The 56045-nt window shown below is 71.6% G+C and carries 53 protein-coding genes and 1 riboswitch (1 of these 54 running past the window's edge); of the genes, 16 read left to right on the top strand and 37 right to left on the bottom strand.

Annotation, left to right across the window (positions count from 1 at the left end):
* A protein-coding gene (gene bfr / locus ACZ5D2_RS34025) for a bacterioferritin (protein WP_266838605.1) crosses the window boundary here: on the top strand, nt 1-57 show its end. 423 nt of this gene lie to the left of the window's left edge; the window shows 57 of its 480 coding nt (coding positions 424-480); its start codon lies beyond the left edge, outside the window; the stop codon is at nt 55-57.
* Here bfr and ACZ5D2_RS34020 read toward each other — a convergent pair.
* Nucleotides 54-341 carry a (2Fe-2S)-binding protein gene (locus ACZ5D2_RS34020; RefSeq protein ID WP_371678900.1) on the bottom strand — a complete coding sequence of 96 codons (288 nt, stop codon included), beginning with the start codon at nt 339-341 and terminating at the stop codon, nt 54-56. The two genes, bfr and ACZ5D2_RS34020, sit on opposite strands and share 4 nt — an antisense overlap.
* Nucleotides 342-497: 156 nt before the next feature.
* Nucleotides 498-1862, bottom strand: coding sequence for a class II 3-deoxy-7-phosphoheptulonate synthase (locus tag ACZ5D2_RS34015; protein ID WP_371678899.1), 1365 nt, complete (start codon nt 1860-1862; stop codon nt 498-500).
* Nucleotides 1863-2217: 355 nt separating this feature from the next.
* On the opposite strand from ACZ5D2_RS34015, the gene ACZ5D2_RS34010 reads away from it, so the two are divergent.
* Entirely contained in the window at nt 2218-4146 is a 1929-nt protein-coding gene (locus tag ACZ5D2_RS34010) for an anthranilate synthase family protein (protein WP_371678898.1), read from the top strand.
* A 9-nt stretch (nt 4147-4155) separates the two neighbouring features.
* Here the strand turns inward: ACZ5D2_RS34010 and ACZ5D2_RS34005 are convergent, their stop codons facing one another.
* The 5 genes from ACZ5D2_RS34005 to ACZ5D2_RS33985 form a co-directional block, all read right to left on the bottom strand.
* Nucleotides 4156-5151, bottom strand: coding sequence for a 2-hydroxyacid dehydrogenase (locus tag ACZ5D2_RS34005; RefSeq protein ID WP_371678897.1), 996 nt, complete (start codon nt 5149-5151; stop codon nt 4156-4158).
* A 90-nt stretch (nt 5152-5241) separates the two neighbouring features.
* Entirely contained in the window at nt 5242-6270 is a 1029-nt protein-coding gene (locus ACZ5D2_RS34000; RefSeq protein WP_371681299.1) for a 6-phosphofructokinase, read from the bottom strand.
* Between the two features lie 145 nt (nt 6271-6415).
* Nucleotides 6416-7066: a response regulator gene (locus tag ACZ5D2_RS33995; RefSeq protein ID WP_371681298.1), complete on the bottom strand. Its 651-nt coding sequence runs from the start codon at nt 7064-7066 to the stop codon at nt 6416-6418.
* A gap of 32 nt (nt 7067-7098) precedes the next feature.
* Nucleotides 7099-8310, bottom strand: coding sequence for a MacS family sensor histidine kinase (gene macS / locus ACZ5D2_RS33990; protein WP_371678896.1), 1212 nt, complete (start codon nt 8308-8310; stop codon nt 7099-7101).
* 41 nt (nt 8311-8351) lie between these two features.
* Nucleotides 8352-9074 carry a lysophospholipid acyltransferase family protein gene (locus tag ACZ5D2_RS33985; RefSeq protein ID WP_371681297.1) on the bottom strand — a complete coding sequence of 241 codons (723 nt, stop codon included), beginning with the start codon at nt 9072-9074 and terminating at the stop codon, nt 8352-8354.
* A 167-nt stretch (nt 9075-9241) separates the two neighbouring features.
* Here ACZ5D2_RS33985 and ACZ5D2_RS33980 point away from each other — a divergent pair, with 167 nt between their 5' ends.
* Both ACZ5D2_RS33980 and ACZ5D2_RS33975 read left to right on the top strand, forming a co-directional pair.
* The gene (locus ACZ5D2_RS33980) at nt 9242-10021 is read left to right on the top strand and encodes an alpha/beta hydrolase (RefSeq protein ID WP_468934812.1); all 780 of its coding nucleotides are present in this window, start codon (nt 9242-9244) and stop codon (nt 10019-10021) included.
* Entirely contained in the window at nt 10014-10640 is a 627-nt protein-coding gene (locus ACZ5D2_RS33975) for a hypothetical protein (RefSeq protein ID WP_468934809.1), read from the top strand. Before ACZ5D2_RS33980 ends, ACZ5D2_RS33975 begins: the two co-directional genes overlap by 8 nt.
* An 85-nt stretch (nt 10641-10725) precedes the next feature.
* Here ACZ5D2_RS33975 and ACZ5D2_RS33970 read toward each other — a convergent pair whose 3' ends face one another.
* From ACZ5D2_RS33970 to ACZ5D2_RS33945, 6 genes are all read right to left on the bottom strand, one after another.
* Nucleotides 10726-11469 (bottom strand): endonuclease/exonuclease/phosphatase family protein, encoded by a 744-nt coding sequence (locus ACZ5D2_RS33970; protein ID WP_371678893.1) that lies wholly within the window; start codon nt 11467-11469, stop codon nt 10726-10728.
* A gap of 65 nt (nt 11470-11534) precedes the next feature.
* The gene (locus tag ACZ5D2_RS33965; protein ID WP_371678892.1) at nt 11535-12476 is read right to left on the bottom strand and encodes an ROK family glucokinase; all 942 of its coding nucleotides are present in this window, start codon (nt 12474-12476) and stop codon (nt 11535-11537) included.
* Between the two features lie 61 nt (nt 12477-12537).
* Entirely contained in the window at nt 12538-13026 is a 489-nt protein-coding gene (locus ACZ5D2_RS33960) for a DUF5304 domain-containing protein (RefSeq protein ID WP_371678891.1), read from the bottom strand.
* 73 nt (nt 13027-13099) lie between these two features.
* Nucleotides 13100-14248, bottom strand: coding sequence for an ArsA family ATPase (locus ACZ5D2_RS33955; protein WP_371678890.1), 1149 nt, complete (start codon nt 14246-14248; stop codon nt 13100-13102).
* Between the two features lie 77 nt (nt 14249-14325).
* On the bottom strand, nt 14326-14769 hold the full coding sequence (locus ACZ5D2_RS33950) for an SRPBCC family protein (protein ID WP_371678889.1): 444 nt from the start codon (nt 14767-14769) through the stop codon (nt 14326-14328).
* Nucleotides 14770-14869: 100 nt separating this feature from the next.
* Complete coding sequence (locus ACZ5D2_RS33945; protein WP_371678888.1) at nt 14870-15652, bottom strand: metallophosphoesterase family protein; 783 nt, start codon at nt 15650-15652, stop codon at nt 14870-14872.
* Nucleotides 15653-15916: 264 nt separating this feature from the next.
* Between ACZ5D2_RS33945 and ACZ5D2_RS33940 the strand changes: the two genes are divergently transcribed.
* On the top strand, nt 15917-17713 hold the full coding sequence (locus ACZ5D2_RS33940) for an AMP-dependent synthetase/ligase (RefSeq protein ID WP_468934802.1): 1797 nt from the start codon (nt 15917-15919) through the stop codon (nt 17711-17713).
* A 24-nt stretch (nt 17714-17737) separates the two neighbouring features.
* Here the strand turns inward: ACZ5D2_RS33940 and ACZ5D2_RS33935 are convergent, their stop codons facing one another.
* The 7 genes from ACZ5D2_RS33935 to ACZ5D2_RS33905 form a co-directional block, all read right to left on the bottom strand.
* Nucleotides 17738-19351: a GMC oxidoreductase gene (locus ACZ5D2_RS33935; RefSeq protein WP_371678886.1), complete on the bottom strand. Its 1614-nt coding sequence runs from the start codon at nt 19349-19351 to the stop codon at nt 17738-17740.
* A 115-nt stretch (nt 19352-19466) separates the two neighbouring features.
* Entirely contained in the window at nt 19467-20609 is a 1143-nt protein-coding gene (locus ACZ5D2_RS33930; protein ID WP_371678885.1) for a glycosyltransferase family 4 protein, read from the bottom strand.
* A 23-nt stretch (nt 20610-20632) separates the two neighbouring features.
* Entirely contained in the window at nt 20633-21787 is a 1155-nt protein-coding gene (locus tag ACZ5D2_RS33925) for a hypothetical protein (RefSeq protein WP_371678884.1), read from the bottom strand.
* A gap of 25 nt (nt 21788-21812) precedes the next feature.
* Nucleotides 21813-22865: a C40 family peptidase gene (locus tag ACZ5D2_RS33920; protein WP_371678883.1), complete on the bottom strand. Its 1053-nt coding sequence runs from the start codon at nt 22863-22865 to the stop codon at nt 21813-21815.
* Nucleotides 22866-23111: 246 nt separating this feature from the next.
* The gene (locus tag ACZ5D2_RS33915) at nt 23112-24152 is read right to left on the bottom strand and encodes a C40 family peptidase (protein WP_468934796.1); all 1041 of its coding nucleotides are present in this window, start codon (nt 24150-24152) and stop codon (nt 23112-23114) included.
* Nucleotides 24153-24435: 283 nt separating this feature from the next.
* Nucleotides 24436-25800 carry an NYN domain-containing protein gene (locus ACZ5D2_RS33910; RefSeq protein ID WP_371681296.1) on the bottom strand — a complete coding sequence of 455 codons (1365 nt, stop codon included), beginning with the start codon at nt 25798-25800 and terminating at the stop codon, nt 24436-24438.
* A 39-nt stretch (nt 25801-25839) separates the two neighbouring features.
* Nucleotides 25840-26079, bottom strand: coding sequence for a hypothetical protein (locus ACZ5D2_RS33905; protein ID WP_371681295.1), 240 nt, complete (start codon nt 26077-26079; stop codon nt 25840-25842).
* Between the two features lie 124 nt (nt 26080-26203).
* Here ACZ5D2_RS33905 and ACZ5D2_RS33900 point away from each other — a divergent pair, with 124 nt between their 5' ends.
* Together ACZ5D2_RS33900 and ACZ5D2_RS33895 are read left to right on the top strand one after the other, a co-directional pair.
* The gene (locus ACZ5D2_RS33900) at nt 26204-27007 is read left to right on the top strand and encodes a rhomboid family intramembrane serine protease (RefSeq protein WP_468934793.1); all 804 of its coding nucleotides are present in this window, start codon (nt 26204-26206) and stop codon (nt 27005-27007) included.
* Nucleotides 27008-27045: 38 nt separating this feature from the next.
* The gene (locus ACZ5D2_RS33895; protein WP_008738815.1) at nt 27046-27327 is read left to right on the top strand and encodes an Lrp/AsnC family transcriptional regulator; all 282 of its coding nucleotides are present in this window, start codon (nt 27046-27048) and stop codon (nt 27325-27327) included.
* Nucleotides 27328-27618: 291 nt separating this feature from the next.
* On the opposite strand, the gene ACZ5D2_RS33890 is transcribed toward ACZ5D2_RS33895, so the two are convergent.
* From ACZ5D2_RS33890 to ctaE, 6 genes are all read right to left on the bottom strand, one after another.
* Nucleotides 27619-29013: an aminotransferase class V-fold PLP-dependent enzyme gene (locus ACZ5D2_RS33890; protein ID WP_468934790.1), complete on the bottom strand. Its 1395-nt coding sequence runs from the start codon at nt 29011-29013 to the stop codon at nt 27619-27621.
* 232 nt (nt 29014-29245) lie between these two features.
* Nucleotides 29246-29362: riboswitch (SAM riboswitch) on the bottom strand.
* A 102-nt stretch (nt 29363-29464) separates the two neighbouring features.
* On the bottom strand, nt 29465-30529 hold the full coding sequence (trpD, locus tag ACZ5D2_RS33885; protein WP_371678879.1) for an anthranilate phosphoribosyltransferase: 1065 nt from the start codon (nt 30527-30529) through the stop codon (nt 29465-29467).
* A gap of 164 nt (nt 30530-30693) precedes the next feature.
* Nucleotides 30694-32325 carry a cytochrome bc1 complex cytochrome b subunit gene (gene qcrB, locus ACZ5D2_RS33880; RefSeq protein ID WP_371678878.1) on the bottom strand — a complete coding sequence of 544 codons (1632 nt, stop codon included), beginning with the start codon at nt 32323-32325 and terminating at the stop codon, nt 30694-30696.
* Nucleotides 32322-33380 (bottom strand): cytochrome bc1 complex Rieske iron-sulfur subunit, encoded by a 1059-nt coding sequence (qcrA, locus tag ACZ5D2_RS33875; RefSeq protein ID WP_468934785.1) that lies wholly within the window; start codon nt 33378-33380, stop codon nt 32322-32324. The genes qcrB and qcrA overlap by 4 nt, the downstream gene beginning before the upstream one ends.
* The gene (qcrC, locus tag ACZ5D2_RS33870) at nt 33377-34186 is read right to left on the bottom strand and encodes a cytochrome bc1 complex diheme cytochrome c subunit (protein WP_468934782.1); all 810 of its coding nucleotides are present in this window, start codon (nt 34184-34186) and stop codon (nt 33377-33379) included. The genes qcrA and qcrC overlap by 4 nt, the downstream gene beginning before the upstream one ends.
* Nucleotides 34187-34263: 77 nt before the next feature.
* On the bottom strand, nt 34264-34884 hold the full coding sequence (gene ctaE, locus ACZ5D2_RS33865; protein WP_030233195.1) for an aa3-type cytochrome oxidase subunit III: 621 nt from the start codon (nt 34882-34884) through the stop codon (nt 34264-34266).
* Nucleotides 34885-35083: 199 nt separating this feature from the next.
* On the opposite strand from ctaE, the gene ACZ5D2_RS33860 reads away from it, so the two are divergent.
* The gene (locus ACZ5D2_RS33860) at nt 35084-35488 is read left to right on the top strand and encodes a hypothetical protein (RefSeq protein WP_371678875.1); all 405 of its coding nucleotides are present in this window, start codon (nt 35084-35086) and stop codon (nt 35486-35488) included.
* Between the two features lie 73 nt (nt 35489-35561).
* Here the strand turns inward: ACZ5D2_RS33860 and ACZ5D2_RS33855 are convergent, their stop codons facing one another.
* From ACZ5D2_RS33855 to ctaC, 4 genes are all read right to left on the bottom strand, one after another.
* The gene (locus ACZ5D2_RS33855; protein WP_371678874.1) at nt 35562-36809 is read right to left on the bottom strand and encodes a L,D-transpeptidase; all 1248 of its coding nucleotides are present in this window, start codon (nt 36807-36809) and stop codon (nt 35562-35564) included.
* A gap of 116 nt (nt 36810-36925) precedes the next feature.
* Nucleotides 36926-37324: a cytochrome c oxidase subunit 4 gene (locus tag ACZ5D2_RS33850; protein ID WP_030233183.1), complete on the bottom strand. Its 399-nt coding sequence runs from the start codon at nt 37322-37324 to the stop codon at nt 36926-36928.
* Nucleotides 37321-39051: an aa3-type cytochrome oxidase subunit I gene (gene ctaD / locus ACZ5D2_RS33845; protein ID WP_030233181.1), complete on the bottom strand. Its 1731-nt coding sequence runs from the start codon at nt 39049-39051 to the stop codon at nt 37321-37323. Before ctaD ends, ACZ5D2_RS33850 begins: the two co-directional genes overlap by 4 nt.
* Nucleotides 39048-40019, bottom strand: coding sequence for an aa3-type cytochrome oxidase subunit II (gene ctaC / locus ACZ5D2_RS33840; RefSeq protein WP_371678872.1), 972 nt, complete (start codon nt 40017-40019; stop codon nt 39048-39050). The genes ctaD and ctaC overlap by 4 nt, the downstream gene beginning before the upstream one ends.
* Before the next feature lie 283 nt (nt 40020-40302).
* Here ctaC and ACZ5D2_RS33835 point away from each other — a divergent pair, with 283 nt between their 5' ends.
* Nucleotides 40303-41682: an aminotransferase class V-fold PLP-dependent enzyme gene (locus ACZ5D2_RS33835; protein WP_468934774.1), complete on the top strand. Its 1380-nt coding sequence runs from the start codon at nt 40303-40305 to the stop codon at nt 41680-41682.
* Between the two features lie 90 nt (nt 41683-41772).
* Here the strand turns inward: ACZ5D2_RS33835 and ACZ5D2_RS33830 are convergent, their stop codons facing one another.
* Nucleotides 41773-42750, bottom strand: coding sequence for a carbohydrate kinase family protein (locus ACZ5D2_RS33830; RefSeq protein ID WP_371678870.1), 978 nt, complete (start codon nt 42748-42750; stop codon nt 41773-41775).
* Between the two features lie 132 nt (nt 42751-42882).
* Between ACZ5D2_RS33830 and ACZ5D2_RS33825 the strand changes: the two genes are divergently transcribed.
* Together ACZ5D2_RS33825 and ACZ5D2_RS33820 are read left to right on the top strand one after the other, a co-directional pair.
* Nucleotides 42883-43098, top strand: coding sequence for a hypothetical protein (locus ACZ5D2_RS33825; protein ID WP_371678869.1), 216 nt, complete (start codon nt 42883-42885; stop codon nt 43096-43098).
* 82 nt (nt 43099-43180) lie between these two features.
* Nucleotides 43181-44650 (top strand): hypothetical protein, encoded by a 1470-nt coding sequence (locus ACZ5D2_RS33820; protein ID WP_371678868.1) that lies wholly within the window; start codon nt 43181-43183, stop codon nt 44648-44650.
* Between the two features lie 83 nt (nt 44651-44733).
* Here the strand turns inward: ACZ5D2_RS33820 and erpA are convergent, their stop codons facing one another.
* Entirely contained in the window at nt 44734-45090 is a 357-nt protein-coding gene (gene erpA, locus ACZ5D2_RS33815) for an iron-sulfur cluster insertion protein ErpA (protein WP_030010511.1), read from the bottom strand.
* Between the two features lie 334 nt (nt 45091-45424).
* On the opposite strand from erpA, the gene nadA reads away from it, so the two are divergent.
* Together nadA and ACZ5D2_RS33805 are read left to right on the top strand one after the other, a co-directional pair.
* Complete coding sequence (gene nadA / locus ACZ5D2_RS33810) at nt 45425-46612, top strand: quinolinate synthase NadA (protein WP_371678867.1); 1188 nt, start codon at nt 45425-45427, stop codon at nt 46610-46612.
* Between the two features lie 111 nt (nt 46613-46723).
* Nucleotides 46724-47365: a hypothetical protein gene (locus ACZ5D2_RS33805; protein ID WP_371678866.1), complete on the top strand. Its 642-nt coding sequence runs from the start codon at nt 46724-46726 to the stop codon at nt 47363-47365.
* 54 nt (nt 47366-47419) lie between these two features.
* Here the strand turns inward: ACZ5D2_RS33805 and ACZ5D2_RS33800 are convergent, their stop codons facing one another.
* The 3 genes from ACZ5D2_RS33800 to cobS form a co-directional block, all read right to left on the bottom strand.
* Nucleotides 47420-50542, bottom strand: a complete 3123-nt coding sequence (locus tag ACZ5D2_RS33800; protein WP_371678865.1) for an efflux RND transporter permease subunit — start codon at nt 50540-50542, stop codon at nt 47420-47422.
* Nucleotides 50543-50696: 154 nt separating this feature from the next.
* Entirely contained in the window at nt 50697-51419 is a 723-nt protein-coding gene (locus ACZ5D2_RS33795) for a response regulator (protein WP_371678864.1), read from the bottom strand.
* Nucleotides 51420-51450: 31 nt separating this feature from the next.
* Complete coding sequence (gene cobS, locus ACZ5D2_RS33790) at nt 51451-52272, bottom strand: adenosylcobinamide-GDP ribazoletransferase (protein WP_371678863.1); 822 nt, start codon at nt 52270-52272, stop codon at nt 51451-51453.
* Nucleotides 52273-52353: 81 nt separating this feature from the next.
* On the opposite strand from cobS, the gene ACZ5D2_RS33785 reads away from it, so the two are divergent.
* On the top strand, nt 52354-53088 hold the full coding sequence (locus ACZ5D2_RS33785) for a hypothetical protein (protein ID WP_371678862.1): 735 nt from the start codon (nt 52354-52356) through the stop codon (nt 53086-53088).
* A gap of 134 nt (nt 53089-53222) precedes the next feature.
* Here ACZ5D2_RS33785 and pspAA read toward each other — a convergent pair whose 3' ends face one another.
* Nucleotides 53223-53501: a PspA-associated protein PspAA gene (gene pspAA / locus ACZ5D2_RS33780; RefSeq protein WP_266838643.1), complete on the bottom strand. Its 279-nt coding sequence runs from the start codon at nt 53499-53501 to the stop codon at nt 53223-53225.
* Between the two features lie 14 nt (nt 53502-53515).
* A complete protein-coding gene (locus tag ACZ5D2_RS33775) occupies nt 53516-54310 on the bottom strand; it encodes a PspA/IM30 family protein (protein ID WP_371678861.1) in 795 nt (264 codons plus the stop codon).
* Between the two features lie 253 nt (nt 54311-54563).
* Between ACZ5D2_RS33775 and ACZ5D2_RS33770 the strand changes: the two genes are divergently transcribed.
* Together ACZ5D2_RS33770 and ACZ5D2_RS33765 are read left to right on the top strand one after the other, a co-directional pair.
* Entirely contained in the window at nt 54564-55172 is a 609-nt protein-coding gene (locus tag ACZ5D2_RS33770; RefSeq protein ID WP_371678860.1) for a DUF3043 domain-containing protein, read from the top strand.
* Between the two features lie 77 nt (nt 55173-55249).
* Entirely contained in the window at nt 55250-55957 is a 708-nt protein-coding gene (locus tag ACZ5D2_RS33765) for a class I SAM-dependent methyltransferase (RefSeq protein WP_371678859.1), read from the top strand.
* Nucleotides 55958-56045: the final 88 nt, after the last annotated feature.

Below are 56045 nucleotides of genomic sequence, written 5' to 3'. Positions count from 1 at the left end.
GAGAGCATCGGCGAGCCGCTCTACATCGCCCAGCTGATCGAGCAGCCGGAGAGCTAGGCCGCTTCGGCGAGCGCGGGCTCCGGCGCGGGCTCGGCGCCGGCCGCGATCGCGGGAACGAGCCGCGCGTCGGCCGCCAGGACCGCCGCCGCGTCGCCCTTCTCCAGCAGCTCCCGGCGCGGGCAGGCCCCGCGGCCGAGGAGGCCCTGGATGGTGCGCACACAGGAGCCGCAGTCGGTGCCGGCCTTGGTGGCCGAGGCGATCTGGCGGGGGGTGCAGGCCCCGGCAGCCGCGTGTTCCTTGACCTGCTTGTCGGTGATCCCGAAGCAAGAGCAGACGTACACGCGGTTCACCTCCCAGGTGTGGAACGGTTCTGCGAGCCATCCCCATTCGGTGAGGCTTACCTAACCGTACCCAAACCGAAGGTCCCCCAAAAGACCCGGATACGACGATGGGGCGCGGATCACATCGATCCGCGCCCCATCGTCGTAGGAAGCTACTTACTGATCGCGGTACATCTCGGCGACCAGGAACGCCAGGTCCAGGGACTGGCTGCGGTTGAGGCGCGGGTCGCAGGCCGTCTCGTAGCGCTGGTGCAGGTCGTCGACGAAGATCTCGTCGCCGCCGCCCACGCACTCGGTGACGTCGTCACCGGTGAGCTCGACGTGGATGCCGCCCGGGTGGGTGCCCAGGGCCTTGTGGACCTCGAAGAAGCCCTTGACCTCGTCGAGCACGTCGTCGAAGCGGCGCGTCTTGTGCCCGGAGGCCGCCTCGAAGGTGTTGCCGTGCATCGGGTCGGTGACCCAGGCGACGGTCGCACCGGACGCGGTGACCTTCTCGACCAGCTCCGGGAGCTTTTCGCGGACCTTGTCGGCGCCCATGCGGACGACGAAGGTCAGCCGGCCGGGCTCGCGCTCGGGGTCCAGGCGGTCGATGTAGGTGAGCGCCTCGTCCACCGTGGTGGTGGGGCCGAGCTTGATGCCGATCGGGTTGGCGATCTGCGAGCAGAACTCGATGTGCGCGTGGTCCAGCTGGCGGGTGCGCTCACCGATCCAGACCATGTGGCCCGAGGTGTCGTAGAGCTTGCCGGTGCGCGAGTCCGTACGGGTCAGCGCGCCCTCGTAGTCGAGGAGCAGCGCCTCGTGGGAGGCGTAGAACTCCACCGCCTTGAACTCTGCCGGGTCGGTGCCGCAGGCCTTCATGAAGTTCAGCGCGTTGTCGATCTCCCGCGCGAGCTGCTCGTAGCGCTGCCCGGAGGGGGAGGACTTCACGAAGTCCTGGTTCCAGGCGTGCACCTGGCGCAGGTCGGCGTAGCCACCGGTGGTGAAGGCGCGCACCAGGTTCAGCGTGGAGGCGGAGGCGTGGTACATGCGCTTCAGCCGCTCGGGGTCCGGGATCCGGGCCTCTTCGGTGAAGGCGAAGCCGTTGACGGAGTCACCGCGGTAGGTCGGCAGGGTGACGCCGTCGCGGGTCTCGGTGTCCTTGGAGCGCGGCTTGGAGTACTGGCCGGCGATGCGGCCGACCTTGACGACGGGCACGGAGGCCGCGTACGTCAACACGGCGCTCATCTGGAGCAGCGTCTTCAGCTTGGCGCGGATGTGGTCGGCGGACACGGCGTCGAAGGCCTCGGCGCAGTCGCCGCCCTGGAGCAGGAACGCCTCGCCCTTGGCGACGGCTCCCAGACGGGCGCGCAGCTGATCGCACTCACCCGCGAATACGAGGGGAGGATACGACTCGAGGTCCGCGACGACAGCGCGCAGTGCCTCGGCATCGGGGTACGAAGGCTGCTGCGCCGCGGGAAGGTCTCGCCAGGTCGCCTGATGGGCGGGGGCTTGGGTTTCAGCGTTCACGGTCACCCCGTACACATTACGGCGTCACACGTCCCGTCCGGCCCGACGCCCACCTGGTGAGACGGTGTCGCTCGAAGGTACGGGCCGCGGAAACGAACGGAATCCATGGTTCACATGTCGGTATAGAACGGATGCAGCGGGATCCCGTCCGCTTGGGCTAGGGTGCCTCGCATGTACGCACACTCCGACCAGAACTGGTGGTGGCCCGCTCCCGGCGGCCCACCCCTCGTGCGTACCCACTGACACGAGCGACGCGAAGGCCGCCCCGAGGGGCGGCCTTCCGCGTTCGCGCGACCGACCGGGCCGTCCCTCCCGCCGACAAGCCACCGGATCCGCAGCTCCGCGGACCTGCCGGAAGGACGCCCACACCATGCCCCAGCCCCAGGATTCACCGCTCCGGGTCCCCCGCTCCCAGGACGGCCCCTTCGACCCGAGCCGGCTCCTCGACGAGTCCTGCCCGCCGTTCGCGCTGCTCCGCCGGCGCACCCCGGGCCGTGACCACGACACCGTCGAGGTGCTGATCGGGCCGGTGCACGAGGCCGAGCGGCTGGCCGACCTGCCGGTCCGGGACCTGCCCACCCTCGCCCTCGTGCCCTTCCGGCAGATCCGCGAGCGCGGCTTCGACGTGCGCGACGACGGCACCCCGCTGAGCGTGCTGACCGCCGAGGAGGCCTACGAGATCCCCCTCGCGGCGGCGCTGGCGGCCCTGCCCGGCCACGACGTGCGGGTCGAGGACGGCGGCTTCGACGTCACCGACGAGGACTACGCGGCCACCGTCGAGCGCGTGATCCGCGACGAGATCGGGCGCGGCGAGGGCGCGAACTTCGTGATCCGGCGGACCTACGGGGGCCGGATCGACGGTTTCGGCCGGGCCGACGCGCTCGCCCTGTTCCGGCGGCTGCTGGAGGGCGAGCGGGGCGCGTACTGGACGTACGTCGTGCACACCGGGGAGCGGACCCTGGTCGGGGCGAGCCCGGAGGTCCACGTGCGGATGTCCGGACGGACGGTCGTGATGAACCCGATCAGCGGCACCTACCGCCATCCCGCCGGGGGACCGACCGTCGAGTCGCTCCTGTCCTTCCTCGGGGACCGCAAGGAGACCGAGGAGCTGTCGATGGTGGTCGACGAGGAGCTCAAGATGATGTGCACGGTCGGCGACATGGGCGGGGCCGTCGTCGGACCGCGGCTGAAGGAGATGTCCCACCTCGCGCACACCGAGTACGAGCTGCGCGGACGCTCCTCGCTGGACGTCCGGGAGGTGCTGCGGGAGACCATGTTCGCGGCGACCGTGACGGGCTCGCCCGTGCAGAACGCCTGCCGCGTGATCGAGCGCTACGAGAGCGGCGGCCGCGGCTACTACGCGGGCGCGCTGGCCCTCCTCGGCCTGGACCCCTCCGGCGGCCAGACCCTGGACTCCCCCATCCTGATCCGCACCGCCGACATCGCCCCCGACGGGACCCTGCGGGTGCCGGTCGGCGCGACCCTGGTGCGCCACTCCGACCCGCACGGCGAGGTGGCGGAGACCCACGCCAAGGCCGCCGGGGTACTGGCCGCCCTCGGTGTGCGGGAGCCGGCGCCCCGCCCGGCCTCCGAGGGGACCCGGCTGGCCGACGACCCCCGGGTGCAGGCCGCGCTGGCGGCCCGGCGGGCCGATCTCGCGCCGTTCTGGCTCCGGATGCAGGAGCAGCCCGCGACGCTGACCGGCCACGCGCTGGTGGTCGACGGGGAGGACACCTTCACCGCGATGCTGGCCCACGTGCTGCGGGTCACCGGGCTGGAGGTGACCGTACGCCGCTACGACGACCCCGGCCTGCGGGCCGCGGCCCTGGCCTGGGAGGGCCCGGTCGTCCTCGGCCCGGGTCCGGGCAACCCGGCGGAGTCCGGCGACCCGAAGATGCGGATGCTGCGCGCCCTGGCCGGGGAGCTGCTGGCCTCGCACCGGGGCGGGATCCTGGGCGTCTGCCTGGGCCACGAGCTGCTGGCCGCCGAACTCGGGCTGCCGCTGGTCCGCAAGGCGGAGCCCGCGCAGGGGGCGCAGACGCGGATCGGCCTCTTCGGGGCCGAGGAGGTGGTGGGCTTCTACAACACCTACACCGCGCACTGCTCCGACGAGCTGGCCGTGCGCCTGGCCGGCGAGGGGGTCGAGGTCGCCCGGGATCCGGCGACCGGCGAGGTGCACGCCCTGCGGTCGGCCGCGAGCGGGGTCGCGGGCGTGCAGTTCCACCCGGAGTCGGTGCTCACCCTGCGGGGCGCGGACCTGGTCCGGGAACTGCTGGCGGGGGTCATGGCCCCGGTCTAGCCGGGCCGGTCAGGGCGACGGCACCAGCGTGTTCTCGGAGCGGCGGCCGGCCAGGTAGTCGGCGACGTTGCGGACGGTGGTCTCGATGATCTGGCCGACGGCGTCGGCCGTGTAGTAGGCCTGGTGGCTGGTCACCACGACGTGCGGGAAGGTGACCAGCCGGGCCAGGGTGTCGTCCTCGACGGCTTCGAGGGACTTGTCGAGGAAGAACACCCCGGCCTCCGCCTCGTACACGTCGAGGCCGATCCCGGTGAAGCGGCCCGCCCTCAGCTCGTCGACCAGGGCGGCGGTGTCGATCAGGCCTCCCCGGCTGGAGTTCACGAGGATCGCGTCGTCGCGCATGGCCTTCAGGGCGTCCGCATCGATGAGGTGGTGCGTGGACTCCAGCAGGGGCACGTGCAGGCTGATCAGGTCGGACCGGGCGAGGAGCTCCTCCTTGTCCACGTAGGTCATGCCCAGCTCCAGGCAGGCCGGGTTCCGGGCGGCGTCCCAGCCGAGGAGGCTCATGCCGAAGCCGTGGGCGATCCGGGCGAAGGCCTCGCCGATCTTGCCGGTGCCGAGGATCCCCGCCGTGCGGCCGTGGAAGTCGCGGCCCATCAGCCCGTTCAGCCGGAAGTCGAAGTCGCGGGTGCGGATGGCGGCCCGGACGACCTTGCGGTTGACGGCCATCGCCAGGGTCCAGGCGAACTCGGCCACGGAGTACGGGGAGTAGTACGAGACGCGGCCGACGGTCATGCCCAGCCGGCGGGCCACGTCCAGGTCGATGTTGTTGAAGCCGGTCGACCGCTGGGCGATCATCCTCGTCCCGCCGGCGGACAGCGTGTTCAGGACCCTGGCGCCGAGGTCCGCGTTCACACTGGAGGAGACGATCTCGTAGCCGGCGGCGATGGGCGCGGTGTCCTCGCTCAGGAAGACGTCGAGACAGCGGACCTCGTGCTGTCCGGCGAAGGCCCGCTCCAGGAGGGGCTTCTCGTCGGCGGTCACTCCGAAGGCCAGGATCTCCACGCGTGCTCCCGTACGTCGAACCAGTCGGACCATGGGCCGTTCGTCACGATACGACCCGTGGTCCGGCGGCGCCGGAAGGCTCGGCAGCCCTCAGCCGAAGAAGACCCCGACCTCCTCGTACAGCGCGGGGTCGACCGTCTTGAGCTTCGCGGTGGCCTCCGCGATCGGCACGCGGACGATGTCCGTCCCCTTCAGCGCGACCATCTTGCCGAAGTCGCCGTCGCGCACCGCGTCGATCGCGTGCAGCCCGAAGCGGGTGGCCAGCCAGCGGTCGAAGGCGCTCGGGGTACCACCGCGCTGGATGTGCCCGAGGACCGTCGTGCGGGCCTCCTTGCCGGTGCGCGCCTCGATCTCCTTGGCCAGCCATTCGCCGACGCCCGAGAGCCGGACGTGCCCGAAGGAGTCCGTGGTGGCGTCCTTGAGGACCATCTCCCCGTCGGTGGGCATCGCGCCCTCCGCGACCACCACGATCGGGGCGTAGCTCGCCTTGAAGCGGGAGGTCACCCAGGCGCAGACCTGGTCCACGTCGAAGCGCTGCTCGGGGATGAGGATGACGTTGGCACCGCCCGCCAGGCCCGAGTGCAGGGCGATCCAGCCGGCGTGCCGGCCCATCACCTCGACGACGAGGACCCGCATGTGGGACTCGGCGGTGGTGTGCAGCCGGTCGATGGCCTCGGTCGCGATGCCGACGGCCGTGTCGAAGCCGAAGGTGTAGTCGGTGGCCGAGAGGTCGTTGTCGATGGTCTTGGGCACGCCCACGCAGGGGATGCCGTGCTCCGCGTGCAGCCGGGCGGCCACGCCCAGGGTGTCCTCGCCGCCGATCGCGACGAGCGCGTCGACCTCGAACTTGGCGAGGTTCTCCCTGATGGCCCGTACGCCGTTCTCCGTCTTGAACGGGTTGGTGCGCGAGGAGCCGAGGATGGTGCCGCCGCGGGGCAGGATCCCGCGGACGGCGGGGATGCCGAGCGGGACGGTGTCCCCCTCGACCGGTCCCCGCCAGCCGTCCTTGAAGCCGACGAACCCGTATCCGTACTCCTGCGTGCCCTTGCGGACGACCGCCCTGATCACCGCGTTGAGCCCGGGGCAGTCGCCGCCGCCCGTGAGCACTCCGACCTTCATGGAATCTCCCTTCGCCATGACGGTCACGCTAGTGGTGACACAGGTCACAGCAAGGGCCTTGGAGGGGTCAATTCCGGTGAAAGTACGGGGCGTTGCGTACGCATGTTCACTCGTACGGGGAAGTACGTACGACCGGTGTCACCCGTTATGCGTCGGCGTCGTCGAGCCCGCGCTCGATCGCGTACCGGACGAGCTCCACCCGGTTGTGCAGCTGGAGCTTGCCCAGGGTGTTCTGCACGTGGTTCTGCACCGTGCGGTGGGAGATCACCAGCCGCTCCGCGATCTGCTTGTACGAGAGCCCCTTGGCCACCAGCCGCAGCACCTCGGTCTCCCGGTCGGTCAGCTGCGGGGCCTTGGGCTCGTCGGCGGCGGCGGGCGCCGGGACGGTGGCCAGGCGCCGGTACTCGCCGAGGACCAGGCCGGCCAGGCCGGGGGTGAACACCGGGTCGCCGGCCGCGGTGCGGCGCACCGCGTCGATCAGCTCCTGCGCCCCGGCGGACTTCAGCAGGTAGCCGGTGGCCCCGGACTTGACCGCCTCCAGCACGTCCGCGTGCTCCCCGCTGGCCGACAGGACGAGCACGCGCAGCGCGGGATCGGCGCCGACGAGCTCCTTGCAGACCTGCACGCCCGGCATGCCCGGCAGGTTGAGGTCGAGGACCAGCACCCCCGGGGCGGCGGCACGGGCCCGGCGCACGGCCTCCGGTCCGTCCCCGGCGGTGGCCACGACGTCGAACCCGGCGGCGGCCAGGTCGCGGGCGACCGCGTCCCGCCACATCGGATGGTCGTCGACGACCATCACCTTGATCTCGTGGAGGTCGTTCGGCTCGGTCACTGGGTTGTCCCCCTCGGTACTTTCAGTTCCACTTCGGTGCCCTGTCCGGGGACGGACACCAGCTCGGCGCTGCCGCCGAGGTCGCGCAGCCGTCCGCGGATGGACAGGGCCACGCCCATCCGTCCCTCGCCGGCCGCCTGGTCGAGCCGGCCGGCCGGGATGCCCGGACCGTCGTCCCGTACGGTCACGATCACCTCGTCCCCCCAGTCCTCGATCAGGATCCAGGCGCGGGCGCCCTCCCCGGCGTGCTTGCGGACGTTGTCCAGGGCCGCCCCGACCGCCGCGGCCAGCTCCCGCGCCGCGGGCACCGGCAGCGGCACCGGGGCGCCCGGCTCGGCGAAGCTGACCCGGGAGCCGGCGTGCGGGGCGAGCAGGGAGCGCAGGTCCAGCTCGCCCTCGTCGGAGCCGGGCTCCTCCACCTCGTACGTGTCCACCAGCGCGCCCAGCGACCCGTCGCGCGAGACCCGCGAGGGGTGCACCAGCCCGCTGGAGACCAGGGTGCGCAGCGCCACCTCCTGCTCGCCCGCCATCCGGCCGAGCTCGGCCGCCTCGCCGCCCAGCTCGGTGCCGCGCCGCTGGACCATGGCGAGGACCTGGAGGACCCCGTCGTGGATGTCGCGGGCCAGGCGTTCGCGCTCGCGGGTGGCGGCCTCGATCTCCAGGGCCCGGGCGAGGGTCGCCTCGCTGGCACGGGCGACCTCGATCACGTAGCCGAGGGCTATGGAGGCCACCCAGACCAGCAGGACGTTGTGCAGGGTGTCCCGGGTGGGGTCGCCGCCGTGGATGACGATGTTGGCGACGGCCACGAAGGTCGAGGCGACTCCGGCCCAGCGCCAGCCGCCCTTGAGGGCGAAGGCGAGGACCGAACCGGCCGTCCAGATGCTGGGGAGGGTCGGGCCGCCCGCGGCGATCCGGGCGTGGGTGTCGGCGAGCGGGGTGAGCAGGACGCCCACCAGGGCGACGGTGAGGTCGGCGAAGAGGAACCGGCGGGTGCAGGACACGGCGCCGGCCACCTTGCTCCGGGTGGCCACGGTCCAGACGGCGAGGACGGCGAGGTAGCCGGCCGCCGTCCAGGGCTGGTCGAACTTCCTGTACGCGGAGGCGAACAGCAGCACCGCGTAGACCATGGTGAGCAGCCGGTAGGCCGTCAGGGCCTGCCACAGCGGCTGCTCGACCGACATGCGCACGACGCGCTCGCGCTTCGCCATCTCCCCCACCCCCGTGCGGGCGGCACCGCCGCCCGCCCGTCCTACTGCCCGGCCTTGTCGCCCTTGTCCGCCTTCTCGGCCTTGGCGGCCTTCTCCGCGTCGGCGATCTGGCGCTTCGCGGCGGTGGCGTAGATGTCCACGTACTCCTGGCCGGAGAGCTTCATGATCTCGTACATGACCTCGTCGGTCACGGAACGGAGGATGAAGCGGTCCCCGTCCATCCCCTGGTAGCGGCTGAAGTCCAGCGGCTTGCCGATCCGGATGCCCGGACGCATCAGCTTCGGGACGACCTTGCCGGGCGGCTGGATCTTCTCGGTGTCGATCATCGCGACCGGGATCACGGGGGCGCCGGTGGCGAGCGCCACCCGGGCCAGGCCGCCGGGCTTGCCCCGGTAGAGGCGACCGTCGGGTGAACGGGTCCCCTCGGGGTAGATACCGAACAGCTCCCCGCGTTCGATGACGTCGATGCCGCTCTTGATGGCGGCCTCGCCCGCACCGCGCGCGCCGGAGCGGTCCACCGGGAGCTGGCCGACGCCCTTGAAGAAGGCCGCCGTCAGCTTGCCCTTGACCCCCGGGGAGGTGAAGTACTCCGCCTTCGCGATGAAGGTCACCTTCCGGTCCAGCACGGCGGGCAGGAAGAAGGAGTCGGAGAAGGACAGGTGGTTGCTCGCGAGGATCGCCGGCCCCTCCGCGGGAATGTTCTCGAGGCCCTCCACCCACGGCCTGAACGCGAGCTTCAGGGACCCGCCGATGGAGAACTTCATTGCGCCGTAGATCAACTCGAAAGCCTTCCTGTGTCTGTCGAACAGACCTTAACCCCTGGCTCCGCCCGGAGCGGCCCGACGACCCTGGTCGGTACCACCCCGGTCGCGTACGGTGAAGTCACACAGAGCAACGCACCCGCCAACCCCTCATGACCTAGGAGACCCTGGTGCCCGTCCTCCCTGGAGCCGAGCCGTTCCGCCACGAGGGCGGAAAGGTCGGCGTCCTCCTCTGCCACGGTTTCACCGGCTCCCCGCAGTCCCTGCGCCCCTGGGCCGACCACCTGGCCGCGCGCGGGCTGACGGTATCCCTGCCGCTGCTGCCGGGACACGGTACGTGCTGGCAGGACATGCAGCTCACCGGCTGGCAGGACTGGTACGCCGAGGTCGACCGCGCGCTGCGGGAGCTGCTGGACCGGTGCGAGCAGGTCTTCGTCTTCGGGCTGTCCATGGGCGGCGCGCTGACCCTGCGGCTGGCCGCCAAGCACGGGGACTCGATCAGCGGGATCGTCCTCGTCAACCCGGCGAACAAGGTCCACGACCCGCTCGCCGTCGCCCTTCCGGTGGTCAAGCACGTCATCCGGTCGACGCCGGGCATCGCCAGCGACATCGCGAAGCCGGGCTCGGAGGAGGTCGGCTACGACCGGGTCCCGACCCGGGCCGCCGACTCGCTGCGCAAGCTCTTCCGGCTGGTGGACGCCGAGCTGCCGCAGGTGACGCAGCCGGTGCTGCTGCTGCACAGCCCGCAGGACCACGTCGTGCCGCCGGTGGACTCGGCGCGGATCCTGTCGCGCATCTCCTCGACGGACGTCACCGAGACCCTGCTGGAACAGAGCTACCACGTCGCGACGTTGGACTTCGACGCGGAGCGGATCTTCGCGGACAGCTATGCGTTCGTCGGGCGGCTCGCGGAGAGCGTCGGCAGGGAGGGGGCGGCCAGCGGTGGCTGAGCACGAGGAGTCCTCGGGGGGTGTCCCCCCGCTGGACGAGGAAGCGGCGTGGGCCGCGATCGTCGCCGGGTACGGGCAGGAGCCTCCGGACCCGCCGGGGGCGAGGCCGTTCCGGCCGATCGAGAACCTGATGCTGCCGGAGGAGGACGTCAAGGCGGTGCCTCCGGTGGCGGAGCGGGATCCGAAGGCGCCGCCGAAGCCGGAACCGGAGTCGGAGCAGGAGCCGGAGCCGGGATCGGGATCGGGATCGGGATCGGGATCGCAGCCTCCGGCGCTCGGCAGCTCGGTCACCTTCGCTCCGGGCGTGGGGACGGGCTCCCCCGCCGCCGCGCCGGGGCCGCGGGACCACGCGCCGGCGGAGCCGAAGGACGACGAGGGCCACTTCGTCCCCCCGGAGCCGGAGCTGCCGCCCGCGGACACGACGGCCAAGTTCGCGTGGCTCGCGGTGGTGGGCGGCCCGGTGCTGCTGCTCCTCGCGGTGCTGCTGCAGTGGGACATGACCTGGTGGCTGACCACCCTGGGCATCGGCGGCTTCCTGGGCGGCTTCGCCACCCTGGTGGCCCGGATGTCGCAGGACGACGACGAGGACGACGACCCGGGCCGCGGCGCGGTGGTCTGATCCTCCGACGCGCCGCTCGCAGGGCTCGGCCCCGACGGGGCTCCGCGGGGCCGCCCGTCGGCGACGGCCCCGCCGGGCCCCGGGCCTACGGGGTGGCCGGGAGGCGCAGGGCGGCCAGGACCGGGAGGTGGTCCGTGGCCGTGTGGAGGTCGAGGGGTGTCACCCCGGCCAGCCCCGCGGGGACGCCGCACGCCAGCACCTCCACCCCCGCCGAGGCGAAGACGGCGTCGATGCGGCGGTCCGGCGCCGCCGCCGGGAAGGTGTCGCCGCCGCCCCACGGGGCCACCGTCCAGCAGTCCCGCAGGCTCTCGGTCAGCCGCCCGAAGGCCGGCCCCCCGGGGGCCTCGTTCACGTCGGCGGCCACGATCGCGTGCGGTGCCCCCAGCGCGGCGGCCCGTTCGGCCAGCATCCCCGCCTGCGCGGACCGTTCCGCACGGTCCAGGGACAGGTGCGCGCTGACGACCCCGACCCTCGCCGCCCCGAAGCGGACCACGGCGGTCGCGAAGCCCCGCCGGTGCAGTCCGGGAGTCAGGGGCAGCAGGACGTCCTCGGTCCGCTCCACGAAGGCCCGTAGCGAGCACATCAGCAGCGGACCGGCGGCCGTCGCTCCGCCGCCCAGCACCACGAGGTCGGTCTTGGCGGCCAGCCGGGCGGCGTGCTTGCGCCACCGGAAGAACCGCGGGGCTTCCTGGACGAAGACCAGGTCGGGTGCGCAGGCCCGGATGACCCGGGCCAGCGCCTCCTCGTCGTCGCGCAGGGAGCGGATGTTGTAGCTGAGTGCCCGGATCACGGCAGAACCGTCGGGCTCCGTAACAGACTTCGGCAACATGCCCGGCAACTTACGCAGTTGCCCGCCGCTCCCCCAAGGGCGCGACGGGCGGTCATGCGAAAGGATCAGCCCTGGCGGGCCAGGTCCGCGGCGCCGACGAGCCCGGCCTCGCCGCCGAGCTGCGCGGCCAGCACCTGCGCGTGCGGGCGCCAGGCGCCGCCGACCAGCCAGCGCTTGAAGGACTTGCGGATCGGGTCGAGGACGAGGTCGCCCTCGTCGGAGACCCCGCCGCCGACGATGAACGCCGACGGGTCGAAGAGGGAGGCCAGGTCGGCGAGGCCGGCGCCGGCCCAGCGGGCCAGCTCGCGGAAGGCGTCGACGGCCACCAGGTCGCCCTGCCGGGCCGCCTGGCTGATGTGCTTGCCCTCGATGCCCTCGGCGGTGCCGTCGCCGAGGGCGAGCAGGATGGCCGCGTTCTCGGGGGTGGCGTTGGCGCGCTGCTTGGCGTAGCGGACGAGGGCGCGCCCGGAGGCGTACTGCTCCCAGCAGCCCTGGCTGCCGCAGCCGCACAGCAGGCCGTCGGGGACGACCCGGATGTGCCCGAACTCGGCGGCGACGCCGAAGCGTCCGCGGCGCAGCTTGTTGCCGATGATGATGCCGCCGCCCAGACCGGTGCCGAGCGTGATGCAGATGACGTCCTCGTGGCCCTGGCCGGCGCCGAAGCGGTACTCGCCCCAGGCCGCGCAGTTCGCGTCGTTCTCGACGACGACCGGCAGGCCGATGCGCTGCTCGACCTTGTCCTTCAGCGGCTCGTGGCGCCAGTTGATGTTCGGCGCGAAGAGCACGGTGGCGCGCTTGTCGTCCACGTATCCGGCGGCGCCGATGCCGACGGCGTCGATGGTGTGGTTGCTGCTGACCTCGGACACGGCGGCGCAGATGGCCTCCGTCACTCCGTCCGCCGTCGGCGGGGTGGGCACCTTGTACGTCTCAAGGATGGTGCCCTCTTCGTCGACCACGCCGGCCGCGATCTTCGTGCCGCCGATGTCGACGCCGATGGTGAGTCCCATTAGTCCCTCGGTTTCCGGTCAAACCCCGCCACGGCCAACCGTACACGGGGCCGGCGGAGGATCAGTCGAGATCGATCCGCTCGGCCGGGCCGGGATCGGGGCCCTCGTCGTCGCCCCGGCCGTCGCCCCCGCCGTCCCCTGCGGCGGGCCCCCGCGGGGCGGGCGGCCGGTCGTGGGTCCAGCGGCGCTCGTGGCCCTCGACCGCCGAGCGGTAGGCGGCGAGCAGCTCGGATCCGGCCGCCGCTAGGTGGCCGAAGACCTCGGGGTTGCGCTCGACGACGGGCTTGGCGGCGGTCTTCGCCTGGTTGACGAACTGGCGCACGGCACCCTGGGCGGCGGCGCCGAGGAGCGGGTTGTCCAGGGAGGAGACCTTGTCGGCGACGGCCTCGAACAGCTTGAACAGCTCCTCGGCGGCCGTCCCGGTGCCACTGCCCCGCCCGGCCCCCGCGCCCTCCCGCTCCGCGCGACGGCGCTCCTGCTCGGCGGCGAGGTCCTCGGCACAGGCCTGCGCCCAGGCGTCGTCGGTGGGGCGGTCGGTGGCCTCGCTCATGGCGGACTCTCCTGCGGCGGCGGAACGTGCGGTACTGGCTACTTCCGACGGTACCCGAACGGTGGTACGGGTCTCAGCGCGCGCGGGGCCACAGCTGCGGGTCGGGGGTGAAGCGGACGCGCAGGACGCCGTCGTCGAGGGCGGCGCCGGAGACGGTGCAGCGGCGCAGGGCCGAGGGCAGCGGAACGATCCTGCGGTACGGGCCCACCGCGAGCAGCAGCTCGTCCCCGCGCCGGACGAGGTCCAGCTCGTCCTTGCGGGCCCGGGGCAGCGGGACCGCCCATACGAGGATCCCGTCCTCGGCGAGCCGGTCCTCGACGCTCCAGCCCGCCCCGTCACCGGTCCCGGGGGCCGGGGCCATGCCGTCGGCGGAGGCGAGGGGGGCCAGGCCGTCGGGGCCCCACGGGTCACGGCCCAGGTGCGCCGCCCCGACGACGGGCACCACCCGCTCCCAGTCGTCCAGGAAGGACCGCTGCGCCGCCGCGATCCCGGCCACCCAGGGATCGGCGGAGTCCCGGGGCACGAGCCGGTTGGCGACGAGGTCGTGGACGCGCAGCTCGTGCAGGGCGAGGCCGAGCACCCCGGTGCGCAGTGCGGCGCCGGCGGCGGGTCCGGGTTCGGCGACCAGCCGGACGGCGGTGGTGCGGGCCTCCACGACGGCCTGGACGGCGGCCAGCTCCTCGTCCCAGCGGGCGGCGGCCTCGTAGAGCCACTGCGCGGGCTGCGGCACCCCGGCGAGCTGGGCCAGTACGGGGCGCAGCGCGCGGGCCGCCTGCCGTTCGGCGGGGAGCAGCCGGGCGAGGTAGCGGCGCAGCTGGGCGGGGAGGGCGAGGGTGGTCAGCGCCTGGTGCAGCGGGGGCATGTCCACGACGACGAGATCGGTGTCGGGGGCGCAGGCCGCCCGGCGCAGGGCGCGGAGCAGGGAGAACTGCTCGGCGCCGGGCAGTTCGGTGATCTCCTCGGTGCCGAGCGGGCGGCCGCCGAGCATGCCGATGAAGGCGGCGCCGCGGTCCTGGAGGGCGGCCAGCTCGGTCCGGAACTCCGCGCCGGAGTCGATCCGGGCGAGGCGGAGCCCCTCGGGGGCGGGGGCCCCGCGGAGGGGGTCCTCGGCGGACAGCAGCGACACCCGCCGTCCGCCGCGTACCGCGGCGAGCGCGGTGGCGGCGGCGACGGTGGTCCGCCCGGCCCCACCGGGCCCGGTGATCAGCAGGGTCTGCGGCATGTGGTGCGGGGCCTTCCTCGTTCTGGACGCGTCCGGGTCCGGACGCGCCGTGCGCGACGCGTCCGGGGCGGGGTCCGTCAGGAGGAGGTGGCCTCGACCCGCTTCTTCAGGCCGGCCAGCGCCCGGTCGATGATGACCTTCTCGGCCTTGCGCTTGATCATGCCCAGCATCGGGATCTTGACGTCCACGGTCAGCTGGTACGTGACCTCCGTGCGTCCGCCCTCCAGGGCCGCCAGCCGGTAGGAGCCGTCCAGCTGCCGCAGCATCTGGGACTTGTCCAGGGTCCAGCTGACCTCGTCCGCGCCCTTCCAGCTGTAGGCGAGGGTGTGGTCGTCCTTGATCGCGCCCGCGTCCAGCAGCAGCCGGACCTTCGCGGCGCGGCCCTCGGCGTCGGTGGCCAGTACCTCGGCCTCCTTCACCTCGCCGGTCCACTCGGGGTAGCGGGCGAAGTCGGCGATCACGGCCATGACGTCGGCCGGTGCGGCCTCGATCGTGATGCTAGAGCTGGTGTGTTCCGCCATCGCGGTCGCTCCTCCGGGGAGTGTTCGACAAGTGTGCGGGCGGCCCCCGGCCGCCGCGTGAAGGCTACCGCGCGTGCGGGTCCCGCCACTCCAGCACCTCTCACCACTCCAGGGCCCACGGCCGCCCGGTGGCCGCGAAGTGGCCGACGTTGACGCACTCGGTGCCGCCGATCCGGGCCCGTCGCGCCAGCGGCTGGTGGACGTGCCCGAACAGCGCGTAGCGCGGCCGGGTCCGCCTGATGGCCGCCAGCAGGGCCTCGCTGCCCCGCTCGAAGCGGCGCGCGACGGTGTCGTAACAGAGCTCGGGAACCTCCGGCGGGATGTGCGAGCACAGCACGTCCACCTCGCCGAGAGCCTCCACCTTGGCGGCGTACTCGTCCTCGTCGATCTCGTAGGGCGTGCGCATCGGCGTGGGCAGGCCCCCGCCGACGAAGCCGAAGACGCGGCCGCCGATCTCCACGCGCTGCCCGTCGAGCACGGTGGTACCGGGTCCGGCGTACTCGGGCCACAGACCCGGCATGTCGACATTGCCGTAGGTGGCGTACGTGGGACTGGGGAAGGCGGCGAACATCCGCGCGTACTGGCGGCGTACCGCTTCCTCGATCAGCCGCTCCCTGTCCAGCCCGTCCCACAGGCTTCGGCCGAATTCCCTCGCCTCCGCGAACCGCTTCGCGGTGCGCAGGGCGACGATCCGGTGGGCGTTCTCGACGCCGAAGAGGTCGGGGAAAATGCCGCGCGAGTGGTCGGCGTAGTCGAGGAACAGCACCAGGTCACCGAGGCAGATGAGCGCGTCGGCGCCCTCGCCGGCCCGGGCCAGGGCCTCGGTGTTGCCGTGGACGTCGCTGACGACGTGGACCCGCGTACGACTCTTCGTGCCACCCATGCCGCCACCCTAGGGGCGGCGGGCCCGGCCCGGTAGAGGGTGCCCCGCAGGCGGCCGGACCTGCGGTTACTTCCGAGTCTCGAACCGCGTCGACTACTGTCGTCACGGCGGTTCCGGGCCTGGCGGTGTCTGGGCAATGTAGGGCGATGTACAGAATGTGACGCACGGAACATCTGGCCGGTTCCCTCTATCCGGAACCCACTACCGGTGGGTAACGTCCGGTCGGTCCACACGGTGGCGATGGCGCCCAGAGGAGCAGCAGTCTTGCGCGAGTTCAGCCTTCCGGCCCTGTACGAGGTCCCTTCGGACGGGAACCTGACGGATCTCATCCGCCGCAACGCCGCCCAGCATCCCGACACCGCCGTCATGAGCCGCAAGGCCGACGGCCGGTGGCAGGACGTCACCGCGACGGAGTTCCTCGCCGAGGTGCGGGCCACCGCCAAGGGCCTGATCGCCGCGGGCATCGCGCCCGGTGACCGGGTCGCCCTCATCTCCCGCACCCGTTACGAGTGGGTGCTGTTCGACTTCGCGATCTGGAGCGCGGGCGCCGTCACCGTCCCGGTGTACGAGACCAGCTCCGCCGAGCAGATCCAGTGGATCCTCGGCGACTCCGGCGCCGTCGCCGTCATCACGGAGAGCCCGGCGCACAGCACGAACGTGGCCGCCCTGCGCGACCGGCTGCCGGAGCTGCGCGAGGTCTGGGAGATCGACCAGGACGCCCTGGCCGCGCTGAAGACCGCCGGCGCCGGGATCACCGACGCCGAGGTGGACGCGCGCAGCGCCCTCGCGAACGCCGACGACCCGGCCACGATCGTCTACACCTCGGGCACCACCGGCCGCCCCAAGGGCTGCGTGCTGACCCACCGCAACTTCTTCGCCGAGTGCGGCAACGTGGTGGAGCGCCTGAGCCCGCTCTTCCGCACCGGCGAGTGCTCCGTGCTGCTCTTCCTGCCGGCCGCGCACGTCTTCGGGCGCCTGGTGGAGGTGGCGGCCGTGCTGGCGCCGATCCGGCTGGGCTGCGTACCGGACATCAAGAACCTCACCGACGAGCTCCAGTCCTTCCGGCCCACCCTGATCCTCGGTGTGCCGCGCGTCTTCGAGAAGGTCTACAACTCGGCGCGCGCCAAGGCCCAGGCCGACGGCAAGGGCAAGATCTTCGACGCGGCCGCCGAGACGGCGATCGCGTACAGCCGCGCGCTGGACGCGCCCGGCGGCCCGTCCTTCGGGCTCAGGCTCAAGCACAAGATCTTCTCGAAGCTGGTCTACGGCAAGCTGCACACGGTCCTCGGCGGGCGCGGCGAGTACGCGATCTCCGGCGGGGCCCCGCTGGGCGAGCGCCTCGGCCACTTCTTCCGCGGCATCGGCTTCACGGTGCTGGAGGGCTACGGCCTGACCGAGTCCTGCGCGGCCACGGCCTTCAACCCGTGGGACAAGACGAAGATCGGTACGGTCGGCCAGCCGCTGCCCGGCTCCGTGGTGCGCATCGCGGACGACGGCGAGGTGCTGCTGCACGGCGAGCACGTCTTCAAGGAGTACTGGAAGAACGAGACGGCCACCGCCGAGGCGCTGACCGACGGCTGGTTCCACACCGGCGACGTCGGCACCCTCGACGAGGACGGCTACCTCGCGATCACCGGCCGCAAGAAGGAGCTCATCGTCACGGCGGGCGGCAAGAACGTCGCCCCCGCGGTGATCGAGGACCGGATCCGCGCGCACGCGCTGGTCGCGGAGTGCATGGTGGTCGGCGACGGGCGGCCGTTCGTGGCCGCGCTGGTCACCATCGACGAGGAGTTCCTGGGCCGCTGGGCCGCGGAGAACGGCAAGCCGGCCGGGGTGACGGCGGCGGAGCTCCGCGAGGACGCGGAGCTGATCGCCGCCGTCCAGAAGGCCGTCGACGACGGCAACGCGGCGGTTTCCAAGGCGGAATCGGTGCGGAAATTCCGCATTCTGCCCGCCCAGTTCACGGAGGAGTCGGGTCACATCACGCCCTCGCTCAAGCTCAAGCGGAACGTGGTGGCGAAGGACTTCGCGGACGAGATCGAGGCCCTGTACCGGGGTTAGGCGCCACTGCCGGCCGGGACGTGGTCAGCGCGGGTCCTCGGCGAGGATCCGCTCCACGTTCCGTTCGGCGAGTGCGGTGATCGTCACAAACGGGTTCACGCCCAGCGAGCCGGGCACCAGCGAGCCGTCGACCACGTACAGGCCCCGGTAGCCCTTGGCCCGGCCGTAGGCGTCCGTGGCCTCGCCGAGGACGCAGCCGCCCAGCGGGTGGTACGTGAAGTCGTCGGCGAAGGGCCGGTTGCCGCCGAAGAGGTCGTAGCGGTAGATCGTGACGTTCCTGCGGTTGATGCGGTCGAAGAGGTTGCGGGCGGCGTCGACGGACGGGGTGTTCTGGTCCCGGGTCCACTGGAGCCGCGCCGAGTCGGTCGCGGCGTCGTAGGTGAAGTGGCCGCGCTCCGGGTTCTTGGTGATGGCCAGGTACATCGAGATCCAGTGCTCGATGCCCATCGGGAGCGGGGCGATCTCCGCGAAGACGGGGTTGGCCGCGTTGTCCCAGTCGTCGATGCCCATCGCCGGCATGGTGGCCTGGTTCGCTCCGACCGTGTCCCAGAGGTGGTTGGCGCGGGCGGTCATGACGTTGCCGTTGTGGCCCCAGCCGAGGCCGACCTTCTCGCTGAGGCCGGGCAGGGTGCCCTTCTCGCGGGCGCGCAGCAGGATCTCGGTGGTGCCGAGGCTTCCGGCGCCGAGGAACAGCTGCCTGCAGCCCAGTTCCCGGAGCCGGGTGATCTTTCCGGTGACGTCGCTGGTCAGCACGGTGAGGACGTACCCGCCGGCCGGGTCGGCGCTGACGCCGACCACCCTCTGCATCGTCTCGATGGTGACGTTGCCGGTGCCGAGGGCGGCGGCCAGATAGGTCTTGTCGACGCTCTTCTTGCCGTGGTTGTTGCCGTAGATGACCTCGCCGGCGAGGGCGGACTTCGTGGCGGTGCCGGCGGCCTCGCGCTTCATGTACTCGAAGTCGTAGACGTTGGGCACGAAGGTGGTCTTCAGGCCGGTGTTCTGGGCGTGCTTGCGCGAGACGCGGGCGAAGCGGTACCACTCCGTGGACTCGAACCAGGCCGGGTCGATGTCGTTGACGCCGAGCATGGCGCGGGCGCGCGGGTAGTAGGTCCCGTACATCTCGTCCGCGTCGACGCCGGGCAGCACCTCGGTGAAGTACGAGCGCTTCGGGGTGGGCGACATGCCGCCGTTGACCAGGGAGCCGCCGCCGACGCCGCGGCCGACGTAGACCGACATGTCCCCGTAGTTCACGCGGTCCAGGACACCGGGGTACGGGCTGATGTCCCGGTTGACGACGTCGAGCCAGAGGAACTGCGCGAGCGGGGCCTCGGTGCGGGTGCGGAACCACATGGAGCGCTGGTCGGGCGCGGAGGTGGAGGGGAAGACCTTGCCGTCGGACCCGGGGGTGTCCCACAGCCGCCCCATTTCGAGGACGACGGTACGCACCCCGGCCTGCCCGAGGCGCAGCGCGGCGACGGCGGATCCGTATCCGGAGCCGACGACGATGGCGGGGGCGTACTGTGCGGCGGCGGGTTCGACGGCGGCCGCGGAGGAGAGCCCGATGCGGGTGAATCCGAGAGCGGCGGCCGTCTGCAGTGCGGCGAGGCCGAATTGACGGCGCGTCAGCTTGGGTGTCATGGGCGCATGATGAGCGGATCGGGCCGAACCGGCCATAACCCGTGCTGCCACGCATGTGAGTGACAGTCGGACATGGCGCGAATGCGCCGGGCACCGCCGCCGGCCCGCGCGGCGGCTACAGCAGCTCGCGCAGGCGGTCGGCGAGCAGGTCCCAGCGCCACTTCTCCTCGACCCAGGCCCGCCCGCGCTCGCCCATCCGGCGCCGCAGCTCCGCGTCCTGGAGGAGGGCGACGATCCGCTCGGCGGCCTCCTCGGGGTCACCGCCCCGGACCACCCAGCCGGTCTCCCCGTCGAGCACCGCGTCCGGCGCCCCGCCCGAGTCGCCCGCGACCACCGGCAGGCCCGTCGCCGAGGCCTCCAGGTACACGATCCCGAGCCCCTCCACGTCCAGCCCGCCCCGCCGGGTCCGGCAGGGCATCGCGAAGACGTCCCCGGCGCCGTAGTGGGCCGGCAGCTCCGCCCAGGGGACGGCCCCGGTGAAGACCACGGAGTCCGCGACCCCGGTACGCGCGGCCAGCGCGCGCAGGTCCGCCTCGTACGGGCCTCCGCCCACGACCAGCAGCACCGCGTCCGGGACGGCCGCCAGGATCCGCGGCATCCCCTCGATCAGCGTGTCCTGCCCCTTGCGCGGGACCAGCCGCGAGACGCACACGACCACCGGCCGGTCGCTCAGTCCGAGGCGGGCCCGGACCTCGGCGCCGCCCGATCCGGGGTGGAAGGTCTTCTCGTCCACGCCCGGCGGGAGCTGGACCATCCGGTCGGCGGCCCGCTGCGTGAGCGCCGAGGCGATGCGCGAGCGCGTGTACTCCCCCAGGTAGGTCAGGGTGTCCGTGCCCTCGCCGATCCGCCGCAGCAGCTGCCGCGCGGCCGGGAGCTGCGCCCAGCCCGCCTCGTGCCCGTGGGTGGTGGCCACCAGCCGCCGCGCGCCCGCCCGGCGCAGTGCCGGGCCCATCAGGCCCAGCGGGGCCGCCGCCCCGAACCACACCGACTCGCAGCCGTGTTCGCGCAGCAGGGAGACCGCCCGGCGGGTCACCCGGGGCGTCGGCAGCAGCATGGTGGTGCGGTCGCGGACCACGGTGAAGGGCTGTTCGGCGTCGAAGGCGGCGGTGGCCTCGCGGCCCTCGGCCCCGTGCTTCCAGGTGGAGGCGTAGACGACGACCCGCTCGGGGTCGAGGCGCAGCGCCATGTTGTGCAGGAAGGCCTGGATGCCGCCCGGGCGCGGCGGGAAGTCGTTGGTCACGATCAGCGTCTTGTGCATCGCTGCCAACGTACCGGACGACGTCAGCCGAGCTCGTGCCGCAGGGCCTCCTGCCAGGCCCGCGTCAGTCCGGGCAGGTCCGTTCCCAATGCCCCGCCCAGGGCGGTGGGCAGGGGTTCGCGGCCCGCGTCCCCGTAGAGCCGTACGAGCGCCGCCTCGCCCCACCGCTCGGCGACGAGCCGGCAGGCGAGCCAGGCGCCCTCGTAGGCCCGCGCCATGGCCTGCGCGTCCCCGCCGAAGGCGAACGCGGCGTCGGAGGGGAGCGCGGGCGGCAGCTCGCCGGCCCGTACGGCCCGGCCCAGCGCGGGCGCCGCCTCGGCCGGGGTGGCGGGGGTGCCCCGGTAGGCGACCCAGTCGGCGAAGCCCTCGGAGAGCCACTGCGGGGTCGAGGCGGAGGTGGCGGAGCGGGTCGCGACGTGGGTGACCTCGTGGGTCAGGACCACGCTCCGGCCGGCCGCGCTGAGCTCCGCGTACCCGGAGGGGTTGATCACGACCCGGTCGGCGGGGGCCGGCGCGGCGCCCACCCGGCCGGTGGTGACGGCGCCCATGCCCCGGTACGCGTCGGCCGGCCGGCCCAGCAGCGCGGCCATCGCGTCCAGGGAGGCGGGGACCAGCACCACGGCCCGCCGTGCCCAGTCGCGCGGCCAGGCCGCGCTCACGGCGGGCACCGCCCGGTCGGCCTCCCCGGCGATCCCGGTCAGCGTCGCCGGGTCCTGGCCCACGCCGAGCACCAGGGAGTGCTCGCCCCGGACCACCGTCACCGGGCCCTGGTCCCACAGCTGGGGAGGGGCTCCGGGGGCGGGCCGGTCGGCGGTGACCCGCCAGGCGGCGCCCTCCCGCGTCAGCTCCACCTCGCGGGCCGACCCGGCGGGGGCGGCGTCGTAGCCGGTGAGCCGGTAGCGCAGCTCGGCCCGTACCAGGGCCCGTGCGCCGTCCGGCCGGACGGAGGTGACCTCGTAGGACCAGCCCTCCAGCGGGATCCCGGCGAGCCGCTCGGGCGGCCGGCGCGACCAGGCGGCCACGGCCTCCCGGATCCCGGCCTCCGCCGTGGTCCCGGCCGCCGCGGGGGTGCGGGCCGCCGGCCGCGCGCACCCGGCCACCGGCAGGCAGAGCAGCGGGCACAGCAGGAGCGGCAGCGCGCGCGGCAGCACGCGCGGGGATCGGCGGACCGGAATCATCAGCCGATCGTACGCACGGTCCGCCTCAGGGGCGGGTCACCGAGGACACCGGCATCATCCCGACGGGGTCGTAGCGCACCCGCGCACCCGGATAGGGGGCGTGCACCACCTGGCCGTTGCCGACGTACATGGCGACGTGGCTGGCGTCGGAGCGGTAGGTCACCAGGTCCCCGGGCCGGGCCTGCGAGAGCGGCACCCGCCGGCCCGCGTACCGCTGCGCCTGCGAGGTCCGGGGCAGCGAGACGCCCGCCTGGCGGTACGACCACACCATCAGCCCGGAGCAGTCGAAGCCGGAGGGGCCGGTGGAGCCCCACACGTAGGGCTTGCCGACGGCCGCGCGGGCCGCCATCACGGCGGTCATCGCCCGGCCGGAGGGCCGGCCGCCGCCGTCGTCGAAGGACAGGTCCGGCAGCACGTCGGCGCGGCCGCCCGAGCGCGAGGCCCGCTCGTAGTCGGCCCGCTCCGCCGAGGGCATCGCGTTGAGCAGCTGCCGGGCGGCGGCGAGCTTGGCCGTGACGGAGCGCTTCTGGGCGGCCACCTCGGTGCGCAGGGCCTCCAGTTCGGCGAGCTTGCGGGAGGCCTCCTGGCGCTGCTGGCCGATCCGGCGCTGTTCCTCGCGCAGTTCGCCGAGCCGGCGGGCCTGGCGGCCGCTCAACCGGTTGAGGACGGCGGACTTGTCGAGGTAGTCCCCGGGGTCGTCGGACAGCATCAGCTCGACGGTGGGGTCGAGGCCGCCGGAGCGGTACTGGGCTCCGGCGAAGGCGCCGAGGACCCCGCGCATGGTGTTGATGCGGTCCTGGCCGCGGGCCACCGCGTCCTGGGCCCGGCTGATCTCGGCGCGCAGCGCGTCGGCCTTCTCACCGGCCGAGTTGAACTTCTCGGTGGCCTGCTCGGCCTCCTCGAAGAGCCGGTCGACCTGGGCGCGGGAACCGGTGGAGGGGTCGTGCGGGAGCCCGGGGGCCGCCTGCGCGGACGCGCCCGCCAGGGCCACCGCGGCGGTGGCCGCCGCGGCGGCGAAGACGGTGACTTTGGTGCTCCGGTCCAGGCCGCTGAGCCCGGTCCGGCGATGGGACGCCACGTGGAACCGCTCCCTTGCGCTGCGCGGGGCCGGGTCCGCCCCCCGTGGACGGCCGAGTGCCGGGCTCCGCGCTGGCAGACAGTAGCGGCGCCACCACACGCCGACCAACGACCTCCGGCGGGCACGCACGGTGACGCCCCACCGGAGACGCAGGTCACCGATGGGGCGTGAGGTCAGGGCGGGTCCGCGTAATTCGCCCGGATGGGCGGTGTACGGCGCGTCTCCCCGGAGCCGGGGAGGACGGGATCAGCCGACGCGGACGCCGAACTGGAAGGGCATGTTCTTCATGGCCTCGTACCGGACGCCGCTCCTGGGGTTGGCGGCGTGGAAGACCTGGCCGTTGCCCGCGTAGAGGCCGACGTGGTGCAGGTCGTCGTAGAAGAAGACCAGGTCTCCGGGCTGGAGTTCGCTCATGCCGATGCGCGTGCCGTCGTTGATCTGGGTGAAGGTGGTGCGGCTGATCTGGACGCCGGCCTGCCCGTAGGCCCACTGCGCCAGGCTGGAGCAGTCCCAGTACGCCATGCCGGTGGAGCCCAGGTTGTAGCCCTTGCCCTCCTGGGTCACCGCTGCGGCGAGGGCGGCCGCGGCCCGCCCGGAACCCTTCACCGCACCGGGCTTGGCGCCCCCTCCGGCGGCCTTGGCGGCGTCCTCGCCCGCCTTGGCCTCCTCGTTCTTCAGCTGGCCGCGTTCCTCGGCGGTGAGCGAGTTGAGCTGGGCCTGGGCGGCGGCGAGCTTCTCCTGGGCGGTCTTCTTCTTCTCGGCCAGTTCCTTGCGGACGGCGTCGAGGTCGGCGAGCTTGCCGGAGGCCTCCTGGCGCTGCTGCGCGAGGATGCGCTGCTTGGCCTGGATCTTCGATATCGCCTCGACCTGCTTGCCGCTCAGCTGCTGGAGCGTGGAGGCCTTGTCGAGGTAGGTCTCCGGGTCGCCGGACAGCAGCAGCTCCACGGACTGGTCGAGGCCGCCGCCGCGGTACTGGGCGGTCGCCATCGAACCGAGGACGTTGCGCAGGCCGTTGAGCTCGTCCTGACCGCGTGCGACCTGGTCCTGGAGCTGGGCGATCTCCTTCTCCAGCTTGTCCTGGCGGTCCTTGGCCGCGTTGGCGTTCTCGCCCGCCTGCTCGGACTCCTCGTAGAGGGCGTCGACCTTGGCCTTGACCTCGTCCTTGTTCGGCTTGTCCGGGGCGGCCATGGCCGACTGGGAGGAGAGGGCGACGGCCGCGGTGGCCAGTGCCGTGAGGACGCTCACGCGGGTGCGGGTCGGCGGCTTCGGTCGACGGTGGGACGCCACGAACGTGAGCTCCTTCGGACTGGAGCCACCGAAGAGGGTCGCACTCGGCAGCGCACCTCCGCCCGCACCCCGAATGGATGAACGACCGCACGAAGGTTTGAACAGACCCTAGTGACCCGCCCGTGATGAGTTCAAATCCCCGTACGAAAAATTCCGCTTCCCGACCGGCTTCTTTACCGTCGGCGCACGCTGCGTACCGGCGAGTTGACGGTGCGTCCCCCGCACGCACCGCCAATTCCGGCATTGCACCCAGCGGTTACGAAAGGAACCAAGGGGGCATCGACTACGAAACCCTCGACAGCCGCTTCAGCAGCAGCGCCGAGGTCACCGGCCGGGCCCCCGCCTTCGCGACGCCGTCGGCCACCTCGCGGTCCGTGGAGACCACGACCACCGGCCGGCCGGGCGGCTCGGCCCGCACCAGCTGGCGGATCAGCTCGTCGGCCGTCACCCCGGCCTTGGAGAACAGCACCCGCACCCCGCGCGGCGGCGCGAGCAGCACCGGGGCCGCCAGCTCCGCCCCGTCGAAGACGCAGGTCATCTCGGCGCCCGTCTGCGCGGCCAGCATCGACAGCCCGCCCAGCAGCCGCAGCCGCTGCTTCTCCAGCGGCATCGTCGGATAGCCGGTCTTGGTCACGTTGTAGCCGTCGACCACCAGATGCGCCTGGGGCAGCGCCAACAGCTGGTCCAGCAGCGCCGGATCGGTCTCCGACAGGGCCCGCGCCGCGATGTCCTTCGGGGTCATCCGGCCCGGCTCGACCGCGTCCACGGTGTCGGCCGGACGCGTCGAGACCGGCGGCAGCGCCAGCTCGCGGCGCAGGCCCGCCGCCGCGTCCAGCACGGTGTCCAGCAGCAGCCGCAGCCGCATGTCCTCGATGCTGCGCCCCTCGCGGGTGGCCCGCCGCGAGGTCTCCAGCGAGGACTCCACCTCCGCGAGCCGGGACTTCAGGCGCCGGGACTCGCTCTCGGCGGCGGCCACCTGCACGGCCGCCTCGGCACGGATCCCGTCGACCTCGGCGGTCACCTTGCGCAGGGCCGCCTCGCCCCTCTTCACATCGCTCAGGGCACTGCGCAGCTTGCGCTGAAGCGATTCCGCTTCCTTGCGCGCGGAGTCCAGTTCGGCCCTCACCTGGTCGCCCCCGGCGCGCTGGTGCTCCCGCGCCTGGGCCAGCTCCGCGCGCAGCCGCTCCAGCTCCCGGCGGGTCTCGTCATCGACCCGCTCGGCGTCGGCGCGCTGGGCCTCCTCGCCCGCGGCGGCCACCAGCTTGACCCAGCCGGCCGGACGCAGCACGTACGCCGCGGCCGCCACGTCCAGCGGATCCGCGGCCGCGGGCGGGGCCCCGCCGTCCAGCGCCCCGGCCAGCTCCGGCTGCGCCTCGCGCAGCTTCTCCGCGACCCGGCTGCGGAAGACCCCGTCCGTCTCCACCGCGGCGGCCATGGCGTTGCCCGCGAACTTGGCGCGGCGGGTCGGGGTGAACCGGGCGTACTGCCGCAGCTGCGCCGGGAGGTCCGCGACCGTCAGTCCGCCGAAGGCGTCCGAGACGAGCGCGACGACCCGGCGCCGCACGCCCTCCGGCAGCGGGCGGTCGAGCACCTCGGCGGCGTCGCCGGCCACGTCGGCCGTCTCAGCGCCGCTTGCTGGCTCCACAATCCGTCACCCCTACCGTGATCTACTGTGGGCCCGGCTCCCTCAGGAGTCCGCGCCCGGCCTGTCCACGAGCTCGATCTGGTCCACCGCGTTGCACCAGCGACAGCGGACCGAGTCGATGGTCTCACTGACCACCTCGCGCTCCTCGACCTTGGGCTCCCCGGCGAGGTCCAGGTGGACGTACTCCACGACCTTCGACGAACGGGTGACGTCGAACCGCGTGAGGTTGCCGCACAACGTGCAGCGCCACCGGGTGGTGTCGGTCGGCTGGGGAACCGTCATCAGGTCGCTCTCTCCTTCGTAACTCATTCAATTAAAGCCTTCCGCGGCAGTGCACGGACCGCGCACGTAACCCTACGGCCTGGCACCGCCCTCGGGCGGGTCCGTCTGCGTCATGCTCTCTCGCATGATCGTAAAGTGGCTGGCGGTACGCGAGGCCGCCCGGGGCCCGGTGGTCACGTACGCACTGATCGCCGGCTGCTGCCTGGCCTTCCTGCTCGGCCCCGCCTCCGGCCTGAATCCGGCCTACGGCACCGGCGACCGGCTGCTCGCCACGGGGACGGCGTACTTCCGGCACTGGGGGGTGGTCCCCGACGAACTCTTCTCGGGGGCCGCTCGCCCGCTCCTCACCCCGCTGACCGCGCTGTTCGTCCACGGCAGCTGGCTCCACCTGCTCGGGAACATGCTCTTCCTGCACGTCTTCGGCGCGATGACGCAGGAGCGGATGGGCCGGGCGCCCTTCCTCGTCTTCTACGTCTGCACGGGGTACCTGGCGCTGGCGGCGTACGCGGCGGCCAACGCCTCCTCGGACCAGACCCTGGTCGGCGCCTCCGGCGCGATCTCGGCGGTCCTGGGGGCCTTCCTCTGCCTCTTCCCGAGGGCCCGGGTGACGAGCCTGTTCCCGTTCCTGCTCTTCCTGCCCCTGCGCTTCCCGGCCTGGATCGTGCTGATGTTCTGGTTCGTCCTCCAGTGGCTGGCCGCGCAACGCGCGGAGAGCGGGCCGGGGGTGGCCTACCTGGCGCACGTGGTGGGCTTCTCCGTGGGCTTCCTCTACGCATGGGCGCGTTATCGCCGTACCGGCAAGAGGCGCTCCGTCCTGGCGGAATGGCCGATCGCCCGGACGCGGCGCGGGCGCGCACCGGTCGACGGCGGGGGCGCAGGGGACGACGGCACGGGCTTTGGTGACCCTACGGATCACGTCTTAAAGTGAGGCGACCAGTGACGGCCCACCTAGGGAGACAGCCAGCCATGATCACCGCGATCGTGCTCATCAAGACCAGCGTGGACCGCATCCCCGAGATCGCCGAGTCCATCGCCGCGCTGGACAGCGTCAGCGAGGTCTACTCCGTCACCGGTACGTACGACCTGATCGCGCTGGTCCGCGTCGCCCGCCACGAGAACCTGGCCGACATCATCCCCGGCCGCATCAGCAAGATCCCGGGCGTCGAGGCGACCGACACGCACGTGGCGTTCCGCACGTACTCCCAGCACGACCTGGAAGCGGCGTTCGCGATCGGCCTCGACGCGTAGCGCCGGGCCGGCGGGGCCGCCGGGGCACGGGTCCCGCGCCCCGGTACCGGCCCCCTCAGGCTCCGCCGAGCCCCGGCATGCTTTCGCCCGGCCGGGCCGGGCAGCTCTCGGCCGGGCAGCAGACGTACCCGCGCAGCCGGTCCGCGAGACCGCGAGCGTCTCCGCCACGTCCCCGGGCCGACGGTGGACGTACTCCGCGCCCCACTCGTCCTCGCAGAGCACGTTCGCCGGGGCGATCAGCCGGCGCGGGCAGCCGGCAGCGGATCCCGGCAGGGCACGCTCCCCGGCGTTTCAGACGGCCGGAACGCAGCGGCCCTCTTCGGTGCGGTACTGCCACTTGGCGCCGTCCGCGACCAGTTCCCCGACGGCCCGGACGAACCGCTCGACGTGCTCGTCGGGGGTGCCCGCGCCGAAGGAGACCCGGATCGCGTTGAGCGAGCGCTCCCCCGGCGCGGCCTCCGGGGCGCCGCACTCGCCCGGCTCCTGCGGCTCGCTGCCGAGGAGGGTGCGGACCAGCGGGTGGGCGCAGAAGAGGCCGTCGCGCACGCCGATCCCGTACTCGGCGGACAGCGCGGCCGCGAAGTGCGAGCTGTTCCAGCCGTCCACCACGAAGGAGATGACGCCGACGCGCGGGGCGTCGTCCCCGAAGAGGGAGAGCACGCGCACGGCGGGGACGTCGGCGAGGCCCTCGCGGACCTTGGCGATGAGGTGGTTCTCGCGGGCGACCAGGTTCTCGAAACCCGCGTCCTTCAGGGCGCGGCAGGCCGAGGCGATGGAGTAGACGCCGATGACGTTCGGGGAGCCGGCCTCGTGGCGGGCGGCGGTGGTGTGCCACTCGACGTCGACGCCGCCGTCCTCGCGGCGGGCCACCTTGCGGGAGGCACCGCCGCCGGCCAGGTACGGCCGGGCCTCCTGGAGCCAGTCGGCGCGGCCTGCGAGGACGCCCGAGCCGAAGGGGGCGTAGAGCTTGTGGCCGGAGAAGGCGACCCAGTCCACGTCCAGCTCCCGGACGGACACGGGGTGGTGCGGTGCCAGCTGGGCGGCGTCCAGGACGATCCGCGCACCGTGGGCGTGCGCGGCGGCGGAAAGCTCCTTGACCGGCCACAGCTCGCCGGTGACGTTGGAGGCACCGGTGACGCACACCAGGGCGGGGCCGTAGGGCTCGCGGTCGGCCAGTGCCCGCTCCAGGGTGGCGACGGCCTCGGCCGGGGTGCGCGGGGCGTTGAGGTAGGTCACCTGCGCGTCGCCCCAGGGCAGCAGCGAGGCGTGGTGCTCGGTCTCGAAGACGAAGACCTGGCAGTCGGCCGGCAGGACGGCGGCCAGCAGGTTCAGCGAATCGGTGGTCGACCGGGTGAAGACCACCTGGTCGCCGGGGCGGCAGTCCAGGAACTCCGCGACGGTGACGCGGCTCTGCTCGAACAGGTCGGTGGAGAGCTGCGAGAGGTACCCGGCCCCGCGGTGGACGCTGCCGTAGTACGGGGCGTACGCGGCCACGTCGTCCCAGACCCGCTGGAGGGCGGGGGCGCTGGCCGCGTAGTCGAGGGCGGCGTAGGTGACCTCGCCGCCGGTGACGAGCGGGACGGTCACGTCGCGGCCGAGCACGGGCAGCGGCTGGGCACAGGCGGGGTCGACGGCGACATCGGTGGCGGTGGCGGCGGCGGCGGCGGAGTTCAGGAATGCGGACATGGCGGTGTCTCCCGGCAGGCAGGGCTGAATGGCTTCGGTGTGCCCGTACGCGGGTACGGCGGGACGCGACGGCGCCGGCCGGCCACAGGGGTACGGGAAGGACCTCGGAATGACGTGGGGGTACGCGTCGGCGACCCTGATCCGAGGGGTGAAGAAGGGGCGGAGTCGCCCTATCGCATTCGCTTGCTCACGGAAAAAGCTCCTCGAAGACCCAGGACCCCTGGTATCGAGGGATCCGCGCTTGCCGTAGACCTCGCTGCCTACGGCCTGGTCATCACCCGGGGCACCCCGCCACGGAAGGAGGGTTGCCGGACAGCAAGCCGGGGCCTAAACGCTGTCACTCGTGACCTGGTCAGCATCCTGCCACAAGATCCTCCACGCGCAAGACCCCGGTCCACGATGTGGACCGGGGTCTCCTTGCGAACGCCGCGCTCGCGCCGCGCCGCAGCGCCTAGGCGTTGCTGGCGGCGGCCCAGCGTTCCAGGGCCGCCCGGGCCGCGCCCGAGTCGATCGACTCGGCCGCCCGCGCGACGCCGGCCGACAGCTGCTCCTCCAGGGACCCGCTGCCCGGGTCCAGCGCCACCAGGGCCGCCGCCGAGTTCAGCAGGACGGCCTCGCGCACGGGGCCCCGCTCTCCGGCCAGCAGCCGGCGGGCGACGTCCGCGTTGTAGGAGGCGTCCTCGCCGCGGAGCGCGGAGACGTCCACGATCGGGATCCCGATGTCACGCGGGTCGAACGTCTGCTCGGTGACCGCGCCGTCACGGACCCACCACACCCGGGAGGTGGCCGTCGTGGTGAGCTCGTCCATGCCGTCGTCGCCCCGGAAGACCAGCGCCGAGGAGCCGCGCTCCGCGAGCACCCCGGCCACGATGGGGGCGACCCGGGCGTCGGCCACGCCCGTGGCCTGTGCGCGGACCTTCGCCGGGTTGGTCAGCGGGCCGAGGAAGTTGAAGGTGGTCCGGATGCCCAGCTCCTTGCGGGCCGCCGCCACGTGCCGCAGCGCGGGGTGGAACTTCACCGCGAAGCAGAAGGTGATGCCGGCCTCCTCGGCGACCTCCACGACCCGGGCCGGGGTGAGGTTGAGGTTGACGCCGAGCTTCTCCAGCACGTCCGAGGAGCCGCTCGCGGAGGACGCGGCCCGGTTGCCGTGCTTGACCACCTTCGCGCCGGTGCCGGCCACCACGAGCGCCGACATCGTGGAGATGTTGACGGTCTTGGTCCCGTCCCCGCCGGTGCCGACGATGTCCACCGTCCGGCCCGGTACCTCGATCAGATTGGCGTGATCGTACATGGCACGCACCATGCCGTTGATCTCCGCCACCGTCTCCCCCTTGGCCCGGAGCGCCACCATGAAACCGGCGATCTGCGCGTCCGTGGCCTCGCCCCGCATGATCCGGTCCATCGCCCAGGCGGTGTCGTCCGTGGTGAGGTCCCGGCCGGTCAGGAGGGCGTCGAGGAGGCCCGGCCAGCCACGGGCCGCCACGCTGTCGCCGCCTGCCGGGGTCGCAACGTTCATGGTCCGCTCCTGCTGCTCGGAAAAGTTCCACGTCGAATGGGAAGGATCTCAGCCTATCCAGCCCGGGAGACGGCGAAGAGCCCCGTCCAGTCACTGGACGGGGCTCTCACCGTGGCGACACCAGGATTGGCCGAAACCGATCCCTCAAGCTGTCATACCGGAGATCAGTGGTGGCCGTGGCCGCTCTGGATCTCCTTGTACTCCTCCACCGTGGGCTTCGGAATGTGGGTGTTCTCCCCGTAGAAGCCCTTGCTGAGCTTCGCGCGGAGCTTCTCGCCCGCCTTCACCTTGCGCTCGACGCCGTTCTCGTCGACCGTCGGGCCGACCTCGATCGGCTCGTACTGCGTGTGCGAGGTGAGGGTGTGCAGCTTGCCCTGCGAGAGCGGCTCGTGGACCTCGACGAACTCACCGTGCGGCAGGCGCTTGATGATGCCGGTCTCGCGACCGTGCAGCACCTTGTCGTGGTCCCGGCGCTGGAGGCCGAGGCAGATCCGCTTGGTGATCACGAAGGCGATGACCGGGCCCACGAAGAAGCCGATCCGCGCGAACCACGTGATCGAGTTGATCGACAGGTGGAAGTACTGCGCGAACATGTCGTTGCCACCGGCGATCAGCAGGATCACGTACCAGGTGAGCCAGGCGACACCGAACGCCGTACGGGTCGGGACGTTGCGCGGGCGGTCCAGGATGTGGTGCTCGCCCTTGTCCTTGGTGACCCAGGCCTCGATGAACGGGTACACCGCGATCGCGGCGAGGACCAGCGGGAAGATCACCAGCGGGATGAACACGCCCAGGACCAGCGTGTGGCCCCAGAGGTTGATCTCCCAGCCCGGCATGGCACGGATGAGGCCCTCGGAGAAGCCCATGTACCAGTCGGGCTGCGCACCGGTGGACACGTGGTCCGGGCGGTACGGGCCGAGCGCCCAGATCGGGTTGATCGACGCGAGCGCCGCGATGGCCGCGATGACACCGAAGACCAGGAAGAAGAAGCCTCCGGCCTTGGCCATGTAGACCGGCAGCAGCGGCATGCCGACGACGTTGTTGTTCGTCTTGCCGGGACCCGCGAACTGGGTGTGCTTGTGGTAGAAGACCAGGATCAGGTGGGCCACCAGCAGGCCCATCATGATGCCGGGCAGCAGCAGGATGTGGATCGAGTAGAACCGTGCGACGAAGTCGCCGCCGGGGAACTCGCCGCCGAAGAGGAAGAACGACAGGTACGTGCCGACGACCGGCACGGACAGGATCGCGCCCTCCATGAAGCGGACACCGGTGCCGGAGAGCAGGTCGTCCGGCAGGGAGTAACCAGTGAAACCGGTGAACATGCCGAGGACCAGCAGCAGGAAGCCGAAGACCCAGTTGACCTCGCGCGGCTTGCGGAAGGCACCCGTGAAGAACACGCGCATCATGTGCACGAGCATGGCCGCGACGAAGATCAGCGCCGCCCAGTGGTGGATCTGCCGGATGAGCAGACCGCCGCGGACCTCGAAGCTGATGTTCAGGGTCGAGGCGAAGGCCTCGGACATCTGGACACCCTGCATCGGCACGTACGAGCCGTGGTACACGACCTCGTTCATGCTCGGGTGGAAGAACAGCGTCAGGTACACACCCGTGAGGATGATGATGATGAAGCTGTAGAGGCAGATCTCACCCAGCATGAAGGACCAGTGGTCCGGGAAGATCTTGCGCATGTTGGACTTGGCCAGGCTGTAGATGCCCAGGCGGCCGTCCGCCCAGTCCGCTACGCGCTCGCCGGCCGGCGCTTTGCGCGCCGTGTTGGATTCGGTGGCAGTGCTCATCCGCGCTCCCAGAAAGCAGGACCGACGGGCTCTTCGAAGTCGCCGTGCGCTTCGAGGAAGCCTTCGTCATTGACGCCGATCCGCAGCTGCGGAAGCGCGTGACCGGCCGGGCCGAAGATGACTCGGGCGCCGTCGGAGAGGTCGAAGGTGGACTGGTGGCACGGGCAGAGCACGTGATGCGTCTGCTGCTCGTACAGGCTGATCGGGCAGCCGACGTGGGTGCAGATCTTGGAGTAGGCCACGATGCCCTCGTGGGACCACTCCAGCTCCTGCTTGTCCTTGATGTCCTCCGGCTTGATGCGGACGATCATCAGGGCGGCCTTGGCGATCTGCGTCTGGAAGTCGTGCTGCTCCTCCTCCAGGCCTTCCGGCCGGGCGAAGGTCAGCGAACCGACGAGCACGTCCTCGGGACGCAGCGGCTCGTTCGTGTTGTCGTTGATCAGCAGCTTGCCCTTGGCCCACACGGTCTTGCGCAGCTTGACCTCGGGCAGCGGGCCCAGGTCGCGCAGCAGCATGACGCCGGCGAGCGGCACCATGGCCATCGCGCCGATCAGGGTGTTGCGGATCAGCGGGCGGCGGGCGATGCCGGACTCGTTCGCACCGTCGGCGAAGTCCTGGAGGACCTTCGCCTTGACCTCGGCCGGGGCCGCGATCTCGTGGCGGTCGTCGGCGACCTCGACATCGGACATCAGGGTGCGGGCCCAGTGGACCGCGCCCGCGCCGATGCAGAAGAGGGCCGTGCCCAGGGTCAGACCGAGCGCGAAGTTCAGCGCGCTCACCTTCCCGATCGGGAAGATGAAGACGATCTTGTCGACCGGGAGGGTCACGTACGCGACGATGAAGCCGATCGTGGCCAGCATCGACAGCGTGAACAGCATCGCGACCGTGCGCTCGGACCGCTTGGCGGCCCGCTCGTCGATGTCCTGGATGCGCGGCTTGTGGACCGGAAGGCCCGGGTCGGCGAACGGATCGTCCGCGACCGCTACGCCACCGTGGTGCGCGTCGCCCTGCTCGCTCGGCAGGTGCTTCTCTTCGGGAATGTCTTGGCTACTCATGACTTCTTGGCCTTAGCGGTGTGGGCCGCGACCCAGACGGCGACAGCGATCAGCGCACCCAGACCGAAGATCCAGCCGAACAGACCCTCGGAGACGGGGCCGAGGCCGCCGAGCTTGAGGCCACCGGGGCTGGTCGACTTCTCGCCGTTGACGTTCTGGAGGTACGCGATGATGTCCTTCTTCTGCTTCTCCGGCATGGTGTTGTCGGGGAAGGAGGGCATGTTCTGCGGGCCGGTGAGCATGGCCTCGTAGATGTGCTTCGGCTCGACGCCGTCCAGGTTCGGGGCGTACTTGCCGAGCGTCAGGGCGCCGCCCTCGCCGGTGAAGTTGTGGCACTGCGCGCAGTTGTTGCGGAAGAGCACACCACCGTTGGCGATGTCGGCACCGGCCGGGTCGTACTGCTTCTCGGTGGGCGTGATCGGGCCGGCACCGAGCGACGCGACGTACGCGGCGAGCTGGTCGATCTGGGCCTGGGAGTAGATGGCCGGCTTCCTCGGCACCTGGGCGCCGGGCTGCTGGGCGGGCATGCGGCCCGTGCTCACCTGGAAGTCGACGGCCGCGGAGCCGACGCCGACCAGGCTGGGGCCGTCAGTGGAACCCTGACCGCCGGTTCCGTGGCAGCTTGCGCAGCCCACGGCGTAGAGCTTCTGGCCCTCCTCGATGGCGAGGGACTGGGCGGTTTCATCGGCCTGCGCCTTGCCCGCGGGCGCGAAGGCGGCGTACAGCCCCCCCGTGACCGCCAGCGCGAAGAGTAGAACGACGACCGCCGCCAGCGGATGGCGTCGTCGTGCGGAGAGCTTTTTCACGGATTACCCCGGTGTCAGGATCTTCTGCGTCGGTGTTTCTGGATGGAGTGCCGGGGCGGTGCCCAGCGACGTGTTCGCTACTTGATCAGGTAGATCGTGGCGAAGAGGCCGATCCAGACGACATCGACGAAGTGCCAGTAGTAGGACACGACGATGGCCGACGTGGCCTGTTCGTGGGTGAACCTCTTGGCCGCGTACGTCCGGCCGAGGACCAGCAGGAAGGCGATGAGACCGCCCGTCACGTGCAGACCGTGGAAGCCGGTGGTCAGGTAGAAGACCGAGCCGTACGGGCCTGACGAGAGAGACAAGCCCTCGTGCTTGACCAGCTCGGTGTACTCGAACACCTGGCCGCCAATGAAGATCGCACCCATGACGAACGTGATGATGAACCACGTCCGGAGCTTCTTCACGTCACCGCGCTCGGCGGCGAATACGCCGAGCTGGCAGGTGAGCGAGGAGAGCACCAGGATCGTTGTGTTCGTCGCCGAGAAGGGCAGATTCAAGGCCGAGGCCTGTTCTGTCCAGTACTCGGCGCCTGTCACGGATCGCAGGGTGAAGTACATCGCGAAGAGGGCCGCGAAGAACATCAGCTCGGAACTCAACCAGATGATGGTTCCGACGCTGACGAGGTTCGGCCGGTTGACCGTCGGGTGCGCGTGCCCGGTATCTACTGTCGTTGCTGTCGCCACGACCGACATTATGTCGGTCGCTTATCCCGCCCTCACCCCGGGGGGTGCCGTTCGGAGTGTCAGGGGCGTGTGCAAGGCCCGAACGGCCCATCAGATCCCCCTCCCGGCGTCTTGCGCGGGGCTGTCGGAACCGATGTTGACGGCCGGTCGGACGGAGTAGCATCCCGCGCAACATCAACGTGATTCACGTGACACGTGGAGGAACGAAATGCGGGCGACTGCGCGGGTTCTGGTCTACAGCGACGACGCGGGCACCCGGGAGCAGGTGCGGCTGGCGGCCGGGCGCAGGCCGGCGGCCGACCTGCCGCCGGTGGAGTTCCTGGAGTGCGCGACGCTTCCGGCGGTCCTCAAGGAGCTGGACGCGGGCGGCATCGACGCCTGTGTGCTGGACGGGGAGGCCGTCCCCGCCGGGGGCATGGGTGTGTGCCGGCAGATCAAGGACGAGATCTTCCGGTGTCCCCCGGTGCTGCTGCTGATGGGGCGCCCCCAGGACGCCTGGCTGGCCACCTGGAGCCGCGCGGACGCCGCCGTCACCCTTCCGGTGGACCCGGTCGAGTTCCCGGAGGCCCTGGCGGGCGTGTTGCGGACCCGGCTGAACTCCAGCGCCGCCTGAGCGGTTCTCCGGCCGGCTTCGCCTCCGGGGCCGCCCGCGTCGGCGGCCCCTTCGGCCCAGCCGGCCGTGGGGCTCAGACCTGGGGCCTGAGGCGGGCTTGGTCCATGGGGCTGCGGCCCTCCTGGGTACCCTTCAGGAGGGCGCTTCCCTCGCGCCAGTCCTTCCAGTCCATGTTCCAGTCGCCGTAGCCGTTCCCGAAGGTGTCCATGTCGTCGCCGATGCTGTTGATCACACGGACGATGTCGCCCTCGGTGATGTTCTCGTAGAACCAGGCGGCGTTGCCGGTGCTCATGCCGGTGCACCCGTGGCTGACGTTCTCGTAGCCCTGGGAGCCGACCGACCACGGCGCGGCGTGGACGTACTCGCCGCTCCACGTCACCCGGGTGGCGTAGTAGACGGGCAGGTTGTAGTACTCGCTGCCGCCGATGCCGACGGTGTCGCCGCGCATCTGGACGAAGTACTGCTTGCCCAGTACCACCTTGACCCCGTTGCGGGTGGAGAAGCCGGGCTTTCCGGTGGTCACCGGAATGGTGTTGATCACTTCTCCGTTGCGCTTGAACGTGAGGTAGTGCGAGGAGGCGTCCGTGGTGACCTCCACCCGGTCCCCGATCTCCAGCTTCAGCGGCTTGGAGGCGGCCCCGTGGAGCTCGTCGGAGATCCTGACGCCCTCCAGGTTGCTCTGCACGGAGACGGTGGAGTTGGCGGGCCAGTAGTCCTTCGGGCGGTAGTGCAGGTTCTTGTCGTCCACCCAGTACCAGGCGCCCTCGACGTTGTCCGGCGTGTCGACGACCAGGGCCCGTTCGATGATGGCGCGGGCGGCCTTGTCCTTGACCGGCTCGTTGAGTTCGGCCGTGATGGGCTGTCCGACGCCGTACTTGCCCTCGTCCGGGCCGAATTCGACCTTGAGGACCTTCTTGGCCGGGGTGGTGTCGAAAGCCAGCGTGCGCTGCCCTGGAGCGCCGCGTTCGTCCTCCGTGCTCACGGTGACCGTGTAGCGCACGCCCGCGGCCATGGGGACGGTGCTGTGCCAGCGGTCGCCCTTGGCGGAGAGTTCACCCGCCAGGCGCCGTCCGTGGGTGTCCACCGCCGTCACGTCGGTGATGCGCGCGGTCGTGCCCTTGACGGTGACTTCGAGCGGCTTGTCGGGGTCGGCGGGGCGGCCGCCGGTGGCCTGGTTGAAGGCGACGTGCTCGCCCGCGTCGTACGGGCGGACAGACAGCGGGTTCTTCTCGCCGGACCCGCATGCGGTGGCGCCGGCCCCGAGGGACGCGACCAGCAGGGAGCAGCTGAGTACCGTCCAAAGACGCGGTGAGTGGTTCATGCGACCAACGCTATGAAGATATGACAATTACGGCGCGCGGGGTGACTGCAAACGAGGGGCCCGGACTCCTCCGAAAAGGTGTCCGGGCCCCTCAGGTCCTGCTGTACGGCCGCGAACTACTGGTTCGCGTTCTCACCGCGGTAGTACTCGTACACCCAGCCCCACAGACCGATCAGGATCAGCGGCGCCGAGAAGTACATCAGCCACCAGCCGAAGATGACGCCCATGAAGGCGAAGGCGCCGCCGACGGCCAGCGAGAGCGGCTGCCAGCTGTGCGGGGAGAAGAACCCCAGCTCGCCCGCCTCGTCGGCGACCTCGGCCTCCAGGTTGTCCTGGGCCATCTCGTCCACGCGCTTGGCCGTGAAGGCCAGGTAGTAGCCGATCATGGCGCTCAGGCCGAAGGCCAGCGCGAGAGCGGTGGTTCCGACCGGCTCCTTCGACCAGACGCCGTACACGACGGTCATGATCAGGATGAAGGCGGCGAGCCAGAGGAACATCTTGCCCTGGATCTTCACTTGCCGGCCTCCTTGCCACCGGTGACGGCCTTGGTGCCGGCGCTGTGGTCCTCGAGGTGGTCGAGGGCCGCGATCTCCGGGTGGTGCAGGTCGAACGCCGGGGATTCGGAACGGATCCGCGGCAGGGTGAGGAAGTTGTGCCGCGGCGGCGGGCAGGAGGTCGCCCACTCCAGCGAACGGCCGTAGCCCCACGGGTCGTCGACCTCGATCTTCTTCCCGTACTTCGCCGTCTTCCAGACGTTGTACATGAAGGGCAGCATCGACAGGCCGAGCAGGAACGAGCTGATCGTGGAGATCGTGTTCAGCGTCGTGAAGCCGTCGGCGGCGAGGTAGTCCGCGTAACGACGCGGCATGCCCTCGACACCCAGCCAGTGCTGGACCAGGAAGGTGCCGTGGAAGCCGACGAACAGCGTCCAGAAGGTGATCTTGCCGAGGCGCTCGTCCAGCATCTTGCCCGTGAACTTCGGCCACCAGAAGTGGAAGCCGGAGAACATCGCGAAGACCACGGTGCCGAAGATGACGTAGTGGAAGTGCGCGACGACGAAGTACGAGTCGGAGACGTGGAAGTCCATCGGGGGCGAGGCCAGGATGACACCGGTCAGACCACCGAACGTGAAGGTGATCAGGAAGCCGATGGCCCAGAGCATCGGGGTCTCGAAGGACAGCGAGCCCTTCCACATGGTGCCGATCCAGTTGAAGAACTTCACACCGGTCGGTACCGCGATCAGGAAGGTCATGAACGAGAAGAACGGAAGGAGCACGCCGCCGGTCACGTACATGTGGTGGGCCCACACGGTCACCGAGAGGCCGGCGATCGAGATCGTCGCCGCGATCAGACCGATGTAACCGAACATCGGCTTGCGGGAGAAGACCGGGATGACCTCGGAAATGATCCCGAAGAACGGTAGCGCGATGATGTACACCTCTGGGTGCCCGAAGAACCAGAAGAGGTGTTGCCACAGCAAGGCGCCGCCGTTGGCCGCGTCGAACACGTGCGCACCGAACTTGCGGTCGGCCTCCAGCGCGAACAGCGCGGCGGCCAGCACCGGGAAGGCGAGCAGGACCAGGACACCGGTCAGCAGCACGTTCCAGGTGAAGATCGGCATGCGGAACATCGTCATGCCGGGAGCGCGCATGCAGATGATCGTGGTGATGAAGTTGACCGAGCCGAGGATCGTGCCGAAGCCGGAGAAGGCCAGACCCATGATCCACATGTCGGCGCCGATGCCCGGCGAGCGGACGGCGTCCGACAGCGGGGAGTAGGCGAACCAGCCGAAGTCGGCCGCACCCGAGGGGGTGACGAAGCCGGCCACCGCGATGGACGAGCCGAAGAGGTACAGCCAGTACGCGAACATGTTCAGCCGCGGGAACGCCACGTCGGGCGCGCCGATCTGCAGCGGCATGATCCAGTTCGCGAAGCCGGCGAACAGCGGGGTGGCGAACATCAGCAGCATGATCGTGCCATGCATGGTGAAGGCCTGGTTGAACTGTTCGTTCGACATGATCTGCGTGCCCGGACGGGCCAGCTCGGCGCGCATGAACAGCGCCATGATCCCGCCGATGATGAAGAACACGAACGACGTGACCAGGTACATCGTGCCGATGGTCTTGTGGTCGGTCGTGGTCAGCCACTTCACGACCACGTTGCCCGGCTGCTTGCGCCGCACCGGCAGCTCGTTCTCATACGAGTCGGCGGCGGCACCCTGGGATTCGTTGAGGATGCTCACAGTTTGTTCACTTCCGCATTCCGGGCCGGGTCAGTCTGCTTGATGCCGGCCGGGAGGAAGCCGGTCTGCCCCTTCTCCGCCAGCAGCTTCAGGTGCGCCCGGTACTCCTCCGGCGAGACGACCTTCACGTTGAAGAGCATCCGGGAGTGGTCGACACCGCAGAGCTCGGCGCACTTGCCCATGAAGATGCCCTCCTGCGAAGGGGTCACCTCGAAGACGTTGGTGTGGCCGGGGATGACGTCCTGCTTGAACAGGAAGGGCACCACCCAGAAGGAGTGGATGACGTCGTTCGACGACAGGATGAAGCGGACCTTCTCGCCCTTGGGGAGGTAGAGGGTCGGTCCCGGGTTGTTGGTCTCCGGGTTCCGGTCGCCGGGGACGCCCTTCTCGTAGACGCCTTCGGCGCCCTTGGGGAAGTCCTTGGTGAAGCGGTCCGGAATGGTGGCGATCTCCTTGGGGACCTCGCCCGCCTTCGGGGTGGCCGCATCGCCGTCGACGTTCTCGACGTAGTTGAAGCCCCAGCTCCACTGGAAGCCGACCACGTTGATCGTGTGGGCCGGCTTGGTGAGGGCGAGCAGCTTCGACTCGTCACGCGCGGTGAAGTAGAAGAGCACCGAGACGATGATGAGCGGGACCACGGTGTACAGCGCCTCGATGGGCATGTTGTACCGGGTCTGCGCGGGGACCTCGATCTTCGTCCGGCTGCGCCGGTGGAAGATGATGCTCCAGATGATCAGGCCCCACACCAGGATGCCCGTGATGAGAGCAGCTGCCCACGACCCCTGCCACAGGGACAGGATGCGAGGCGCCTCCTCCGTGACCGGATAGGGCATTCCGAGGCGGGGGAAGTCTTGCCAGTTGTACGAGCAACCAGTGGCGGTCGCCAGGACCACGCCCGCAGTCAGCGCCTGCAGCAGCTTCCGCCGCATCGGGCGCCGCGGCGAGCGGTCGGAGCCGTAGGGACTCACGTAGCGCCTTCCCGAGAGTCTCGGCCCGCGCGGCCGGCCGCGGCCGTGTTCGGGTCGGTCGCCGGCCCTGACGCAGGCAGGGGTTTGGATGTTTATGCGGACCAAACCCTACTGGACGCTATTTGGGGTCGCGCGGGGAGGGTGCCCAACGCGCCGCTACTGCCCCCGAAGGGATGGATCCGCCGTACGGGGGACGGGCCATCCGGCCCTGAATGGCGGGCTCCGGACGACATCTGACGGCCCCTGACCCCTGCCGTCCGAGGCCTCCGGTTAGCGTGGCCGGATGCCCTACTTCGACACCGCGTCCGCCGCCCCGCTGCACCCCGTGGCCCGTCAGGCGCTGCAGGCCGCCCTCGACGAGGGCTGGGCGGATCCGGCCCGGCTGTACCGGGAGGGGCGGCGCGCCCGGCTGCTGCTGGACGCGGCGCGGGAGGCGGCGGCCGATGCCGTGGGATGCCGGGCCGACGAGCTCGTGTTCACTCCATCGGGGACGCACGCGGTTCACACGGGGGTGGCGGGAGCCCTGGCGGGGCGCCGGCGCGTCGGCGGTCATCTGGTCGTATCGGCGGTCGAACACAGTTCTGTACTGCACGCGGCGGACGCGCACGCGGCCGCCGGGGGCACGGTGACGGAGGTTCCGGTCGACCGGCTGGGCGCCGTCTCGCCCGACGGGTACGCGGCCGCCCTCGGCTCCGGCACCGCTCTGGCCTGCCTCCAGTCGGCCAACCACGAGGTGGGCACGGTCCAGCCGGTGGCGGAGGTCGCCGAGGTCTGCGCGGCCGCCGGGGTGCCGCTGCTCGTGGACGCGGCGCAGTCCCTGGGGTGGGGCCGGGTGGACGGCGCCTGGTCGCTCCTCGCGGCGAGCGCCCACAAGTGGGGCGGGCCGCCCGGGGTCGGGCTGCTCGCCGTCCGCAAGGGGGTCCGCTTCGCACCCCAAGGCCCCGCCGACGAAAGGGAGTCGGGCCGCTCCCCCGGCTTCGCCAACCTCCCCGCGATCGTCGCGGCGGCCGCCTCCCTGCGGGCGGTACGGGCCGAGGCCGAGGCGGAGGCGGCACGGCTGCGGGTGCTGGTCGACCGGATCCGGCGCCGGGTGGCCCGGCTGGTGCCGGACGTGGAGGTGGTGGGCGACGCCGAGCGCCGGCTCCCGCACCTGGTGACCTTCTCCTGCCTGTACGTGGACGGCGAGACCCTGCTCCACGAGCTGGACCGCGCCGGGTACTCGGTCTCCTCCGGGTCCTCCTGCACCAGCTCCACCCTGACCCCCAGTCACGTGCTGCGGGCGATGGGAGTGCTGTCGGAGGGAAACGTACGGGTGTCCCTGCCGATGGGGACCTCGGCGGACGAGGTCAACGGTTTCCTGGAGGTGCTGCCGGGGGCGGTGGCCGGGATCCGCGAGAAGCTGGGCGCGGGCGAACCGGCTTCCGTCGCCCCGGTGGCGGAGTCCCTGGAACTCGACGCCCTCGGCCTGCGCTGCCCGCAGCCGGTGATCGAGCTCGCCCGCGCCATCGGGCGGGTCCCGGTGGGCGGCACCGTCACCGTCCTGTCGGACGACGAGGTGGCCCGGCTGGACATCCCGGCGTGGTGCGCGATGCGGGGGCACGCCTACCTCGGCGAGTCCCCCCGTCCCGCCGGCACGGCCTACACGGTCCGCCGCACCGCCTGACCCGGCCGCCCGCCGGACCGCCCCGAGGACGGTGCGGGCCCCGGGGCGGAGACGGGGAGCCCCCCGTCGCCGCCCCGGGCGGGCGACGCGTCAGGCGGGAAGGTGGGCGCGGACCTCCGCGGCCGCCGCTTCGCCGTAGGCCTTCGTGAAGCGCTCCATGAAGTGCGCGCGCGCCAGCGTGTACTCCTGGGTGCCGAGGGTCTCGATGACCAGCGTCGCGAGCATGCAGCCCAGCTGCGCCGCCCGCTCCAGCCCGACGCCCCAGCCGAGCCCCGTCAGGAACCCCGCGCGGAACGCGTCGCCGACACCGGTGGGGTCGACCTTCGCGGTCTCCTCCGGGCAGCCGACGACGACCGGCTCCTGCCCGGCCCGCTCGATCCGAACGCCCTGCGCGCCCAGCGTGGTGACGCGGGTGCCGACCTTGGCGAGGATCTCCGCGTCGGTCCAGCCGGACTTCGACTCGATGAGCCCCTTCTCGTACTCGTTCGAGAAGAGGTACGTCGCACCCTCCATCAGGGTGCGGATGTTCTCGCCGTCCATCCGCGCGATCTGCTGCGAGAAGTCGGCGGCGAAGGGGATCCCCCGCGTCCGGCACTCCTCCGTGTGGCGGAGCATCGCCTCGGGGTCGTCGGCACCGATGAGGACGAGGTCCAGCCCGCCCACCCGGTCGGCGACGGCCTTCAGCTCGATCTGGCGGGCCTCGCTCATCGCGCCCGTGTAGAAGGAGCCGATCTGGTTGTGGTCGGAGTCCGTGGTGCAGACGAAGCGCGCGGTGTGCAGCACCTCGGAGATCCGCACCGACTCGGTGTCGACCCCGTGGCGGTCCAGCCAGGCGCGGTACTCGTCGAAGTCCGAGCCGGCGGCGCCGACCAGGATCGGGCGGCTTCCCAGCTGCCCCATGCCGAAGCAGATGTTCGGGCCGACACCGCCCCGCCGTACGTCGAGGTTGTCGACGAGGAAGGAGAGGGAGACCGTGTGGAGCTGGTCGGCGACGAACTGGTCGGCGAAGCGGCCCGGGAAGGTCATGAGGTGGTCGGTGGCGATGGAGCCGGTGACTGCGATGCGCACGGCGTGGATGCTCCTGCGGAGGACGGCGAGGGGACAGTCAAAACTACCCGGTCCACGGCAGTGGGCCGACCCGTCGAAACTACCCCGTAGTAGGACTTCCTTCGCCCGCTTTGGCGTGCCTACCGTGCCCCCATGACCTATACCGATGGCTTCGGGTACGCAGAACCCACCGCCGGCGCCCGCCCCGGCTTCGCCCGGCTGCTGGGCGACTGCGCCCGGATGGCACCGCACTGGCCCGTTCCGCACGAGCCGCGCCCGGTCCGCGTCGCGCCCTCGCAGATCCACGGCATCAGCGTCCCGCCCGCCTCGGCCCGGCTGATCGCCTCCACCGCCGCCTACGGGGACTGAGGGCCCCCGGGAGGGAACCGGTTTCGCGGCCGCCGCGTCACACCCGCATCACGTACGGCGGGACACGCGAAGGAGCGATGCGGTGACCAGCGAACAACCCGACACATCACGCGCCACACGACGGCGGCCGGCCTGGGCCATCGGCTCGATCGCCGCCGCCGTCCTGCTGGCAGGCGGTGGTACGGCGTACTGGGCGTCCACGGCCTACGGAGACGCCTCGGGCAGCGGAACCCGTACGAGTGACAGCGCGGCCATCGCGCCCCGCCCGACGGGGTCCCCGTCCCGGCCCGGCATCGCGCCCGGGGAGCCGGATCCGTCCGGCGCCGGGGTCACCTACCGGGCCGAGGGGCAGCTGCCGCAGGCCCCGGCGGGCGGGGCGCCGTCCTTCGCGGCGTCCGGCGAGGTCTCCTCCGACGAGGTGGCCCGGCTCGCCCAGGCCCTCGGGATCTCCGGCGCGCCGCGCCTGAACGGCGAGCAGTGGCAGGCCGGGGAGACCGCCGACGGTTCGGGGCCCCGGCTCACGGTGACCCGCAAGGCTCCCGGGACGTGGAGCTTCTCCCGCTTCCAGGGCGGCGCCACGAACGGCGGCGGCGCCGGGGACGACTGCGTGCGCGGCAAGGACACCTGCGGCCCGGCCACCCTCCCCCAGGGTCCCGCGGAGGGGTCCGCGGTCGCCGGGTCGGACGCGGGGGCGGGACCGGTGTCGGAGGAGGCGGCCAGGGCGGCCGCGGCCCCGGTGCTGGCCGCCGCCGGTCAGGGCGACGCCAAGCAGGACGCCCGTCTGCTCCAGGGTTCCGTACGGGTGGTGAGCGCCGACCCGGTGGTGGGCGGGCTGCCCACCACGGGCTGGTCCACCCGCGTGAGCGTGGGCTCCGACGCCAAGGTGGTGGCGGGCAGCGGCGAGCTCAAGGCCCCGGTCCGCACGGGTGAGCAGCCGGTGGTCGGCGCCGACGAGGCGCTGGCCCGGCTCAACGCGGCCGGCAAGGGCGGCGACGGCACGGGGCCGGGCCCGAGCGGCTGCGCGACCTCCGTGCCGTTGACCCCGGACACGCCGACGGGTGCGACGGACACCCTGCCCTGCAACCCGGAGCCGCGTCCGATGAAGCCCCCGCGGACCGAGACCGTACGGGGGGCCGTGCTCGGGCTGGCCCCGGGGACGGTCGACGGCGGACGGGGCCTGGTGCCGGCGTGGCTGTTCGAGGTGGCCGGCAAGGACGGCGCCGCGGGCCGCACGGTGGCCTCCCCGGCGGGCAAGGACGGCGGCGGCGCCCCGGTGCCCCCGCAGGACAGGACCGCGCCCGCGTTCTCGTACGCGCAGGCCGACCGGAAGCTGACGGTGAACTTCTGGGGCGGGGCGTGCAGCACGTACGCCCTGGACGCGCGGGAGGAGGCCGGGTCGGTGCTGGTGAAGGTCACCGAGACGCCGGACCCGCAGGGGCGGGCCTGCATCATGCTGGCGCAGGAGATGACCGTGTCGGCCACGCTCCGCGAGCCGCTCGGCGACCGGAAGGTGGTCGACGCGACGACGGGCAAGACGCTCCCCCGCCAGTGAGGCGGTAGCGGGAACGCCCGAGGGCCCGGGCACCGGTCGCTGCGACCGGTGCCCGGGCCCTCGTCGTACGGGGTCAGCCGGGTTCAGCTGAACGAGTCGCCGCAGGCGCAGGAGCCGGTGGCGTTCGGGTTGTCGATCGTGAAGCCCTGCTTCTCGATGGTGTCGACGAAGTCGATCGAGGCGCCGTGCAGGTACGGGGAGCTCATCCGGTCGGTGACGACCTTGACGCCGTCGAAGTCCTTGACGACGTCGCCGTCGAGGGACCGCTCGTCGAAGAAGAGCTGGTAGCGCAGGCCGGAGCAGCCACCGGGCTGGACGGCGACGCGGAGCGCCAGGTCATCGCGGCCTTCCTGCTCCAGCAGGGTCCTGACCTTCTCGGCGGCGGCGTCGGACAGGAGGATGCCGTCGCTCACGGTGGTCTTGTCGTCCTGTACGGACATCTGCATTCACTCCCGAAGTGGGCGGCTCCCCGCCGGTGCGGCTGGGGAAACGTCGGACTCTTGCCGTGGATGGCAACCAGCGGGACCGCGGATTCATTCCGGGGCCGACGCCTTGTTTCAGATATTCATGCTCGCACATCCGGGCGGAGCGGTGGACCCCGCGAAGAGGACCGGTGGAGCGGGCCGCACCCGGCCGGGCGAATGCGTCACATCGACACTATCGGCATCGTCAAAGTGACGTGAAGCGGTTATGATAGATAGCGTCAAATAGACGAGAAGTCGTGAAGACGCCACTCCCGCAGTCCCAGAAGTCCCTTGTCGCAGAACAGAAAGGGTGCGTGTCGTGACCACCGCCCAGCCTTTGGACGTCCAGCCGACGCCCCTTGCCCTGCTGCTGCTCGGCCGTGAGGCCGACCCCAAGAGCGAGCGCGGGGTGGAATGCCCCGGCGACCTGCCCTCGCCGTCCGACCCGGACCTGGTGGCCCGCGCTCGCGCGGCCAAGGAGAAGCTCGGGGACAAGGTCTTCATCCTCGGCCACCACTACCAGCGCGACGAGGTCATCGAGTTCGCCGACGTCACCGGTGACTCCTTCAAGCTGGCCAAGGACGCCGCGGCCAAGCCGGAGGCCGAGTACATCGTCTTCTGCGGCGTGCACTTCATGGCCGAGTCCGCGGACATCCTGACCTCGGACGACCAGAAGGTCGTGCTGCCCGACCTGGCGGCCGGCTGCTCGATGGCCGACATGGCCACCGCCGAACAGGTCGCCGAGTGCTGGGACGTGCTGACCGAGGCCGGGATCGCCGGTACGACCGTCCCCGTCTCGTACATGAACTCCTCCGCCGACATCAAGGCCTTCACCGGCAAGCACGGCGGCACGATCTGTACGTCGTCCAACGCGAAGAAGGCCCTGGAGTGGGCCTTCGAGCAGGGCGAGAAGGTGCTCTTCCTCCCCGACCAGCACCTGGGCCGCAACACCGCCGTGCGCGACATGGGCATGTCCCTGGACGACTGCGTGCTCTACAACCCGCACAAGCCGAACGGCGGCCTGACGGCCGAGCAGCTGCGGAACGCGAAGATGATCCTGTGGCGCGGCCACTGCTCGGTGCACGGCCGGTTCTCGGTCGACTCGGTCAACGACGTGCGCGAGCGGATCCCGGGCGTGAACGTGCTGGTCCACCCCGAGTGCAAGCACGAGGTCGTGGCGGCCGCGGACTACGTCGGCTCGACGGAGTACATCATCAAGGCGCTGGAGGCGGCCCCGGCCGGCTCCAAGTGGGCCATCGGCACCGAGCTGAACCTGGTCCAGCGGCTGGCGAATCGTTTCGCGGCGGAGGACAAGGAGGTCGTCTTCCTCGACAAGACGGTCTGCTTCTGCTCGACGATGAACCGCATCGACCTCCCGCACCTGGTGTGGACCCTGGAGTCCCTGGCCGAGGGCAACCTGGTCAACCGGATCCAGGTCGACAAGGAGACGGAGAGCTTCGCGAAGCTCGCGCTGGAGCGGATGCTGGCGCTGCCGTAACGGTGGGTACGGAAGGGGGCGCCCGGCTGCTGCCGGGCGCCCCCTTCCGCGTTCCTCCAGGCGGCCCAGGCGGGCGGGCTGCGGGCGGCACGCCGGTCCACCCTGGGAACCATGGTCGATCTCGTGAAACAGCACCTCCGCACGGGGCACACCTGGATCGCCAGCTTCGCCTCGCTCGTCGCCTTGGCCTTCTCCGGCTACAACTTCGCCCAGCTGCAGGAGGATCCGCGCCCTGTGGTCACCCTGCCACTGACGCTCAAACTGTGGCGGGACGGGGAGAAGACCTCCGTCTTCCTCCAGCCCGCCGTCTACACCCGGTTCAGCACCGAGGACGCGGAGATCATCACCGATGTACGGCTGGCGCTCCGCGCCACGCACGGCGGCCCGGAGCCGAAGTTCTTCTGGGAGGACAACGTCAGGTTCACGGCCTCCCACGACCCCAAGTCCTACGACGACATCACCATCTGGTGGGAGTTCGAGTCGGATCCCGCACCCTTCATCGTCAGCCAGACCCAGCCCCAGCGACCCGCCCTGCAGTTCAGCACGCTCGGCTGGCAGCTCACACCCGGGCGCTACGACGGAACACTGACCCTCCGGCGGGCGAGCACCCACGCGCCGATCGAGCGCTCGTTCTGCCTCCTGCTCAACGCGGAGGCGATCAAGAGGGTGTCGCGCGGCAACCGCTACTACGACTTCCGCACGGACGTCCCCGGCAGGAGCCAGGGCGGCTGCTACCAGCTCTACCTCGGCTGAGGGCCCCGGCCCCGCGCGGTGCGGGGGCCGGGGCCCTGTCGGGGCGGCGGGCGGTCAGACCTTGACCGGGGTCTCTTCCGCCGGCTGGGGCGGGACCACCGTCAGGCGGGCCCGCTTCTTCGCGCGGCGGCGTTCCTTGCGGAGCTCGACCATCGTGTAGAGGGTCGGCACCAGCAGCAGGGTCAGCAGCGTCGAGCTGACCAGGCCACCGATCACCACGACCGCGAGCGGCTGCGAGATGAAGCCGCCCTCGCCGGTGACGCCCAGCGCCATCGGGAGCAGGGCGAAGATCGTCGCCAGGGCCGTCATCAGGATCGGCCGCAGACGGTGACGGCCTCCCTCGATGACCGCCTCGACGACGCCCAGTCCCTGGGCCCGGTACTGGTTGACCAGGTCGATCAGGACGATCGCGTTGGTCACCACGATGCCGATCAGCATCAGCATGCCGATCATCGCCGGGACACCCATCGGGGTGCCGGTGGCGATCAGCAGGCCCAGCGCGCCGGTGGCGGCGAAGGGGATGGAGACCAGCAGGATCAACGGCTGGACCAGTGAGCGGAAGGTCGCCACCAGCAGCATGAACACGATGGCGATGGCGGCGAACATGGCCAGGCCGAGCGAACCGAAGGCCTTGTCCTGGTCCTGGGAGACGCCGCCGATGGCGGCGGTGGCGCCGGCCGGCAGGTCCAGGGCCTTGATCTTGGTCTGGAGTGCGGCGCTGACCGCGCCGGTGTTGTCGCCGACCGGCTTGGCGGTGATGGTGGCGGCGCGGGCGCCGTCGATCCGGGTCATGGCGACCGGGCCGGGGACGACCTTGACGTCGGCGATGTCACCGAGCTTGGCCGGGCCGACCGGCAGGGCCTGGAGTTCGGCCAGGGTGGTGGCCCGGTGGGCGGAGCGGACCACGATGTCCCGCTCGGTGTCGTCCAGTACGGCCTTGGCCACCGGGTTGCCCCGGACGGCCTGGGCGACGACGGCGCCCAGCGCGGCCTGGTTCAGGCCGGCCTCGGCGGTCTTGGGGGTGGCGGTGACGGCGATGCGGGGCACCGACTGGGCCAGGTCGCTCTGGACGTCGGTGACGTCCTTCAGGGTGGCCACCTCGGCGCGGACCTGCTCGGCGGCCTTGGCCAGGACGCCCGCGTCACCGGCCTTGACGACCACGCTCAGGTTCTGGCTGCCGAAGCCGCCGCCCGCCGAGATGGAGGTGTCGCCGATGCCGTCCAGCTTCCCCAGGGCGTCCTGGATCCGCCCCTTGACGGCCTCGGAGTCGCCGGAGTCCTTCAGGGTGACCTGGTAGGAGGCCTGGTTGGTGCCCGTACCGCCGCCGAAGGCCGCGAGGAAGCCGGAGGAGCCGACGGTGACCTGGTAGTCCTTGACCCCGTCCACGGAGCCGAGGGCCTTCTCCACCTTGCGGGCGGCCTCGTCGGAGGCGGCCAGCGAGGTGCCGGGGGCGAGTTCCTGCTTGACCGTCAGGACGTCCTGCTCGCCCTGGTCGAAGAAGTTGGTCTTCAGCAGCGGGGTCATGGCGAAGGTGGCGACCAGGACGACGACCGCGATGGTCACGCTGGTCAGGCGGCGCCGGGTGGCGAAGCCCAGGACCTTGACGTAGAAGCGCTGGAGGCGGCTCTTCGCCTCCTTCTCCTCGGCCTCGCGGCGGGCCTTCGCGGCGCTCTCGGCGTCCGCCGACGAGACGCCCTTGGGGGCGCGCAGGAACCAGTACGACAGCACCGGGACGACCGTCAACGACACCAGCAGCGAGGCCAGCAGCGAGGCGGTCACCGTGAGCGAGAAGGAACCGAACAGCTCGCCGATCATGCCGCCGACCAGGCCGATCGGCAGGAAGACGGCGACGGTGGTGAGCGTGGACGAGGTCACCGCGCCCGCCACCTCGCGCACCGCGGTGATGATCGCGGCCTCGCGCTCCTCGCCGTAGCCGAGGTGGCGCTTGATGTTCTCCAGGACCACGATCGAGTCGTCGACGACGCGGCCGATGGCGATGGTGAGCGCGCCCAGCGTCAGCATGTTGAGCGACAGGTCGCGGGTCCACAGCACGATCAGGGCGAGGACCACGGACAGCGGGATGGAGACCGCGGTGACCAGGGTCGAGCGGATCGACGCCAGGAAGACCAGGATCACGATGACCGCGAAGGCCAGACCCAGGAGCCCCTCGGTGGTCAGGCCGGAGATGGACCGGGCGACCGCCGGGCCCTGGTCGCTGACGACGGTCAGCGCGGCGCCGGAACCGAGGGTGGAACGCAGCTCCGGGAGCTTGTCCTTGACGGCGTCGGAGATGGCGACGGCGCTGCCGTCCTTGTCCATGGTGAGGACGAGGGCGAGGCTGGGCTTGCCGTTGGTGCGGGTGATCGAGTCGCCCGCGGCGGGCTCCTGCTCGACCGCGGCCACGTCGGCGAGGCGGACGGCCGGCTTGCCGGGGCCCGGGGTCAGCCGGAGGTCCTCCAGCTGGGCGAGGGAGGTGTATCCGGAGCCGACGCGGACGGTGCGGTTCTTGCCGCCCTCGTCGAAGGAGCCGGCGGGGACGGTGGCGCCGCCGGCCTTGAGGCCTTCGGCGAGCTTCGTCCCGTCGAGGCCGGCCGCGGCGAGCTTCGCCTCGTCGGGCGTGACGGTGACCTGGAGGTCACGGACGCCGTCCACGCTGACCTGGCCGACGCCGTCGATGTCCTCCAGGACCGGGACGACGGACTTGTTCAGCTGGTCGGCGAGGGCCTGCTGGTCCTTGTCCGAGGTGACGGCGAGGACGACGGTGGGGATGTCGTCGGTGGAGCCGGCGACCACCTGCGGGTCCACCTCGGCGGGCAGCCGGACGCGGGCCCGGTTGACGGCCTGCTGGACGTCGGCGACGAGCTGCTTGGTGCCGCTGTCGCCGTAGTCGAAGGTGGCCCGGATGAGGGCGTTGCCCTCGCTGGCGGTGGAGGTGATGCCGGTGATGCCGTCGACGCCCTTGAGGGTGGCCTCGATGGGCTCGATGACCTGCTTCTCCACCACGTCGGGCGAGGCGCCCTGGTACGGCGCGAGCACGGAGACCATCGGCAGTTCGATGGAGGGCAGCAACTGCTGCTTGAGCTGCGGGATGGCTATGACGCCGAAGAGCAGCGCGACGATCGACACGAGGCCGATCAGCGCTCTCTGGGCAAGGCTGAAGCGGGACAGCCAGGACATGGGTGTGGGATCTCTCTGCCGGACGCGGGTGGGGGCGTCCCAGCCTCGCCCACGCCGGAGCGCCGTTGCGTCGCCCCCAGGTCCCGTCCTTATGCGCGGCATACCGCGTCCGCAGTACTCCGCGGTGGTCCGCCGTACTGCGGACCCCGTCCGCTCAGTCGGAGCGCGGGCGGACCAGGCCCGATTCGTACGCGATGACCACCAATTGCGCCCTGTCGCGGGCGCCGAGCTTCGCCATGGCCCGGTTGACGTGGGTCTTGACCGTGAGCGGGCTGACCTCCAGCCGCCCGGCGATGCCGTCGTTGGAGAGGCCGGCCGCGACGAGGACGAGGACCTCGCGCTCGCGGACGGTCAGCGCGGCGAGCCGTTCGGCGTGGACGGAGCCGGTGGCGGGGACCTCGGCGTGGCCGCCCTGGGCGAGGAAGCTGGCGATGAGGCCCTTGGTCGCCGCCGGCGAGAGCAGTGCCTCGCCGGCCGCCGCGACGCGGATGGCGTTCAGCAGCTCGTCGGGTTCGGCGCCCTTGCCGAGGAAGCCGGAGGCCCCGGCACGCAGCGCCTGGACCACGTACTCGTCCACCTCGAAGGTGGTCAGCATGACGACGCGGACCCCGGAGAGCTCCGGGTCGGCGCTGATCAGGCGGGTGGCGGCGAGTCCGTCGGTGCCGGGCATCCGGATGTCCATGAGGACGACGTCGGCCCGCCGCTCGCGCGCGAGGGCGTAGGCCTGTGCCCCGTCGGCGGCCTCACCGACGACCTCCATGTCGGCTTCGGAGTCGACCAGCACCTTGAACGCGCTGCGCAGCAGCGCTTGGTCGTCGGCGAGCAGCACCCTGATGGGCGTGGTGGCGCTCTGCGTCTGGGTCCCCGTCTCGGCCATGCCCCGAGGGTACGCGGGCGGGTGCGCGGGCTCAGCCGAGGGAGAGGGTCACCAGGGCGGTGGTCGCCGCCACTTCGCACAGGGCGCCGAAGACGTCCCCGGTGACCCCGCCGAAGCGGCGGACGCAGCGGCGCAGCAGGAGGTCGGCGGCGAGCAGGCCCGCTGCGACGGCCGCGGCGTACTGGACGGCGGCGGGCAGCCCCTGCGGGAGCGCGGCCAGCGCGGCGGCGGCCGTGACGAGGGCGGCGACTGCGGCGGCGGCGCCCTGCGGGACCACGCCGGCGACGGCCGCGCCCAGGCCCTCGGGCCGGGCGGCGGGGACGCCTGCGCGGGAGGCCAGGGTCATGGCGAGCCGGGCGGTGACGGCGGCGAGCACGGCGGCGGGTGCGCCGTGGGCCCAGCCGTCGGCGTAGAGGTCGGCCAGCGCGGCGACCTGCACCAGGAACACGATGAGCAGGGAGATGACGCCGAAGGGGCCGATGTCGGACTGCTTCATGATCCGCAGGGCGTCCTCGGCGGGCTTGGCGCTGCCCAGGCCGTCCGCCGTGTCGGCGAGGCCGTCGAGGTGCAGCCCGCGGGTCAGGGCGGCCGGGACGGCTACGGTGACGGCCGCGGCGAGCAGCGGGCCGCCCCCGAGGAGGAGCAGCAGGCTGCCGGGCACGGCGGCGAGCAGGCCTACGACGAGGCCGGCCAGCGGCGCGCACTCCATGCCGGTGCGGGCGGCGGGCCGGTCCCAGCGGGTGATCCGCGCGGGCAGCACGGTCAGCGTGCCGAACGCGAAGCGGAGCCCGTCCGGGAAGGAGGCGCGCTCGGAGGGCGGCGCCGGTGGTGGATCATCGAACGAATCTGTCATCGGCGCGAACGCTACCCCTTCGGAACCCCTTCGGAGTCGGCGGTAAATTGCTCAATACGCGCCAAAAGGGAAGCAGGTGTCGTGGGTCACTGGTGGTACCGGAACATCGTCGAGCCGGGCAAGCTGCCGCTCCTGCTCGCCCTGCTGTCCTTCGTGCTGTCGTTCCTGGTCACCCGGGTGATCACGCGGCTGATCCGGGCCGGCCGGGGGCCCTTCAAGAACATCACCCCGGGCGGGCTGCACGTCCACCACGTGGTCCCGGGGGTGGTCCTCGTGATCATCGGCGGATTCGGGGCGGTCGGCAGCGGCCAGCACAGTTTCGGCGCGGGCCTGTCGGCCGTGCTCTTCGGACTCGGGGCCGGGCTGGTACTGGACGAGTTCGCGCTGATCCTGCACCTCGACGACGTCTACTGGAGCGAGCAGGGCCGCAAGAGCGTGGAGGTCGTGGTGCTGACGGCGGCGGTGGTCGCGCTGGTGCTGGGCGGCTTCCTGCCCTTCGGGGTCAACGAACTGACCCCCGACGAGCGGCACAGCCGGGGTCTCGTGGTCATGAACACCGCCATGAACTTCTTCCTGGCCCTGGTCGCCCTGTGGAAGGGCAAGCCCCGCACGGCGGTGTTCGGGACGGTGATCCCCTTCGTGGCACTGATCGGCGCGGTGCGCCTGGCCCGGCCCGGGTCCCCGTACGCGAAGAGGTTCTACGCGAACCGCCCGCGCGCGCGGGCCAAGGCGGGACTGCGGGCCTTTCACCACGACCGGCGCTGGGCCCGGCCGCGCCGCAGGTTCGAGGAGTTCATCGGCGGCACCCCGGACTGACGGCGAGGGACCCGCCCCGTACGGAAGGGCCCGCCCCGTACGGAGGGCCCGCCCCCGTGCAGTGCGGGTGCGGGCCCCGTGGCCGTCGGTGTCCCGCGCGCCGGGTGACCTGGGTGCGGCGGGCGGCGGGTGCGTCAGCCCGGGATCAGGCCGTCGTCGCCGAGCATCTCCCTGACCTCGTCCAGCGAGGCGTCGGGCGCGGGCAGGATCAGCTCGGACGGCTCCAGCGCGTCATCGGGGAGCGGCGTTCCCAGCCGGCGGACGGCGTCGAGCAGCGACCCCAGCGTGCGCCGGAAGCCCTCCTCGTCGCCCGCTTCCATCTCCGCGAGCAGCTCGTCGTCCAGCGCGTTGAGCTCGGCGAAGTGGCTGTCGGCCAGCCTCGCCTGCCCCTCCCCCATGATGCGGACAATCATGACGGGCCCCTGTCCTACTGCTTGTCGAACCGGTGCTGGGTCTGCGACGGCTGGCCCGTGCCGGGGGCGCCGCCCTCGATGGCCTGCTGCTGCGCCGACGGGCCGCCCGTCAGCTCGGCCTTCATCCGCTGGAGCTCCAGCTCCACGTCCGTGCCGCCGGAGAGGCGGTCCAGCTCGGCCTGGATGTCGTCCTTGGAACCGAGACCGCTCTGGTCGTCGAGGGCGCCGGAGGCCAGCAGCTCGTCGATCGCACCGGCGCGGGCCTGGAGCTGGGCGGTCTTGTCCTCGGCCCGCTGGATGGCCAGGCCGACGTCGCTCATCTCCTCCGAGATGCCGGAGAAGGACTCCGCGATGCGGGTCTGCGCCTGCGCGGCCGTGTAGGTGGCCTTGATGGTCTCCTTCTTCGTCCGGAAGGCGTCCACCTTGGCCTGCAGGCGCTGCGCGGCGAGCGTCAGCTTCTCCTCCTCGCCCTGCAGGGTCTGGTGCTGCACCTCCAGGTCGCTGACCTGCTGCTGGAGCGAGGCGCGGCGGGACAGGGCCTCGCGCGCCAGGTCCTCGCGGCCCAGGGCGAGGGCCTTGCGGCCCTGGTCCTCCAGCTTGGCGGACTGGCCCTGGAGCTGGTTGAGCTGCAGCTCCAGGCGCTTGCGGGAGGTCGCCACGTCGGCGACCCCGCGGCGCACCTTCTGCAGCAGCTCCAGCTGCTTCTGGTACGAGTAGTCGAGGGTCTCGCGCGGGTCCTCGGCCCGGTCAAGGGCCTTGTTCGCCTTCGCGCGGAAGATCATCCCCATACGCTTCATGACACCGCTCATGGGCTTCGCGCGCCCCCTTCTAGACGGACTGTGCTCCAGGTCACCGACAGGACCCACAGTACGGGCCCTGTCTCCATTACCGCACTGTTCGAGTACGGATGCGCTCCTCCTCCAGGACGAGTACCCCGGCGCCGTGTCAGGCGTAAGGAGTAGGTGATCCCCGAGACCGGCGGAACCCCCGCACTGGGAAGACGCCCGCCGTTGCCGGATCGTTCCCCGCGGAGGTGGGGCCCGTGGCCCCGACCACGTACGCTTGGGTTTTGTGTTTGGTAGCCGCTCCTCCAAGGAAGAGAAGGCCGCCGCCGCCGACAAGGCGAGCGCCGACCTCTCGCAGCCCCGTGACCCGCAGGCCCCGAAGGGCCGCCCGACGCCGAAGCGTGCTGTGGCCCAGTCGCAGCGCAAGGCCGTCGTGGCCTCGACCGGCAACCGCAAGGAGGACGCCAAGCGAGCCCGTGAACGCCGCCGGGAAGAGATGGCCAAGCAGCGCGAGGCGCTGGCCAACGGCGACGAGCGGTACCTGCCCGCCCGTGACAAGGGTCCCGTCCGCCGCTTCGTCCGCGACTTCGTGGACTCCCGCTTCTCGGTCGCCGAGATGTTCCTGCCGCTGGCAGTGATCATCCTGGTGATGAGCATGATCCGGGTGAACCAGATCCAGAACATCTCGCTGATGCTGTGGCTCGGCGTGATCGTCCTGATCATCCTCGACTCCATCGGCCTCGCGTTCCGCCTCCGCAAGGCGCTGAACGAGCGCTTCGCGAACGAGCCGCGCCGCGGCGCGATCGCGTACGGCCTGATGCGCACCCTCCAGATGCGCCGGCTGCGCCTGCCCAAGCCGCAGGTCAAGCGCGGGGAACGGCCCTGAGCGAGGACTTCGCACAGGGGGCCCGGCTCTGGCTCGAAGGGCTGGGCGGACTGCGCAACGCGGTCCGGCAGGAACTGGTGGGCCGGCAGGTCGAGGAACAGATCACGCACCGCTTCCCGGTCGGGCAGCGGCTGCGCGTCCTCGACGTCGGCATGGGCCAGGGCACACAGGCCCTGCGCCTCGCCCGCGCCGGCCACAAGGTCACCGGCCTGGAGCAGGACCCCGACATGCTGGCGGTCGCGCACGCGGCGCTGGCCGCCGAGCCGGCCGGGATCCGTGACCGCGTCCAGCTGTTAGAGGGCGACGGCCGCGAGACGGGCGCCCACTTCGTGCCGGGCAGCTTCGACGTGGTGCTGTGCCACGGGGTGCTGATGTACGTCCCCGAGGCCGACGCGATGCTCGCCGGGCTGGCCCGCATGCTGGCTCCGGGCGGCCTGCTGTCCCTGCTGGTGCGCAACGGTGACGCCCTCGCGCTGCGGCCGGGGCTGGCCGGGGACTGGTCCGGGGCGCTCGCGGCCTTCGACACCGTCGACTACACGAACCGGCTCGGTCTGGACGTGCGCGCCGACCGGCTGGCCGATCTGACGGCCACCCTGTCCGGCATCGGCGCGCCGCTCTCCACCTGGTACGGCGTACGGGTCTTCACCGACGGCACCGAGGCCGGCGCGGAACTCCCGCCGGACGAGGAACTCGAAGAGCTGCTCGCCGCCGAGGAACGTGCCGGACGGACCGACCCCTACCGGTCGGTGGCGGCGCTCCTGCACCTGTGCGGGGTCCGGGGCTAGGGGGTGTCTGACGGATGTCCGTGGGGAAGGAGCGGCGTCCGGTGCGTGCTCTCGGCGTGCCGACCGGAAGCCCGCGTACTGGACGTAC

The sequence above is a fragment of the Streptomyces sp. NPDC031479 genome, from assembly GCF_055581065.1.
Note: the sequence above shows the minus strand (reverse complement) of the source record. Positions and strands in the feature narration are given on the sequence as shown.

Coding starts and splice junctions, on each gene's coding strand:
- qcrB (WP_371678878.1), bottom strand. CDS start 32,325: ATGAGCACTGCCACCGAATCCAACACGGCGCGCAAAGCGCCGGCCGGC.
- macS (WP_371678896.1), bottom strand. CDS start 8,310: ATGGCGAAGCGCGAGCGCGTCGTGCGCATGTCGGTCGAGCAGCCGCTG.
- ACZ5D2_RS33950 (WP_371678889.1), bottom strand. CDS start 14,769: ATGGCGGAACACACCAGCTCTAGCATCACGATCGAGGCCGCACCGGCC.
- ACZ5D2_RS33860 (WP_371678875.1), top strand. CDS start 35,084: ATGCGGGCGACTGCGCGGGTTCTGGTCTACAGCGACGACGCGGGCACC.
- ACZ5D2_RS33900 (WP_468934793.1), top strand. CDS start 26,204: ATGATCGTAAAGTGGCTGGCGGTACGCGAGGCCGCCCGGGGCCCGGTG.
- ACZ5D2_RS33965 (WP_371678892.1), bottom strand. CDS start 12,476: ATGGGACTCACCATCGGCGTCGACATCGGCGGCACGAAGATCGCGGCC.
- ACZ5D2_RS34000 (WP_371681299.1), bottom strand. CDS start 6,270: ATGAAGGTCGGAGTGCTCACGGGCGGCGGCGACTGCCCCGGGCTCAAC.
- ctaE (WP_030233195.1), bottom strand. CDS start 34,884: ATGTCGGTCGTGGCGACAGCAACGACAGTAGATACCGGGCACGCGCAC.
- trpD (WP_371678879.1), bottom strand. CDS start 30,529: ATGAACGTTGCGACCCCGGCAGGCGGCGACAGCGTGGCGGCCCGTGGC.
- ACZ5D2_RS33945 (WP_371678888.1), bottom strand. CDS start 15,652: ATGGGTGGCACGAAGAGTCGTACGCGGGTCCACGTCGTCAGCGACGTC.
- ACZ5D2_RS33985 (WP_371681297.1), bottom strand. CDS start 9,074: ATGAAGTTCTCCATCGGCGGGTCCCTGAAGCTCGCGTTCAGGCCGTGG.
- pspAA (WP_266838643.1), bottom strand. CDS start 53,501: ATGATTGTCCGCATCATGGGGGAGGGGCAGGCGAGGCTGGCCGACAGC.
- ACZ5D2_RS33855 (WP_371678874.1), bottom strand. CDS start 36,809: ATGAACCACTCACCGCGTCTTTGGACGGTACTCAGCTGCTCCCTGCTG.
- ACZ5D2_RS33890 (WP_468934790.1), bottom strand. CDS start 29,013: ATGTCCGCATTCCTGAACTCCGCCGCCGCCGCCGCCACCGCCACCGAT.
- ACZ5D2_RS33775 (WP_371678861.1), bottom strand. CDS start 54,310: ATGAGCGGTGTCATGAAGCGTATGGGGATGATCTTCCGCGCGAAGGCG.
- qcrA (WP_468934785.1), bottom strand. CDS start 33,380: ATGAGTAGCCAAGACATTCCCGAAGAGAAGCACCTGCCGAGCGAGCAG.
- ACZ5D2_RS33995 (WP_371681298.1), bottom strand. CDS start 7,066: ATGGTCGTCGACGACCATCCGATGTGGCGGGACGCGGTCGCCCGCGAC.
- ACZ5D2_RS33905 (WP_371681295.1), bottom strand. CDS start 26,079: ATGACGGTTCCCCAGCCGACCGACACCACCCGGTGGCGCTGCACGTTG.
- cobS (WP_371678863.1), bottom strand. CDS start 52,272: ATGACAGATTCGTTCGATGATCCACCACCGGCGCCGCCCTCCGAGCGC.
- ACZ5D2_RS33800 (WP_371678865.1), bottom strand. CDS start 50,542: ATGTCCTGGCTGTCCCGCTTCAGCCTTGCCCAGAGAGCGCTGATCGGC.
- ACZ5D2_RS33935 (WP_371678886.1), bottom strand. CDS start 19,351: ATGACACCCAAGCTGACGCGCCGTCAATTCGGCCTCGCCGCACTGCAG.
- ACZ5D2_RS33930 (WP_371678885.1), bottom strand. CDS start 20,609: ATGCACAAGACGCTGATCGTGACCAACGACTTCCCGCCGCGCCCGGGC.
- ACZ5D2_RS33805 (WP_371678866.1), top strand. CDS start 46,724: ATGGTCGATCTCGTGAAACAGCACCTCCGCACGGGGCACACCTGGATC.
- ACZ5D2_RS34010 (WP_371678898.1), top strand. CDS start 2,218: ATGCCCCAGCCCCAGGATTCACCGCTCCGGGTCCCCCGCTCCCAGGAC.
- ACZ5D2_RS33835 (WP_468934774.1), top strand. CDS start 40,303: ATGCCCTACTTCGACACCGCGTCCGCCGCCCCGCTGCACCCCGTGGCC.
- ACZ5D2_RS33795 (WP_371678864.1), bottom strand. CDS start 51,419: ATGGCCGAGACGGGGACCCAGACGCAGAGCGCCACCACGCCCATCAGG.
- ACZ5D2_RS33925 (WP_371678884.1), bottom strand. CDS start 21,787: ATGATTCCGGTCCGCCGATCCCCGCGCGTGCTGCCGCGCGCGCTGCCG.
- ACZ5D2_RS33960 (WP_371678891.1), bottom strand. CDS start 13,026: ATGAGCGAGGCCACCGACCGCCCCACCGACGACGCCTGGGCGCAGGCC.
- ACZ5D2_RS33895 (WP_008738815.1), top strand. CDS start 27,046: ATGATCACCGCGATCGTGCTCATCAAGACCAGCGTGGACCGCATCCCC.
- ACZ5D2_RS33825 (WP_371678869.1), top strand. CDS start 42,883: ATGACCTATACCGATGGCTTCGGGTACGCAGAACCCACCGCCGGCGCC.
- ACZ5D2_RS33955 (WP_371678890.1), bottom strand. CDS start 14,248: ATGCCGCAGACCCTGCTGATCACCGGGCCCGGTGGGGCCGGGCGGACC.
- ACZ5D2_RS33970 (WP_371678893.1), bottom strand. CDS start 11,469: ATGTTGCCGAAGTCTGTTACGGAGCCCGACGGTTCTGCCGTGATCCGG.
- erpA (WP_030010511.1), bottom strand. CDS start 45,090: ATGTCCGTACAGGACGACAAGACCACCGTGAGCGACGGCATCCTCCTG.